This is a genomic window from Arcicella rosea, assembly GCF_014204325.1.
Classification (GTDB): Bacteria; Bacteroidota; Bacteroidia; order Cytophagales; family Spirosomataceae; genus Arcicella; species Arcicella rosea_A.
In genome coordinates this window covers 1-57,671 of the sequence record NZ_JACHKT010000021.1, presented here as the reverse complement: position 1 = coordinate 57,671, position 57,671 = coordinate 1, and the positions used below count along the sequence as shown (strand labels likewise).

47 protein-coding genes (1 of these 47 running past the window's edge) are annotated in these 57,671 nt (G+C 34.9%); 25 read left to right on the top strand and 22 right to left on the bottom strand.

The window, feature by feature from the left end; translation table 11 throughout:
• The 4 genes from HNP25_RS14270 to HNP25_RS14255 form a co-directional block, all read right to left on the bottom strand.
• Positions 1-251, bottom strand: partial view of a molybdopterin-dependent oxidoreductase gene (locus HNP25_RS14270; protein ID WP_184135157.1) — the 5' portion only. It extends 250 nt beyond the left edge of the window; only the first 251 of its 501 coding nucleotides appear in the window; it begins with the start codon at positions 249-251; its stop codon lies off the left edge, out of view.
• Positions 252-364: 113 nt separating this feature from the next.
• Complete coding sequence (locus HNP25_RS14265) at positions 365-1,081, bottom strand: sulfite exporter TauE/SafE family protein (protein WP_229202871.1); 717 nt, start codon at positions 1,079-1,081, stop codon at positions 365-367.
• A gap of 142 nt (positions 1,082-1,223) precedes the next feature.
• Complete coding sequence (locus HNP25_RS14260) at positions 1,224-2,768, bottom strand: GH3 auxin-responsive promoter family protein (protein ID WP_184135155.1); 1,545 nt, start codon at positions 2,766-2,768, stop codon at positions 1,224-1,226.
• 144 nt (positions 2,769-2,912) lie between these two features.
• The gene (locus HNP25_RS14255) at positions 2,913-4,736 is read right to left on the bottom strand and encodes a glycosyltransferase (RefSeq protein WP_184135154.1); all 1,824 of its coding nucleotides are present in this window, start codon (positions 4,734-4,736) and stop codon (positions 2,913-2,915) included.
• A gap of 618 nt (positions 4,737-5,354) precedes the next feature.
• Between HNP25_RS14255 and hemB the strand changes: the two genes are divergently transcribed.
• The 4 genes from hemB to HNP25_RS14235 all read left to right on the top strand — a co-directional run bounded on the left by hemB (position 5,355) and on the right by HNP25_RS14235 (position 8,757).
• Complete coding sequence (gene hemB / locus HNP25_RS14250) at positions 5,355-6,326, top strand: porphobilinogen synthase (protein ID WP_221432476.1); 972 nt, start codon at positions 5,355-5,357, stop codon at positions 6,324-6,326.
• Positions 6,327-6,782: 456 nt separating this feature from the next.
• A complete protein-coding gene (locus HNP25_RS14245; protein ID WP_184135153.1) occupies positions 6,783-7,346 on the top strand; it encodes a Riean_0653 family protein in 564 nt (187 codons plus the stop codon).
• Between the two features lie 381 nt (positions 7,347-7,727).
• Positions 7,728-8,237 carry a gamma carbonic anhydrase family protein gene (locus HNP25_RS14240; protein WP_184135151.1) on the top strand — a complete coding sequence of 170 codons (510 nt, stop codon included), beginning with the start codon at positions 7,728-7,730 and terminating at the stop codon, positions 8,235-8,237.
• 127 nt (positions 8,238-8,364) lie between these two features.
• Positions 8,365-8,757, top strand: coding sequence for an HIT family protein (locus HNP25_RS14235; protein ID WP_184135149.1), 393 nt, complete (start codon positions 8,365-8,367; stop codon positions 8,755-8,757).
• Positions 8,758-8,833: 76 nt separating this feature from the next.
• Here HNP25_RS14235 and HNP25_RS14230 read toward each other — a convergent pair whose 3' ends face one another.
• The 3 genes from HNP25_RS14230 to HNP25_RS14220 all read right to left on the bottom strand — a co-directional run bounded on the left by HNP25_RS14230 (position 8,834) and on the right by HNP25_RS14220 (position 12,455).
• On the bottom strand, positions 8,834-9,859 hold the full coding sequence (locus tag HNP25_RS14230) for an NAD(P)H-dependent glycerol-3-phosphate dehydrogenase (protein ID WP_184135148.1): 1,026 nt from the start codon (positions 9,857-9,859) through the stop codon (positions 8,834-8,836).
• Positions 9,860-10,364: 505 nt separating this feature from the next.
• On the bottom strand, positions 10,365-10,742 hold the full coding sequence (locus tag HNP25_RS14225) for a DUF779 domain-containing protein (protein WP_184135146.1): 378 nt from the start codon (positions 10,740-10,742) through the stop codon (positions 10,365-10,367).
• 162 nt (positions 10,743-10,904) lie between these two features.
• Positions 10,905-12,455 carry an aldehyde dehydrogenase family protein gene (locus HNP25_RS14220; protein ID WP_184135145.1) on the bottom strand — a complete coding sequence of 517 codons (1,551 nt, stop codon included), beginning with the start codon at positions 12,453-12,455 and terminating at the stop codon, positions 10,905-10,907.
• A gap of 281 nt (positions 12,456-12,736) precedes the next feature.
• Between HNP25_RS14220 and HNP25_RS14215 the strand changes: the two genes are divergently transcribed.
• Positions 12,737-13,690 carry an AraC family transcriptional regulator gene (locus HNP25_RS14215; RefSeq protein WP_184135143.1) on the top strand — a complete coding sequence of 318 codons (954 nt, stop codon included), beginning with the start codon at positions 12,737-12,739 and terminating at the stop codon, positions 13,688-13,690.
• A gap of 81 nt (positions 13,691-13,771) precedes the next feature.
• Here the strand turns inward: HNP25_RS14215 and fusA are convergent, their stop codons facing one another.
• The 3 genes from fusA to HNP25_RS14200 all read right to left on the bottom strand — a co-directional run bounded on the left by fusA (position 13,772) and on the right by HNP25_RS14200 (position 17,954).
• On the bottom strand, positions 13,772-15,865 hold the full coding sequence (fusA, locus tag HNP25_RS14210; protein ID WP_184135142.1) for an elongation factor G: 2,094 nt from the start codon (positions 15,863-15,865) through the stop codon (positions 13,772-13,774).
• A gap of 297 nt (positions 15,866-16,162) precedes the next feature.
• A complete protein-coding gene (locus HNP25_RS14205; protein ID WP_184135141.1) occupies positions 16,163-16,708 on the bottom strand; it encodes a hypothetical protein in 546 nt (181 codons plus the stop codon).
• Positions 16,709-17,000: 292 nt separating this feature from the next.
• Complete coding sequence (locus HNP25_RS14200; RefSeq protein WP_184135139.1) at positions 17,001-17,954, bottom strand: glycosylasparaginase; 954 nt, start codon at positions 17,952-17,954, stop codon at positions 17,001-17,003.
• 344 nt (positions 17,955-18,298) lie between these two features.
• On the opposite strand from HNP25_RS14200, the gene HNP25_RS14195 reads away from it, so the two are divergent.
• Together HNP25_RS14195 and HNP25_RS14190 are read left to right on the top strand one after the other, a co-directional pair.
• The gene (locus HNP25_RS14195) at positions 18,299-19,555 is read left to right on the top strand and encodes a T9SS type A sorting domain-containing protein (protein ID WP_184135138.1); all 1,257 of its coding nucleotides are present in this window, start codon (positions 18,299-18,301) and stop codon (positions 19,553-19,555) included.
• 138 nt (positions 19,556-19,693) lie between these two features.
• On the top strand, positions 19,694-19,930 hold the full coding sequence (locus tag HNP25_RS14190) for a hypothetical protein (RefSeq protein ID WP_184135136.1): 237 nt from the start codon (positions 19,694-19,696) through the stop codon (positions 19,928-19,930).
• 59 nt (positions 19,931-19,989) lie between these two features.
• Here HNP25_RS14190 and HNP25_RS14185 read toward each other — a convergent pair whose 3' ends face one another.
• From HNP25_RS14185 to HNP25_RS14165, 5 genes are all read right to left on the bottom strand, one after another.
• The gene (locus HNP25_RS14185; RefSeq protein ID WP_184135199.1) at positions 19,990-23,343 is read right to left on the bottom strand and encodes an efflux RND transporter permease subunit; all 3,354 of its coding nucleotides are present in this window, start codon (positions 23,341-23,343) and stop codon (positions 19,990-19,992) included.
• A gap of 118 nt (positions 23,344-23,461) precedes the next feature.
• Complete coding sequence (locus HNP25_RS14180; RefSeq protein ID WP_184135135.1) at positions 23,462-24,625, bottom strand: efflux RND transporter periplasmic adaptor subunit; 1,164 nt, start codon at positions 24,623-24,625, stop codon at positions 23,462-23,464.
• A gap of 57 nt (positions 24,626-24,682) precedes the next feature.
• On the bottom strand, positions 24,683-26,041 hold the full coding sequence (locus tag HNP25_RS14175; protein ID WP_229202870.1) for a TolC family protein: 1,359 nt from the start codon (positions 26,039-26,041) through the stop codon (positions 24,683-24,685).
• Between the two features lie 7 nt (positions 26,042-26,048).
• A complete protein-coding gene (locus HNP25_RS14170) occupies positions 26,049-26,651 on the bottom strand; it encodes a TetR/AcrR family transcriptional regulator (RefSeq protein WP_184135133.1) in 603 nt (200 codons plus the stop codon).
• A gap of 453 nt (positions 26,652-27,104) precedes the next feature.
• Positions 27,105-27,626, bottom strand: coding sequence for a cupin domain-containing protein (locus HNP25_RS14165; RefSeq protein WP_184135132.1), 522 nt, complete (start codon positions 27,624-27,626; stop codon positions 27,105-27,107).
• A gap of 146 nt (positions 27,627-27,772) precedes the next feature.
• On the opposite strand from HNP25_RS14165, the gene HNP25_RS14160 reads away from it, so the two are divergent.
• On the top strand, positions 27,773-28,258 hold the full coding sequence (locus HNP25_RS14160; protein ID WP_184135130.1) for an ElyC/SanA/YdcF family protein: 486 nt from the start codon (positions 27,773-27,775) through the stop codon (positions 28,256-28,258).
• Positions 28,259-28,520: 262 nt separating this feature from the next.
• Here HNP25_RS14160 and HNP25_RS14155 read toward each other — a convergent pair whose 3' ends face one another.
• Entirely contained in the window at positions 28,521-30,599 is a 2,079-nt protein-coding gene (locus HNP25_RS14155; RefSeq protein WP_184135128.1) for a protein-disulfide reductase DsbD family protein, read from the bottom strand.
• A gap of 229 nt (positions 30,600-30,828) precedes the next feature.
• Positions 30,829-31,395: a peptide-methionine (S)-S-oxide reductase MsrA gene (gene msrA / locus HNP25_RS14150; protein ID WP_409012515.1), complete on the bottom strand. Its 567-nt coding sequence runs from the start codon at positions 31,393-31,395 to the stop codon at positions 30,829-30,831.
• A 239-nt stretch (positions 31,396-31,634) separates the two neighbouring features.
• Between msrA and HNP25_RS14145 the strand changes: the two genes are divergently transcribed.
• Together HNP25_RS14145 and HNP25_RS14140 are read left to right on the top strand one after the other, a co-directional pair.
• Positions 31,635-32,393, top strand: coding sequence for a phosphatase PAP2-related protein (locus HNP25_RS14145; protein WP_184135125.1), 759 nt, complete (start codon positions 31,635-31,637; stop codon positions 32,391-32,393).
• Between the two features lie 409 nt (positions 32,394-32,802).
• Positions 32,803-33,618: a phytanoyl-CoA dioxygenase family protein gene (locus HNP25_RS14140; protein ID WP_184135196.1), complete on the top strand. Its 816-nt coding sequence runs from the start codon at positions 32,803-32,805 to the stop codon at positions 33,616-33,618.
• An 81-nt stretch (positions 33,619-33,699) separates the two neighbouring features.
• Here HNP25_RS14140 and HNP25_RS14135 read toward each other — a convergent pair whose 3' ends face one another.
• Positions 33,700-34,341 (bottom strand): VTT domain-containing protein, encoded by a 642-nt coding sequence (locus tag HNP25_RS14135; protein WP_184135123.1) that lies wholly within the window; start codon positions 34,339-34,341, stop codon positions 33,700-33,702.
• A gap of 118 nt (positions 34,342-34,459) precedes the next feature.
• A complete protein-coding gene (locus HNP25_RS14130) occupies positions 34,460-35,221 on the bottom strand; it encodes a phosphosulfolactate synthase (RefSeq protein WP_184135122.1) in 762 nt (253 codons plus the stop codon).
• Between the two features lie 321 nt (positions 35,222-35,542).
• On the opposite strand from HNP25_RS14130, the gene HNP25_RS14125 reads away from it, so the two are divergent.
• From HNP25_RS14125 to HNP25_RS14090, 8 genes are all read left to right on the top strand, one after another.
• Positions 35,543-35,965: a DUF2147 domain-containing protein gene (locus HNP25_RS14125; RefSeq protein WP_184135120.1), complete on the top strand. Its 423-nt coding sequence runs from the start codon at positions 35,543-35,545 to the stop codon at positions 35,963-35,965.
• Between the two features lie 56 nt (positions 35,966-36,021).
• Complete coding sequence (locus HNP25_RS14120) at positions 36,022-36,630, top strand: TetR/AcrR family transcriptional regulator (protein ID WP_184135119.1); 609 nt, start codon at positions 36,022-36,024, stop codon at positions 36,628-36,630.
• Positions 36,623-37,066, top strand: a complete 444-nt coding sequence (locus HNP25_RS14115) for a PaaI family thioesterase (protein WP_184135117.1) — start codon at positions 36,623-36,625, stop codon at positions 37,064-37,066. Before HNP25_RS14120 ends, HNP25_RS14115 begins: the two co-directional genes overlap by 8 nt.
• Positions 37,067-37,150: 84 nt before the next feature.
• Positions 37,151-38,548 carry a TolC family protein gene (locus HNP25_RS14110; RefSeq protein WP_184135115.1) on the top strand — a complete coding sequence of 466 codons (1,398 nt, stop codon included), beginning with the start codon at positions 37,151-37,153 and terminating at the stop codon, positions 38,546-38,548.
• Between the two features lie 19 nt (positions 38,549-38,567).
• Positions 38,568-39,131, top strand: coding sequence for a glutathione peroxidase (locus HNP25_RS14105; protein WP_184135113.1), 564 nt, complete (start codon positions 38,568-38,570; stop codon positions 39,129-39,131).
• Positions 39,132-39,160: 29 nt separating this feature from the next.
• Positions 39,161-40,210, top strand: coding sequence for an efflux RND transporter periplasmic adaptor subunit (locus HNP25_RS14100; protein WP_184135112.1), 1,050 nt, complete (start codon positions 39,161-39,163; stop codon positions 40,208-40,210).
• A gap of 152 nt (positions 40,211-40,362) precedes the next feature.
• Positions 40,363-43,425 (top strand): efflux RND transporter permease subunit, encoded by a 3,063-nt coding sequence (locus HNP25_RS14095; RefSeq protein ID WP_184135110.1) that lies wholly within the window; start codon positions 40,363-40,365, stop codon positions 43,423-43,425.
• 92 nt (positions 43,426-43,517) lie between these two features.
• Positions 43,518-43,766 carry an acyl carrier protein gene (locus HNP25_RS14090; RefSeq protein ID WP_184135108.1) on the top strand — a complete coding sequence of 83 codons (249 nt, stop codon included), beginning with the start codon at positions 43,518-43,520 and terminating at the stop codon, positions 43,764-43,766.
• A 134-nt stretch (positions 43,767-43,900) separates the two neighbouring features.
• On the opposite strand, the gene HNP25_RS14085 is transcribed toward HNP25_RS14090, so the two are convergent.
• The gene (locus tag HNP25_RS14085; protein WP_184135106.1) at positions 43,901-45,172 is read right to left on the bottom strand and encodes an aminotransferase class V-fold PLP-dependent enzyme; all 1,272 of its coding nucleotides are present in this window, start codon (positions 45,170-45,172) and stop codon (positions 43,901-43,903) included.
• 160 nt (positions 45,173-45,332) lie between these two features.
• On the opposite strand from HNP25_RS14085, the gene HNP25_RS14080 reads away from it, so the two are divergent.
• Positions 45,333-46,043, top strand: coding sequence for a pseudouridine synthase (locus HNP25_RS14080; protein ID WP_184135105.1), 711 nt, complete (start codon positions 45,333-45,335; stop codon positions 46,041-46,043).
• Between the two features lie 6 nt (positions 46,044-46,049).
• On the opposite strand, the gene HNP25_RS14075 is transcribed toward HNP25_RS14080, so the two are convergent.
• The gene (locus tag HNP25_RS14075) at positions 46,050-46,757 is read right to left on the bottom strand and encodes a hypothetical protein (RefSeq protein ID WP_184135103.1); all 708 of its coding nucleotides are present in this window, start codon (positions 46,755-46,757) and stop codon (positions 46,050-46,052) included.
• A 230-nt stretch (positions 46,758-46,987) separates the two neighbouring features.
• Between HNP25_RS14075 and HNP25_RS14070 the strand changes: the two genes are divergently transcribed.
• The 3 genes from HNP25_RS14070 (at position 46,988) to rpsJ (ending at position 48,836) form a co-directional block, all read left to right on the top strand.
• Complete coding sequence (locus HNP25_RS14070; protein ID WP_184135102.1) at positions 46,988-47,821, top strand: helix-turn-helix domain-containing protein; 834 nt, start codon at positions 46,988-46,990, stop codon at positions 47,819-47,821.
• A gap of 84 nt (positions 47,822-47,905) precedes the next feature.
• Positions 47,906-48,409, top strand: coding sequence for an SgcJ/EcaC family oxidoreductase (locus HNP25_RS14065; RefSeq protein ID WP_184135100.1), 504 nt, complete (start codon positions 47,906-47,908; stop codon positions 48,407-48,409).
• 121 nt (positions 48,410-48,530) lie between these two features.
• Positions 48,531-48,836, top strand: coding sequence for a 30S ribosomal protein S10 (rpsJ, locus tag HNP25_RS14060; RefSeq protein WP_184135098.1), 306 nt, complete (start codon positions 48,531-48,533; stop codon positions 48,834-48,836).
• A 72-nt stretch (positions 48,837-48,908) separates the two neighbouring features.
• Here rpsJ and HNP25_RS14055 read toward each other — a convergent pair whose 3' ends face one another.
• Positions 48,909-50,633 (bottom strand): M3 family oligoendopeptidase, encoded by a 1,725-nt coding sequence (locus HNP25_RS14055; RefSeq protein WP_184135096.1) that lies wholly within the window; start codon positions 50,631-50,633, stop codon positions 48,909-48,911.
• Positions 50,634-50,817: 184 nt separating this feature from the next.
• On the opposite strand from HNP25_RS14055, the gene recQ reads away from it, so the two are divergent.
• From recQ to HNP25_RS14040, 3 genes are all read left to right on the top strand, one after another.
• Positions 50,818-52,971, top strand: a complete 2,154-nt coding sequence (gene recQ, locus HNP25_RS14050; protein WP_184135094.1) for a DNA helicase RecQ — start codon at positions 50,818-50,820, stop codon at positions 52,969-52,971.
• 630 nt (positions 52,972-53,601) lie between these two features.
• Positions 53,602-56,496 carry a PAS domain-containing sensor histidine kinase gene (locus HNP25_RS14045; protein WP_184135092.1) on the top strand — a complete coding sequence of 965 codons (2,895 nt, stop codon included), beginning with the start codon at positions 53,602-53,604 and terminating at the stop codon, positions 56,494-56,496.
• Between the two features lie 138 nt (positions 56,497-56,634).
• A partial coding sequence (locus tag HNP25_RS14040) for a transposase (protein ID WP_184135091.1) occupies positions 56,635-57,671 on the top strand: 1,037 nt, incomplete at its 3' end.

The window sequence follows — 57,671 nt, the reverse complement described above, 5'->3', positions numbered from 1 at the left end:
ATTTTAGCTTTATCCAAAAGCTCGTTTAATAATACTCCTTTGTAAGTTTTAAATTCTTTTCTTATTTCACCAGAAGTGTTGACTACTTTAAAATCTGTTCCGCTTACAACATTCATTTGTTGTAAATCTTTGATAGTCAAGTTTAAAGGAATTTCTACATTTCCAGTTATAGCAATACTTTCACTTCTTGACTGAGGGTAAAGAGAGTGAATTGAAAAGAAAAAGTAACAAATAAAAAGTAAATTTTTCATAATAGATTAATTTCATTTTTATAAAAATATCATTCCGTTTTAAGGCTATATTTTTCTCTTTTTTGATTTGTAATGATGTTGATTAATCATCCAAAAATAGAATTTAACCGACTCTAAGTAAAAATCAATTTAGCACAAGCAATCACTAAACCCAACGCCAACAAATAGCGAAGTGTGGGTAAATTAAACTTCTGGCTACCGAAGTAAGAACCTAACAAACCGCCAACAATGGTTACGGCTATTGCCCATTGTAGATTGGCAGGCAATTGAATACTTCCTTTCATCAATTGACCATATAAACCCGAAAGAGAATTCACAAAAATGAAAAGTGCCGAAACCGCAGCCGTTTCTTTGAGTTTTGCCCACTTCATCAATAGCATTAAAGGACTGAGTACGATGCCTCCGCCAATGCCAATCATGCCCGAAAGTAAACCAATTACGCCACCAGAAGTAAGTCCAGCCCAAAGCGGAACTTCACGGTTTTCCGTTTCTTCTTGCTTGAATTGATAGAGTAAACGAGCAATGGAAATCAAGATACAAAGGGCTAAAATTTTCTTATAAATGGAATCTGAAAGCGTCATTGTTCCACCTAAATACGCCAAGGGAATACTGGCAACGGCAAATGGCAAAAAGAGTTTGAGCTTGAAAAAGCCTGCTCGATAAAAACCAAAAAAAGAAAAGAGTGATACGGCGAGGTTCATAATCAAAGCAGAAGATTTCATCAAAGTAGGAGAAACACCCACAATCGCCATTACTGCCAAGTAGCCACTCGCTCCGCCATGACCGACAGAGGAATATAAAAATGCGACAATGCTTAAAAGCAAAAGCATCAAGAGAAAATTTGAATCCATTTAAACACAAGATTAAAGACTTGAGGACTTAAAGATACAAGACCTCAGACACAAGAAGCAAGATTCAATACAAAAGACTTTTAGACTTAATTACCGCTAACTGATTCCGACAGCCGATACCTCATAGCTCAATGCTCGTAGCTACAAGCTCATGGCTAACAGCCAAAATCTGTTCTACAAATTCACGTGAATTACTTAGTCTTGGTACTTTGTGCTGTCCGCCTAATTTGCCTCGGTTTCTCATCCACGCATAAAAAGTATCTTTGGGTACTACATTAATTTTGGGTGCAGACAGCACCATATCTTTATAGCGTTTGGCATCATAATCAGAATTAATTTCTCGGAGTGTTTCATCCAAAATTCTGTTAAAAAGTACTTGATCGTTCGGTACTTCTGAGAATTCTATAATCCATTCATGGCAACCTTGTTGTTTATTTTCCATGTAAACAGGGCCCGCAGTATAATCATTCAAAATAGCATTAGTTGCTTCACAAGCACGGGTAATGGCTTTTTCAGCATTTTCGATGATGAGTTCTTCACCAAAAGCATTGATAAAGTGTTTAGTTCTGCCCGAAATCTTAATTCTGTATGGATTACATGAAGTAAATTTCACAGTATCACCAATTTTATATCGCCACAAACCAGCATTAGTGGAAATCAAAATGGCGTAATTCTTATTCAACTCAACTTCCGATAAAGTCAATACTTTAGGATTTTCAGATTCTATTTCTTCCATCGGAATAAATTCGTAGAAAATACCATAATCAAGCATTAACAACATTTCATCTTTTCGACTGAAATCGTCCTGAATACCAAAAAATCCTTCCGAAGCATTATAAATTTCAAGATAATTTACTGAACTCGACGGAAAAACTTGATGACTAAATAATTCTCGATAAGGCTGAAAAGCAACTGCACCATGAATAAAAAACTCAAAATTTGGCCATACTTCTAAAATATTTTTCTTACCTGTAATTTCTAATACTTTTTCAATCAACACTAAAGTCCAAGTCGGAACGCCCAAAATACTTGTTACATTTTCTTGGGAAGTAACCTCAGCCATTTTCTGAATTTTTTCTTCCCAAACATCCATCAAAGCTACTTCTAAGGAAGGTGTTCGAATGAGCTGTGCCCAGATTGGTAAATTTTTCATCACCACCGCCGAAACATCCCCTAAATAAGTACGAGAATTCAATTGACTTGATTGTAAACTCCCACCAATAGAAAGTCCTTTTCCAGAAAAAACTTCTGTGTCAGGTTTATTTTCTACCAAAAGCGTCATCATATCTTTTCCACCCATAAAGTGGCAATCCTCAAGCGATTCTTTAGAAACAGGTATGAATTTACTACGAGCGTTGGTTGTGCCAGAAGATTTTGAAAAATATTGAATGTCTGAACTCCAAAGAACATTTTGTTCGCCACGCATCATACGTTCAATGTATGGAAACAGACTTTCGTAATTTGAAATGGGTACTCTTTCCTGAAAAGTTTTAATAGAAGCAATAGATTGATATTCATATTTTTTTCCCCATTCTGTGTACTTAGCCGATTGAATGAGATTCCAGAACATTTCCTCCTGTGTTTCCATAGGTCGTTCCATAAACGACTGGATTCGTGGCAAACGTCTTTTCATCAACCAAGCGATTGTTTCATTGAGAATATCCATAAGTTAAGAATATCGGCTTTTATATTAGAGATTGTGTATTTACAAACTTAATATAATTTATTGAATGAATCAAGGAAGGAGATTTAGCGTTGCATCCTTCTAAAATAGAGAAGTCAGCCTTAAACAGCCGACTTCTCTATTTATTTATTTTCTTCTTTTGAGTGCTAAATCTTGAGCCGTATCATAATATGCTCTCAGGTTACTCCAGTCAAAAGTATCTGAAATACTTTCTACTCTGTTTCTTTGTGTGATACGTTCACGAAGTGATTGTTTCACAAATTTCAACATCATTTCTGAAAGTTGTTCAGCAGCTTTGTGGAAATCTTGTGTTTTACGATTCACCACCATTACGCCCCATTGTTCATAATCACGCATGATTTGCATCATATAATCACCAAAACCTGAAAGGTCTGAAGTAATTGTAGGAACACCACGAGCAATACATTCTAGCGGAGTATATCCCCAGGGCTCATAATAACTTGGGAAAACCCCTAAATTACAGCCACGCACAAATTGCCCATAATCTAGTCCGAAAAGTGGATTGGTAGAAACAATGAAATCTGGGTGATATACAATCTTTACTTTATCATCTGGATTATTCAACAAATTGGCTTTTTTGGTATAATCCGTAATGCCGTCTTCATTTTTCAATAAATGCGTTACTACTTTCGGACGCTTATTTGTTTTCCAAGTTTGAATCGTTCTACGCAAACGTAAACGCCAATACTCGTCAATAAATCCGTTCAAATCTGGCATTTGTAAATCTGTTGCCGAAGCTGAAGCATTGAACAATTTTTCACCAATTTGTTTTTCGATAGCATTACAAGTTTCATGGATTTCGTCCATTACCGCTCTCGATTGCAATACTTCTGGGTCGATGGAATGATAAGGTTGTTTAGTAATAAAAAACATTACCACCGTTTTATCAATCTTTGCTTGTTTCATTTTCCAGTTCAAACGAGCCAAGGCTTCAAGCGTAATATCATAGCCTTTGTTTGAAAACTCATAACGACCAGAAGTAAAGAAATAAAGTGTTTTACCAAGGTCGAAAGGCTGACTTTGAAAGAAATGCCCCATCACAAATTCATTGATACGGTCTTTGAAAAGCGTATGTAAATTTTGATGTTCGTGCATTGCTGAAAATCTAGTAATGTTTAAGCCATTTGGTAAAATTAAATCAGGTACTTTACCTAATAAAAATTCGCATTCACGGGCGGTCACATCACTTACTGTCGTCATTACATGACACATGTTCGCTGCCAAGCGTTCAATAGTTGCTTGTGCTTCAATGCCATAATGACGAGCTTCGTCTAGCCAATTGAAAGTATGTAATTTATCGTAAAAATCAGGTACATTTCCAGCTAAATAACGCCCAAGCATGGTAGCATGTGTGGTAAAAACTGTCGCTATTTTCACGCCATCTTTTTTCAAATCAGGAATACAAGTACCTGACATCCATTCATGAATATGTGCTACAATTTCAGCTTTGCTAGCTTGATCGTTCGCTAATTCGGTTAAGAAAATACGAATCATTTCACCAAACAAAATCGTTTGGTTCACAATGTCCTCCACATGTAAAGTCGGAACTTGATGCTTTTCCCAAAGACTCGCCTTAATTTGATTCAATTTAGGAGTAACCGTTGCCAAATCAAATAATACAATTCTTGGTTTCCCAGTCACTAACCAATATCCATAATGTACTCCTAAACCCATTGAACGCATTTTTTGGATAGTTTTACCCAAAATAGAATCGTCCAAATCATGAATAGGTTCAAACTCTGCCGTAGCTGTTTGCGGAAAATATGGACCTAATAAAAAATAATTATTACCCCACTTTTCAACCATTGATGGTACTTTGGTACGAATTACGGTGTAGATTCCACCAACTTGATTACAGGTTTCCCAAGCAATCTCTATTAAAATTTTTTGCTTATTAGCGGATGATGTGAGAGGATTTTGAATTTCCATTCGTCGGTAATTATGTTTTTAGGATATTTTTCGTTAAACAAACACACATTTAAAATATTCTTATTTCAAGAAAAACTAAAATAAAATTAATTTAAAAATAATTAGAATTCTAGTATCTTTTCAAGCCAAAGGAATAATTTACAATCTATATTTATTTATAAAAATTACTTTCAGTTAAATAAAGCTCAGCTTTCAATTTAGTATTACAATGCTATACTGTTATTCAGGAATGAATACTCTTTGAAAATTAATTGAATACAAATCTAAAAGAATGAAGACAATTTGGTGCTTTATTTTAATTAAAATTTAGTGCTTTTGGGATAATAGAGTAATTAATATAGTATTTACTCTTTTTAATGATTAATGTTAAGATTTTTTTCAAATTTTCGAGGTATCACTGAACAAAATAATACATTATCGTGGTTCTAAAAGAGATGGGTAAAAATGGCTGATATTTCTTTGAAACAAAGTAAAAAGCCTAAATTGTTTCTAAAATTCAGATAATACTTCCTATATCAGGATAATATTAAAGTTAAAATATTCCAACATTTGTTTAATGGTTTTACGAACTTTGTACCCGAGTAAATCAGCAAAAACCAGAGAATAATAATTATAATTATGCTAAGAAGACCCAGAAGAAACCGCCAGTCAGCCGCAATCCGTGCAATGGTTGAAGAAACAACTTTGTCGGTAAATGATTTTATCTATCCGATGTTTGTCATGGAAGGCAATAATCTTACAAGTGAAGTAAAATCTATGCCCGGTATTTACAGATATTCTATTGATAAGATATTAGAAGAAATGTCGGTTGTACAAGATTTAGGGATTCGTTCCATCGCACTTTTTCCACTCTTGACAGAAGATAAAAAAGATAAAATTGCTTCTGAAAGTTACCGCAAAGGAAACATCTATTTAGAAGCTATTCATCAAATTAAAAGTAAGTTTCCTGAAATCGCAATCATGTCAGACGTAGCAATGGATCCTTACTCTTCTGATGGACATGATGGTTATGTTGATGAAAAAGGAAATATTTTGAATGATGAAAGTTTAGAAATTTTAGCAAAAATGACAATTGCTCAAGCAGAAGCTGGTGCTGATATTGTTGGCCCTTCGGATATGATGGACGGACGAGTAAGAGTACTTCGTGAAGCATTAGATAGCAAAGGTTTCATCAATGTATCTATCATGGCTTATTCAGCTAAATATGCTTCTGCTTTTTATGGCCCTTTCCGTGATGCTTTGGATTCTGCTCCAAAATTTGGCGATAAGAAAACCTACCAGATGAATCCTGCCAATGTTCGTGAAGCATTAATTGAAGCTGAACTTGATTACAGCGAAGGAGCAGATTTTTTAATGGTAAAACCTGCTTTGGCTTATTTGGATATTATTAAATCTTTGAACGATAATTTTGATATTCCGATCGCCGCTTACAATGTTTCTGGCGAATATGCGATGGTAAAAGCTGCTGCTCAAAATGGCTGGTTAGACGGTACCAAAACAATGGTAGAATGTTTAACTTCTATTAAAAGAGCTGGTGCAAAAGTAATTTTAACTTACTTCGCCAAAGAATACGCTAGCCTTACAAAGTAATGAGACATGTAAACATGAATCATCCCGAATTTTAAAATCATAAAAAAGCGGTCGAAATTGGTTTTTCGACTGCTTTTTTTATGATTGATGGACAACGAATCCCTATTATTTGAGCGAAGCGAGGTAGTTCGCCACTCCGATTATTAATTCTTGATTTTCTTGTAAGACAATACAAGTAATCACCTTTTGCACCACAGAAAGAAAAGTAAAGACTAGTCAACAATAAATCACCTTTCAAATTGTCCTAAACCTCACTTTACAAAGAAAAATCGGAATGACTTATGTTATCTATAAGCTAAACTTATGCTTGCCCACAACCAAACAACACTATTTTGCGTAAATATTTAGGCGAAAGAATCATATAAATTAAAATAATTTACAATAAACTTCTTAGATTAATACAGTTTAATTAAAGATTATTTATAAATTAGCATCAATAGATAAAATCTTTCATTTATGAGAACAAATCGTTACCTAATCGTACTGCTTATATTATCATCTACTTTTCTCCTTAGCTGCGAGATGAATGATTATGTACAGCCAGAGGCATTACCAGCGATTACTCAGATTGGCAAGCAAACTTTTGGTGCAAAAATTAATGGTGCTATCTGGACACCCTTCCAACGATATAAAGCTAATCCAAATTTCAAGCCTGTTCCTGTTGTTTGGGGAAAATATCAAAATGCTACGCTCAGATTATCTGTAACCAATCAGAATACTTTGGAGTCGATGAGCTTTATGATAAATAATGTAAAAGATACAGGCAGGTATCAATTTATGCGATATTTCCCTAAAAATGCTGTCGAGTTTACCCCTTTTGCGAGTGTTTATCAAAAGTGTATCGACGGTAACTGCTTACAATACTCAATTTGTCAAACCTGTGTAAACGAAGTAAACATTATCCGTTTTGATCCTGTTTCAAAAATCTATTCTGGTACTTTTAGCGTAACTTTTCAAAATAAAGAGAGGCCTACAGAAATGTTGACTTTGAAAGATGGACGGTTTGATATTAGAGAGTGACATTTTAAAACGTATTATTTTCAATCAAAAACAATTTATACTTTATATTTATGCAGGGTTGTTCGGTATTTCACTGAACAACCTTTTTTTATTGCTAAAGAATTTTCGTTTGTATATTTGTTCCAAAGAATATGTTTGAAAATTTTATCTAATTTCTACCTCAAAACAATATTTCCCTCTCGTAAGACCTTACTTTTCTTGTCTTGATACAAGAAAAGTAACAAAAGAAAATCAAGAAATTCCAAACTCGCTCCGCTCAAACAGTGGAATTTCGGAAATGCTTACGCCAAAAATATTAAGCTTTGATTTGTAAATCTTTTTTAAAATTTAACCATATTTAAAGAGTGACTTTTATTTAATTTACGTTTAATCATTCAAAAAATGCCTTTAATAAAACCTGTAAAAGGAGTATCGCCTACTTTAGGTGAAAATTGTTGGCTGGCAGAAAATGCCACTGTTGTCGGAGATGTGAAGTTTGGGGAAAACTGTACTGTTTGGTTCAATGCTGTGGTAAGAGGTGACGTAAATTCGGTAATCATTGGTGATAATTCCAATATTCAAGACGGAGCAATTATTCATTGTACCTATCAAAAAACGAAAACGACTATCGGTAATTATGTTTCTATCGCCCATAATGCCATCGTTCACGGCTGTACGATTGAAGATAAAGTATTGATTGGAATGGGTGCTATCGTAATGGATGGTGCTGTGATAGAAACAGGCTCAATCATTGCCGCTGGTGCTATCGTTACTCAAAATACTCGTGTACCTGCTGGAAGTATTTATGCAGGAAATCCTGCTAAATTCTTGAAAAATGTTTCTCCAGAAGCTGCTGAAGTATTTATGAGAACTGCCAATAATTATATCATGTATGCCGAATGGTTTAAATAGTTTTTTAGCTATGAGCTTTTCTAAATTGCTATAAAGATTCATTATTACAAAATATCATATATTATTCATTAAAAATCTCAAAGCTAGTGGCTCAAAGCTGATAGCTGATACCTAAACAAACGTTTCCATGTCAACTATATTTACAAAAATTGTTAATGGCGAAATTCCTTGCCATAAAATTGCTGAGGACGAAAACTACCTTGCTTTCTTAGACATCACGCCTCTTGCCGAAGGACATACTTTGGTGATTCCGAAAAAAGAAATTGATTATATCTTTGATTTAGACGATGATTTATTGGCGGGACTAATGATTTTCGCTAAAAAAATTGCACCTGCTTTACAGCAAGCAGTACCTTGTAGAAGAATTGGCGTTTCGGTAATTGGTTTGGAAGTTCCGCACACGCATGTTCATCTAATTCCTTTGAACTCTATGAACGATATTAATTTCACTAGAGAAAAAATGAAAGTTACTCAGGAAGAATTGAAGGCAACAGCGGAGAAAATTACGAGTTTTTTATAATTTGAAAATTAGGTGGATTTGAAGATTTGAAAATGAAAGAATTGTTAATCATTTTCAAATCTTCAAATTTTCAAATCTACTTCAAATGCGTCTTCAATATATTGATTTCAGATACTGGCGTTGCTTTTTCGTATAAAATTCTATAAACGGCATCAATAATTGGCATATCTACGCCATATTTTTCATTAATTTGATGAATACTTTTTACGGCATAATATCCTTCTGCCACCATATTCATTTCTATTTGTGCTGATTTTACTGAATAACCACGTCCAATCATATTTCCGAAAGTTCGGTTTCTTGAAAATTGTGAATAAGCCGTCACCAATAAATCGCCTAAGTATCCTGAATTATTCAAATCACGAGAAGCTTGAGGATAAGCATAATCTAAAAAGCGTTTAATTTCCTGCATTGCATTAGAAACCATTACTGCCTGAAAGTTATCGCCAAAACCCAAACCATGCGTAATCCCGCAAGCCATTGCTACGATATTTTTAATAACAGCACAGTATTCCACGCCATATAAATCGGCAATTGGGTTTGCTTGAATGTATCTACAACTTAATAAATTCGAAAATTCTTGAGCCAAATTGATATTTGGCGAGCCAATCGTTAGATACGACTGCTTTTCTAAAGCTACTTCTTCTGCATGGCAAGGCCCAGCAATCACACACATTTGTGTTAATGGCACGCCAAATACCTTTTCCATCCAGTCCGTTACCAACATGTTTTCATCAGGAATCATCCCTTTGATAGCCGATACTACTTTCTTTCCTGCAAAATGGTTACGAGTAAGATTTTTCAAAGCATCAGGCACAAAAGCGGCTGGCACAGCCAAAATCACATAATCTACTCCATAAAGGGCATCGTACATTTTGTAATATGCCTTTACTTTTCTTGGATTAAGTAATGCGTCTGTCAGATAACTAGGATTATGATTATACTTTTTGATAAAATCCACATCCGATTTACGGCGAAGCCACCATTTTACTTTAACATTGTTTTCGGTTAAAATTTTAATGATTGCCGTTGCCCAACTACCACCGCCCAATACAGCAATTTGTGTGGGTAACCCTTTTTTGAAAGCAGGTATTTCTGTCATATTAAATATTACGGGAAGAGTATTCTTCAAAATACTTTTACTAAGACAATTAGTGCAAGTATCAATTATTATCTTTGGTTATCTAGGTCGATGTTGGAAAACATCTGATTGTGATGCAAAGGTTGATTTACAAATCTAACAAGGCTCAAAGCAAAAAGAAAACAAAAGCAAACAATATTTTGAAGAGTTTAGTCTAATAGGCTTGTAAAGCGTTTAATCGTCTCAAAGATTCTCCAGATTTTACGATACTCTTTCCTTCTTGAAAAGTGTACAATCCTAAAATAATTTTCCGCAATGACCATTTCATCTTCCGCAATTCAATTTGAAGAGTACACAATTATAAAATAATTTTCCGCTGAGGCATTTAATACATATTCATTTTTAATCTTATCATAAGTAATACTGATAAAACAAAGAAGCCTCAAACAATGGAAAAATACCACTATTTGAGACTTCTTGTAAAAATGGTTTGTCGATGCCTGTGTAAAATTAGCGTCAAAAAAACCTAAGCTCCATTTGAAACTGGGCTTAGGTTTTTTAATTCTTCTTCTGTATAAACTTGTGAACGAATGATAAAGCGTAAACCCAAAGGAATTTCTAATGAAAAACTAGCTCCTCTTCCCTCCACTACGTCTAAAGTCAGTTGAGTATATTGCCAATATTCAAATTGGAAAGCACTCATATAAAACTCACAGCCATAGATTTCTCCCAACAAAACATCATTTTCACCAGTTTTAAACTCGCCCACAGGAAAACACATCGGTGCAGAGCCATCACAACAACCTCCACTTTGGTGAAACATGATTGAACCATGTTCAGCACGAAGTCTATCAATCAGTTCCTCTGCCGCAGCAGTGAGTAATACTCTTGGAGTTTTGTCCATTATTTTTTTGATTAAATGGCTTTCGGTCATCGGATTTCAGCTTTCAGCTATCGGATGTCGGCTTTTTACTTACCGCAAACAATCATATTCCTGAAATCTGAAAGCCGACATCCGATGACTGAAAGCCCAAAAACTCCTCACTCAGCATTCAACACTCAGCATTTAAAAGAATCCTAAAGCCTTTTTATCGTAAGAAATCAACATGTTTTTGCAAGAACGGTAGTGGTCAAGCATCATTTTGTGGTTTTCACGACCAAAGCCTGATTTTTTGTATCCACCGAACGGAGCATGAGCCGGATAAGCATGGTAACAATTCACCCAAACACGACCCGCCTGAATAGCTCTTGGTACTTGATACAATTCATGTGCATCACGAGTCCACACACCAGCACCTAAGCCATAAAGTGTATCGTTAGCAATTTCAATCGCTTCCTCCACTGTTTTGAAAGTCGTTAAAGCTGCTACTGGTCCAAAGATTTCTTCTTGGAAAACACGCATTTTGTTATGTCCTTTCAAAATAGTTGGTTGAATATAATAACCATGAGCAGCATCGCCTTCTTGTAAATGTGCCGCACCACCACAAAGTGTTTCAGCACCTTCGTCTGCTCCAATTTTTAAATATGATAAGATTTTTTCGTATTGGTCATTCGATGCTTGCGCACCAATCATTGTAGTCATATCCAATGGATGCCCTTTTTTGATAGCATTTACTCTGGCAATTAATCTTTCAATAAAAGCATCTGCAATAGATTCATGTACTAGAATTCTTGAAGGACAAGTACAAATTTCACCTTGGTTCAAGGCAAACATCGCTGCACCTTCCAAACACTTATCGAAGAACTCGTCGTCAGCATCCATTACGCTTGGGAAGAAAATATTTGGTGATTTCCCACCTAATTCCATCGTTACAGGAATGATGTTTTCAGAAGCGTACTGCATAATTAAACGTCCAGTAGTCGTTTCACCCGTAAACGAAACCTTTGCAATTCTGGTAGAGCTTGCCAAAGGTTTACCAGCTTCTAAACCAAAACCATTTACAATATTCACAACACCTGCTGGTAAAACATCTTGCAATAATTCCATCAAACACATAATTCCTACTGGTGTTTGTTCGGCTGGTTTCATCACAATAGTACAACCTGCCGCTAAAGCTGGAGCCATCTTCCATGTAGCCATTAAAAGCGGGAAATTCCAAGGGATAATCTGACCAACCACACCAAGTGGTTCATGAATGATTAAAGAAAGTGTATTTGGGTCGTGTTCAGACGCTGTTCCTTCATCTGTTCTGATACATGCAGCAAAGTAACGGAAGTGGTCAACCACTAAAGGTAAGTCAGCGTGAATCGTTTCTCTAATAGGTTTACCATTATCCACCGTTTCTACAACAGCCAAGTAATTGAGATTTTGTTCGATAATATCTGCAATTTTCAGTAAGATATTGCTTCTTGTTGTTGCAGAAGTTTTCGACCAAGTTTTAAAAGCTTCATGAGCTGCATCCAAGGCTAATTCTACATCTTCTTTAGTAGAACGAGCAACTTTTGTAAATACTCTTCCATCAATTGGCGAAGGGTTTTCAAAGTATTGACCCTTCACAGGAGGAACCCACTGACCGCCGATAAAGTTTTCGTATTGATTTCTAAAGATTGGTCTTGCTACAAGATTGTCGGTATTTGAGCTCTCTACTAGAGGAGCATCTATTTCAAGATTTTCCATAATAAAAATTAAATTCGTTTTGAATGATTTATTTTTTACAAATTTATCTTGAATTATTACTATAAATATTTACTTTTATATCACAAAACTTGATGATAGTATCATTATAATTAAATGCCATAATCCAACAAGACGGCTGAAAAATTGATGATACTCTCATAAAAATTGACAATCGTATCATTGAAGATTGGCTCAATTGCATCAGTAACCTAGCGATTGTATTATTGCAAGAAAGTCTTAAAGAATTTGAATCCTAATAAAACACAAAGTACAAAATCAACATGAGACAAATCCATAAACCCCAGTCGCCCTCTTTAAAGCCGATAAAGGATTTACTGACACTCGTCGAGAACCGTACTGTATATTCATTAGATAATTTTGAATTGAATATTTTTGAAACCCATCAAAAGAGTGAAGACGTACATTTGAAGTTCAATAGTTTTGTGTTGACAACGATGTTCAGAGGGAAAAAAGTAATGCACCTTTTTGATAAACAAGGTTTTGAATATCTTCCAGGCGAATCTGTCATTGTGCCAGCGAATGAAGAAATGAAAATAGATTTTCCAGAAGCTGACTTTTCCAACCCAACACAATGTATGGCTTTGGCAATCAAAAGCGAACAAATTAAGGAAACTGTAAATTTATTGAACGAAAAATATGCCAAAGTAGAAGAGCATGAATCTTGGCAGATAGATTTAGATACTTTCCATTTAAAAAATTCTTTAGAAGTAACCAACACAATCGACCGTCTGGTAAAGGTTTCAACAGAAACCAATTCGGCAAAAGATTTATTTGCCAATTTTATGATTAATGAATTATTAATCAGATTGATGCAAACGCAAGCAAGAGTATTAATTGTAGATAATTACAAGAAATACGCCAACACTAATCGTTTTGCTTTTGTGATTCAATACATCAAAGAACATATTACGGAGAAATTGAGTATTGAAAAATTGTGTGATTTAGCTTGCATGAGTAAACCCAATTTCTTTCGACAATTCAAAAGAGAATTAGGCATTACTCCTATTGATTTTATCAATCAAGAAAGAATCAAAATTGCCAAAGAACTATTAGCAGAAACCCGAAATGATATTAGTGATGCTTGTTTCAAAGCAGGCTTTGGAAGTACCAATTACTTCTTTATTATTTTCAAAAAGCATGTTGGCATTACGCCAGGGAAGTTTAAGGAAATGTGTTTGTTGTCGGGTGGAAAAAATATTTTGAAACTTACTTAGTAGAATTTTTAGGTTACAAAAAAGTAAAAAGCCCTCACTTGTTAAAGTGAAGGCTTTTTTTATTGTGACGCTGAATGGCTATTATAAACCTTTCGCTTTTTTCACGATTTCATCTGCCAAGTTTTGTGGCACGAATTCATAGTGAGAGAAAGTTAAGTTTGCAGTAGCACGTCCAGAAGACATCGTACGTAAGTCAGTAATATAACCGAACAATTCAGATAAAGGAATATCCGCTTTCAAGATTACAGCACCTTGTTTTGAATCCATACCTTTCATCATACCACGACGACGGTTCATGTCACCAGTGATTGGTCCAGTGTATTCATCAGGAGTAACAACTTCTACTGCCATGATTGGTTCCATAATTTTAGCCCCAGCTTGTTTAGCAGCTTCTTTGTAACCCATACGAGCAGCCATTTCGAATGACAACGCATCTGAATCGACATCGTGGAAAGAACCGTGGAATAAACGAACTTTCATTGAATCCATTGGGTATCCAGCTAAAGCACCATTTTTCATCGCAGCTTCAAATCCTTTTTGAATTGAAGGAATAAATTCTCTTGGAATAACACCACCAACAATAGCATTAACAAATTCCAATCCGTCTTTTCCATCTTCTCTTGGTCCGATTTCAAATGCGATATCGGCGAATTTACCTTTACCACCTGATTGTTTTTTGTAAACTTCACGGTGTTCAGTAGATTTCGTCAATGATTCTTTGTAAGCTACTTGTGGAGCTCCTTGGTTTACTTCAACTTTGAATTCACGACGCATACGGTCGATGATGATTTCAAGGTGAAGTTCACCCATACCTTTGATGATAGTCTGACCAGTTTCTTCGTTAGATTCAACTTTTAACGTTGGATCTTCTTCGATTAATTTACCGATAGCTTTAGAGAAGTTATCTTGGTCAGCCGATTTCTTAGGCTCAATTGCATATCCGATAACTGGCTCAGGGAATACCATTGATTCAAGCACGATTGGGTGTTTTTCATCAGAAAGAGTATCTCCAGTCTTGATGTCTTTAAACCCAACAACCGCAGCGATATCACCAGCTTCTAATCTTTCGATAGAATTTTGCTTGTTAGCGTGCATTTGGAAGATACGAGAAATACGTTCTTTGTTTCCTGAACGGTTGTTCAATACATAAGAACCTGCTTCTAATACTCCAGAATAAGCACGAACAAAACATAAACGACCTACGTAAGGGTCAGTTGCAATTTTGAATGCTAAACCTGCAAATGGGTCAGTAACTGTAGGGTGACGAACAATTTCAGCATCAGTACGAGGATCAGTACCGATAGTGTTTTGTCTGTCTAATGGTGAAGGCAATAATGCCATCACATAGTCTAACATTGTTTGAACACCTTTGTTTTTGAAAGAAGAACCACAAAGCATAGGAACGATTTTCATACCAATCGTTGCTGCACGAAGAGCGGCTAAGATTTCATCTTCAGAAATTGATTCTGGATCTTCAAAGAATTTCTCCATCAATGTCTCATCAAAATCAGCTACTGCTTCTAATAATTTCTCACGGTATTCAGTTGCTTCATCAATCATATCTTCAGGAATAGGCACAACTTCAAAAGTCATTCCTTTATCATGCTCATTCCATTTGATACCACGGAAGTTAACTAAGTCAACAACACCCTCGAAAGTATCTTCTGAACCGATTGGTAATTGTAAAGGCACAGCATAAGAACCTAACATTTCTTTTACTTGCTTACAAACGTTCAAGAAATCAGCACCTGAACGGTCCATTTTATTCACAAAACCTAAACGAGCTACGTTATAGTTATTCGCTAAACGCCAGTTAGTTTCAGATTGAGGCTCAACACCATCAACAGCACTAAATAAAAACACAAGACCATCTAATACACGTAAAGAACGGTTTACCTCAACGGTAAAGTCAACGTGACCAGGAGTATCGATAATGTTAATGTGGTAATCTTGTTCTCTGTATTTCCAGCCTACAGTAGTTGCAGCTGAAGTAATGGTAATACCTCTTTCTTGCTCCTGCTCCATCCAGTCCATTGTTGCTGCACCATCGTGTACCTCACCAATTTTGTGGCTTACGCCAGCATAGTAAAGAATACGTTCAGTGGTGGTTGTTTTTCCCGCATCAATGTGAGCAGCAATACCAATGTTTCTTGTGTACTTTAAATCACGTGCCATTGTTAATATGTTGATTATTTGTTTTTTATCGTTTTTCTTAGGTTAATTAAGACCAATAAAATAGATTAAAAAAAGTTCTTTCTAATTATGTTCGCCTTTATCCTAATAAATTAGGGTGCAAAATTACGTAATCTTAGTTAAATACAAAAGCTTTGTGTGTTTTGTTTTGATTATCAGTCACATCTAAGCCCATAATAAAAAGAAAAAACGTCTGATGCAAATGCCACAGACGTTTTAGTATCACCTAACCACTAAATATAATATTGTTAAATGAGCCTGTTAAGTACTCATTTTGTGCTAAATCTTTGCTTTAAACCTTGCAGATTCTAATTGAGCTTGCTTTCCTTCAGAGTTATTGCCAATAATTATCAGTTCCCCTTCTATTTCGGTATCAGTTAATTTTGTAATATTTACTCTACCTACTCCGTTTTTCAGCCCTTCATCATTTGATAATGTTGTTTGATAAAAATTATTCAATTCTCTGAAACGGTTAACATCTTTTATTAAATTTCCTATATTTTGTACTTTACCTTCACCTGGAATAAAAAACGTACCTTTTTCTTGAACATCATAGAGCTTCACAAAAACGGATTCTGAGGTCTTTTCATCAATTATTGCTATTGATAAAGTTTTTAAACCTTTTTCTATCCCTTTTTTTACTTCTACTTTATCAGCGAAAATAACATGCTTATAGCTATCTCCAAAACTGATTTTTCCTGAGAAAAACCCTTTATTAGCGTTATTTAAGGCTTCTATGTTTCTACTGTAAGTAATAACAGTCGCTACAGAAAGTAACAAAATGGAGATTACTACGATAGGATTATTCTTTAAAATTCGTTTCATCGGTTTCTTTGAAATCAATTGTTTTTAATTGCTATTAATTTCATTTATCCATAAAGTTAATTGTACTTTTCTCATATTATTGGACGCAAAAATACAAATTAATTTCCGAAAATTACAAAAGACTTCACATTATGTGTTCTTTAATTTATTAAACGGTAAATATTTTGTTCAGTGCCGTAATCAATAGTTAATTGCTTAGAATGTAGTGGTAATTATCGAAACTAAACACCATCATCAAAGACGCATTAAATGCAAAAATGGTTGTCTGCATTATTTATTTTTCAACAAATTCTTATTTCATATACGAACCAGACTCATACACTTTGGTCACTCCATCTTTTGTTAGTGTATAGTTGAATCCGGGTTGAATTGCATAAGCACCATACTCTCCTTTCTTATTTAGTGCCAAGTAACCAATTTGAAATTCTTTGTAATTATATCTTTTTACAATTCTCATGATGGCTTCTTCACAAGCTTTCTGAGGAGTCTTTCCATTTCGCATTAATTCTACTATCAAAAACGAACCAAGCGTTTTCAACACAAATTCACCAAGTCCTGTTGCACAAGCACCCCCTACTTCATCATCACAAAAAACGGCTGCACCAATTACGGGTGAATCTCCTACTCTTCCGTGCATTTTAAAGGCTAATCCACTTGTTGTACACGCACCAGATATTTCTCCTTGATTCCCTAAAGCAAGTAAACCAATGGTGTCATGGCGTTCTATGTTAATTTTAGGTTCGTATTTAGACGTTTTCTTCCAATCCTCCCAAGCTTTTCTAGCAGTTTCTGTCAATAAATTTTCTTTTTTGAAACCTTGCGAAAGAGCAAACTGTAAAGCACCTTCACCAGAAAGCATTACGTGTGGCGTTTTTTCCATTACTGCTCTCGCTACAGAAATCGGGTGCATGATATGTTGTAAAAAAGTAACCGAACCTGCATTCCCTTTTTCGTCCATAATACAGGCATCTAAAGTAACATTCCCATCTCTATCAGGAAAACCACCGTATCCTACCGAAGTATCATTTGGATCAGCTTCTGGAATTCTCGCTCCTGCTTCAACAGCATCTAAAGCTCTTCCTGTCTTTTGGAGTGATTCCCAAGCAGCATTATTAGCTTTTTCATTTTTCCAAGTTGAAAGAACAACTGGAAATTTAGCCACATTTTGAGTATTAGAAGCTTTAGCACTTACCGAAGCAATAGCCGACAAAGCGGTTGTTTGTTTAATAAAGGTTCTGCGTTGCATAGAGTATTAGTTGATTAAAGGTAGTTTTTTTCCTACCCAAGATTTTTAAAAGATAAGGATAATAATACCACAAAGATAATACGTCAATTTATCAAAAAATCTAATCATATAAAACTCTTTCTCTGCTGTATTTACAAATTCTATGCCTGAGTATAAATTTCAAAATCTTGAATAGCACCTAAAAGTATATTTTGATGTACTCTTTAGTTGATTAGGTAGTACAAATTCATAAAAAGGCTCAATCAATTGATTTTCAGACATAAAAAGTAAATAATATTTTCATCAATTATTTTTTTTATTTATTTTAGTGTAGAAAATCTACAATGTCACAACCTGTTATGCTCATGAAATCAGCACTTATACTACTTGCTTGGGGATTTTTTTTCTCAACTTGCAAAGCACAAACCATTTACTTCAGTCAAAACTTCAATGCAGCTACCTCTAGCTCGCAAGCTCCTTTTGAAAATGCCACAGCTCCAACCATAGGGCAGTTCAATTACATAACAAATGCTTTAATCACAGCGACTGGCGAGAAGTTTTTAAAATTCCTCGGTAATAATTCCATTTGTAGAGCTACTAGAAGTACAGCATTTTCGCCAATACCTTCCACATTATATGTACAGTTTTCGGTTAGAGCCAGCAGTATTGGTGCAGAAAACCCCGACGCTGTTGAATTCTATTTCGGAAACGGTGCCAACTTTGATAATAGTACGACGGCACCCAATACCCCTGTGATGAGTATCAAATTTGGTGTAAATACTCCTTCCAACCTGATTATTCAAGGGACTAGTCAAGTTGCTACGCAGTTTTTAACCGTTACTTTATTGATTAATAATGATGTTCGCTCAATGACTTATAACGATGGGATAAGAAGTGGAACAGTAGATGCTAAAAAGTATGATTTATATGTTGGAACAACGCTAATCAGTAATGATTTTCCTGTAAATAATTCATTAGGTAACTTAACACAATTTAAAATTTTAACGAAAAATATTACAGGTTCTCCTACTTTGGATTTTGATAATTTCATCATTAAAAATGATTTCGTGGTACTTCCTATTGAACTTACTTTTTTTAAAGCTCAACATTCAGGGAATCAAAAAGTAGCACTTACTTGGGCTACTGCTACAGAAATTAATAGTGGATATTTTGTAGTGGAAAGAAGTAGAAACGCCATTGATTATGCCGAAATTAGCAAAATAAATGCTGTTGGGAACTCTTCAAAAACTGTTAACTATCAATTTGTTGATGAGAGTCCTTTGTTCGGAACAAACTATTATCGTTTAAAACAAATTGATAAAGATGGGAAAGAGCAAATTTTTAGACCTCAATCTGTTATTATTTCAGATGAAAAAATTCCATTCGGAGTATTTCCCAATCCCACAAATTCCACAGAATTCTATGTAAAAGTGGAAGATGTTGATGAAGCTGCACTTAGTTTTTTTGATTTACTTGGCAGAAATATCAACTTCGAAAAAATAAATATCACACAAACGTTGGTCAAAGTAATTCCTACCACAATACTTCCAGAAGGTACTTATTTCCTAAAAGTGAAAACACTTGGTGCTATCAAAGAACATAAATTGATTATTACGAAATAAACTCAAAAGCCTAAGTAAATGTACTTATTCTATCCAAATTCTTGTTAAAATACAAAAAATAAAAATTCAAGAAACGGTAAAATATGTTATATTTGATTAAACAACCGCCGATGAAATCCATCATAAATAATCACAATTATGGCACTACAATATATATCAGACACTCACGGGAAAACGACCGCAGTAGTTATACCAATAAAAATTTGGGAAATCATAACAGATAAATACCAAGACCTAAAAAAGCTAGAAGGTACTTTTGCACAAAATAAAGCAATCGAACCCCTTGAAGATATTGAGAAGAGTTTAAAGGAAATGCAAAGAGTAAAAAAAGGAAAATTACTCAAGAAAACCTTTGTTGATTCTTTTCAAAAATAGTCCGTCTGTAATTTTTAAAAAATAAGAAGCCACAACTTTCGCTGTGGCTTCTTTGTATTTTACACTTCTTGAACTACTGGTTTTCCAAAGTATTTTTGTCTGATTCTTTCGTTGATGTAATACATACAAGGAACGATTACAAGGGTAAGAATCGTAGAGAACGTAAGTCCGTAGATAATTGTCCAAGCCAAAATATTCCAGAATGCAGCACTATCTGAGCCTGTATGAATGTGTGGATTTAGTTCAGTAAACATTGCCACAAAGTCGATACTCAAACCAATCGCTAAAGGAACCAAGCCTAATACTGCGGCGGCAGCTGTTAAGATTACTGGCGTTAAACGAGTACTTCCTGCTTCAATAATAGCTTTTTTTAATGGATAACCTCTGTGGACTAATTCATCGGTAAATTCTATCAAAAGAATACCATTTTTTACCACAATACCAGCCAGAGCAATAATCCCAACACCCGACATGATTACTGAGAAAGTTTGTCCAAATGCCATGAATCCCAATAATACTCCAATAAACGAAAGTAAAATAGTAACAAAAATGATAATTGGTTTCGAGATAGAGTTGAACTGCATTACTAATACCAAGAAAATCAATAATACTGCTGCGATGAGTGCTCCAGCCAAGAAATCACCTGTTTCTTTTTGGTCTTCTTGCTCACCACCCATACGAAGCGTATAACCACTCTTTACTTCCATATCATCAATTAAAGTCTGAATTTCAGCTACAATTTCATTGGCATTATATCCTTGAACAACGTTTGAACTCAAAGTAACCACACGTTCTTGATTCTTACGGTTAATCTGGCTATATGATGTTGAATATGAAATATTAGCAATAGAATTCAACGGTACTTGACGAAGCTGTCCGCCCATTACCATATCTCTATAAGTAATATTCAAGCTCAATAATTTTTCAATCTGATTTCTGTCTTCAGATTTGATTCTTAATTGAATTGGATACTCATCTTTATCATCTCTGTATTTAGAAATTTCTGTACCAAACAAGGCTGTACGAACTGCCATTGCTACCTGTGCAGACGATATACCTTCACGTTGTGCTTTTTCTTTGTCAACATCAATAATAATTTCAGGCTTATTGATAATTAAATCAGATTTTAGTTCTTCAATTCCTTTGATACCAGATTTATCAATGGCAAGACGAACTTGTTTTTCTAATTTCACCAATTCGTTGAAATCATCACCTGCAATTTCAATGGCAATTGGTGCACCCGTTGGCGGGCCATTGTTTTCTCTGTCAACCGAAATTACTGAACCCGGCAAAGGCAAAGCTTTAATTTCTTTACGTACTTTATCTAAAATTACTTCTGAAGAAATTCCTCCACGGTTAATTTTACTCACAAAAGCAACCGTAACTTTAGATTTATGTGGCGTTGGGGCTCTGTCTGGATTGGTAGGATCACCAGCATTTTTACCAACATTTGAAATCACAGAGTTAACAATTCCTTCAGCATTTTCTTTTTTCAATACTTCAAAAACCTTTTTCTCAATTACTTTAGTGACCGAATCTGTTACTCTAGCATCAGTACCAATTGGCATGTTGTTGTAGATATAAACATAATCAGGATCGCCGCTTGGGAAGAAAATCACTTTAGGTTGTACAATTCCCATCAACACAAAAGTGAAAATCAACAAAACAACCATACCAATTACCGCAAATACTGGACGATAACCTGTAATTACCCAAGAAATTAATTTCTGATAATTATTCTTGAAAGCAGGTAATGATTTTTCTTGGAATGGAATAATGATTTTTGGCGTAAGGATAAAGTGGTTGAAAGCATATAAAAGAATAATTAACACAAAGAAATTACCCAAACCAACATTTACAAAATAACCCAACAATGCACAAACACCCAATATAATTAAAGGCTTTTTCAAGGATGCTACACTTGTATCAACATGTTCGTTTTCGTCATGACGTACCATGAATGAAACTGCAAAAACAGGGTTCATCACATAAGCAACAATCAAAGAAGCAATCAAAGTACATATCAACGTAATTGGTAAGAATTTCATGAATTCACCAACGATACCTGGCCAAAAAAGTAAAGGTACAAAAGGCATAATCGTTGTAGTTGTTCCTGATAATACAGGAATAAATACTTCAGAAGCCGCTAATTTCACCGCATCAACAATTGAAATATGACGATAACGGTTGAAAATACGGTGCGAGTTTTCGATAACTACGATAGCATCATCCACAACAATCCCTAAGCCGAGTAAGAAGGCAAAAAGTACGATTGTATTCAAAGTAAAGCCCATGAAATACAATGGAATAAAGGCTAATAATGCTGATAATGGAACTGATAAACCTACGAAAATAGCATCACGAACACCCATGAAGAACATCAAAACCAATACCACGAAGATAAAACCTAGAATTACGGTATTAATCAAATCATTGATGTCGCCTTTTGTTCTTTCTGATGAATCGGCTGTGATTTTTACTTCTAAACCTTGTGGCAAACGACTTTCTTTTGCTTCCGCAATAATTTCTTCTATTTTTTCAGAAGCAGCAATCAAGTTGGCTCCACCACGTTTGATGACGTTCAATGTAACAACTTTTTTGTTGTTCAAACGAGCGAAATCTTGTTGTTCTTCACTACTGTCGATTACTTCGGCAACATCGCCCAAACGTACTGTAGCACCCAAAGAAGAGCGAAGACGAATGTTTTGGATTTGCTCCATCGACTTAAATTCACCTTTTACTCTTATTGTTCTACGAACACCCTCTACACTAAGTTCACCCCCAGAAATGTTAACATTTTCACCCTGAATCGCCATCTGAACATCACTAAAAGTAAGTCCCGCAGATTGCGTTTTATATAAATCAAGGTTAATCTGGATTTCACGAGTTAACGCACCAACAATATCTACACGAGTAATTTCTGGTAAACCTTCAATCTCATCTTGTAAATCTTCAGCAAAATCTTTCAACTTCGACAATGGAAAGTTTCCAGCCAAGTTGATGTTCATAATTGGGAATTCCGAAAAGTTAACATCCTGAACAACAGGCTTTTTTGTTAAATCTTTTGGTAATTCTACAATATCAACTTTATCTTTTACTTTTCTTAAAGCGTCATCTACTTTCACATCAGGATTGAATTCTACTAGAATAATCGAGAAATCTTGTAATGAGTTAGACTTTACTTTTTTTACTCCCGCAATCGTCTTGATCTGCTTTTCAATCGGTTTGGTGATGGTATTTTCAATATCCCCAGGCGTTGTACCTGCATAAATTGTTTGCACATAAATTTGCGGTACTTTAATATCAGGGAATTGTTCTTTCGGTAAAATATTATAAATCACTATACCGACAACGAACAACACTGCGGTGAATAAATACACCGTTTTTTGATTAGTTGCCAACCAACCAATCATGTTATATATAGCTCCTGCACCGTGTTTCTCGTTGGTGAGGGCTTCGTTTTCTTCTTGCTCTTTCATGATAAACGTTGAGTGATAGTATTTTTAATGGTGGTTCAGACAATATTGATTGTTAATAAGCCACAGGAGTACCATCAACTAATTCCTGATAACCTTGTGTAATTACCAAATCACCCGCAGTAAGCCCTTCTAAAATTTCAATATTCCCATTGTAAGAAATACCTGTTTTAACAACTTTACTACGTGCTATTTTCTTACCGTTTTCAGTTACTGCCACATATACGATATCGCCCAATTCTGTTTTTTGAATAATGCTTTGATTCACAACCAATGAGTTCGCTTTTGTTAAATCGTTAATATTTACAATCGCTACTTGGTTTGGTTTTAAATTTCCTCCTAAATTCGGGATGTTAGCTTCAATACCAAATGTTCTAGTAATAGGATCAACCAGAGCATTTACCACTGAAATTCTTGTTTTTAACTCTTTATTAATGTCAGGAAATTTCACCGTCATTCCAGCACCTTGTTTTACAGAACCTACATAAGTATCTGCAATTTTAGCCGTAATTTTCAAGTCACCTACATTAACAATCTGAGCAATAGCCACACCTGGAGAACCAACTTCTCCTGCTTTCAAAAGAACTTTTTCAACCGTTCCAGAAATAGGTGCATATACTTTGCTCATTGCCAATTGTGCATCCATCGTTACGATACGCTTCTCCAAAGATTCCTTATTCGCTTTTGCTTGAAGGTATTGAACTTCCGTACCAATTTGTTGATCCCAAAGTGTTTTTTGCTTATTGTATAAAGTAACTGCCAATTCTAGCTGATGCTTAATTTCAGCCAAAGATTCTTTCAGTACATTATTATCAATCGTTGCAACCAATTGTCCTTTTTTCACAGATTGACCTTCCGCAATCAATAAACTTGTAATTGCACCAGCCATTTGTGGTGTAACTTGAAGAATATTTTTTGAAGTAACCACCCCTTGTACCTCTACAAAATGTTTGAAGCTTTCTGCTTGGATTGGCGTTACAGCCACAGTGATTACTTTAGCTTCGGTTTTTTCTGAACTTAAACCTACTTCTTTTTCAAGGGCTTTGATTTTAACATCTAGTTCTTTTTGTTCAGCTTTCAAGGTAGCCAATTCAGCTTTTTTATCAACTGGTTTGCTACAAGACGTTAAGAATAAAGTACTTGTTAACATACTCCCCACCAATAATAATTGAAGCCCAGCGAGCTTAGAGGTATTTGGTTTGTTCAATAAAGATTTCATGTTGATATGAGGGTAAATTTCTTTTATAATCTAAATTAATTAATGTTTTATTTGAATTTATTCACTGTAAAGACGACCAAGAGCTTTATCTAAATCCACTTTAGCTACTAAAGCATTGTAAAATGTTGTAAAGTAGTTGGTCTGAGCTTCTTTATAAGCAATTTCAGCATTTACTACTTCCAAGTTTGAACCTACACCTTGTTGGTATTTAATTTTAGAAACTCTTACTACTTCCTTCGCCAATTCCATATTAGCTTTTTGCTCTTCAAGGGTTTCATAAGCATTCTTTAAAGTAATGTGGCTTTGTGTTACTTGTAAATCGATTGATTTTTCTAATAATTCAAAACTGTTTTTTACTTTTTGCAAACTGTTTTGAGATTGTACAATTTTGTATTTTTTCTGAAAACCATCGAAAATAGGTATCTGTATCGATAAACCAAGTGATGCCGCATTGAACCAAGGTTTAGTAACCAAGTCTGTAAAAGAAGGACGACCTGCAGAATAACTGTAGCCACTAGTTAGCATTACTCTTGGTAAATAACCAACCTTTTGATTTTTTAAATCAAGTTCAGCCAAACGATTCTGTGTTTCTAAAATAGAATATTCTATACGATTAGCATACTTAAAGTCCTGCTGTGTTTCTGGCAATACTTCAGTAATGTTGATATCAGCCAATTTATCCGTTAACGTAATGGTTTCAGTTATCATCTTACCCATTTGAAATTTCAATAAGTGGTAGCTTAAATCTTGTAAACGCTGTACATTCTTTGCTTCAATTTTCAAATTATTCATCTGAACCTCAAGGCGTTGCACATCTATTTTTTCTGCAAACCCTTGTATATTCAATGCTCTAGTATCTCTCAATAAAGAATCTAAACGGCCTATATTTAAATCAAGCAATTTAATTCTCTCTTCGTTTACCAAAATGATATAATAAGCTTTCGTTACATTCTCTGCGGCTTGTTGCTTCGTTTGTACTAATGTTTTTTTAGATAATTCTTTATATACATCTGCAGCCTTAAGACCAAGTAAGTACGACCCATCAAATAAAATTTGGCTAAGGTTTACACCTGCTTGTGCATTATTTTTAACAGCAAAGGCAAGTGGGGTAACATCATTATCAGTGAGATTTGGATTAGTAGGGTCTAATGTTTTAGCTGGAACAAATACTTTCTGAATGATTAAGTTGTTGGTATAACCAAAATTACCATTCAGTTGAGGTAAGCCAATACCTTTTAACTCGCTCACTCGTGCCTCAGCACTTAAAATATCAATTTGAGCATTTTTGATAGAGATATGATTTTTAACAGCATAATCTACCGCTTCACGAAGAGAGTAGCTTTGCTGGGCTTTTACGATTTGTGAAGTAATTAAAATGCTAAATAACAGCAAATTACCTCTTAGAAGTTTTCTCATTGGAAGTTTACTTGGGTTGGTATTCATTATAAATTTGTGTTCCTTTATTCGTTAAAACACCTCGAATAAAATGGTCTAAAAGTTCTAATTGTACTTCTACTAGCGTATGTTGTGTAATGGAAAAAATATGAGGATCAAAACCCATTTCAATTTGTTCTAATCTCATTTTGGCAAGAATATCTATTTTGATTTCACTCCTAAAATAACCTTGCTCAATTCCTTCAACTAAGTCTTTTTTAAGGTTTTCTAAAATAAAGCGTTGTTTATGTTCCTGAAATATATTCCATGCTCTAGGATGATACTTCTTGATGTCAAACAATGTTGTTGGATTTACCTCCGAAAATGCCTGCTTGATTAACTCCATTGATTTCACCATTCGTTCAATGACATTGCTAGAAGTATTGTACAAATCGTCCCATTCACATTTATCTTCTACCATTTCACCTAGAAACAATTGATACACAATATCATCTTTGTCTTCAAAATGTAGATAAATCGTTTTTTTGGAGATTCCCAATTCGTTTGCAATATCATCCATCGTAACGGACTTCACCCCGTAACGGAAAAAAAGTTCTTTAGACTTTTTGATGATTCTTTCTTTAATTTCCAATTGATATAAAAATTTGGTACGGAAACTTTAGAAACATTAAAAGTTTCTTATTGCAAAGCTATGGAAACTTTTAATGTTTCTAAAGTTTTTTATGATTTTTTTTAGAAAAGGTGAATGACTAGGATAAACGGATACAACATCAAAGACACATTAGATATTTAATATGTGTAGGTTATGTTAAATAATTGTTACGCAATGAACTTTAATCTCTTAAAAACAATTTGTATTTTTTTTATATCCCTCTTTATCCTGAATCTCAATATTTTTTCTAAAAAATCATTTTTCACATTTCATTCTTAAAAAATATACCCACTTTATCATAACCTGCCTTCTTTTTTTAGGGGATATAACACAAAAAAGACTGCCAGAAACACGATGTTTTTGACAGTCTTTTTACTTGTTGATTTATACTTTGCTAAACCAGAGACGTACATTTATAAAAAATAGTTGGAATTATCTTCCAAAATCATCTTGTAATCTAACGATATCGTCTTCATCAGATGGTTTTTCAGGATCAGTATGTTGCCAAATTTCAGCAACGATTCCCCAACCAGATAAACCAATTAAACGGTGGCGTTCGCCAGTATCCATTTGAATAAAACTTCCAGATTCCAGTACTTTTACTTCTTCTGATTCTTCGTCGGTATCACTAATTTTTACGCCGACAGTTGTACCTGCAATTACTTTCCAGATTTCAGCACGACGGAAATGATATTGCCAAGACAAACGTTTTTCAGGGGCAACAACCAAAATTTTCGGTGACAGCTTATTAGTAATTTGAATTTCAGACATTTCCAAATGTGGAAAATACTTCGCTGCAAAAGCTGGTGCTTGTGCTTCATCAATCACGAAGAAACCTCCCCAAGGGCGAGTTTGGTCTTGCTTTACAACAGTAAAATTTTCCTCTGCCAAAGCAGCAGCAATTTGTTCAAAGATAGATGCCTTATCAGCATCTTGAGAAAGGGTAAGATTCATAAGGTTTGACAGTTTTTTGAACCACAAAGTTAAACTTTTTGCATAAATTCCTTTTCAAAGGAAAAAACTATTTGCAGATTCTAGGCTTATCTTTGTTGAGTACTTCTATCAAATAAGAATAATAAACTATTAAATAGCATTTTAAAATGAATGGATTACTGATTGTGATGGCGGACTCTAATACTTTCGATGGCAATCTTTCTCCGATTGCGATTGACAGAGCATTAGGTGCTTTAAAATTCCTGAAAAATAATCCTGAATTTCATGTGCTTTGTACGGGCGGTTTTGGTAGTCATTTCAATACTTCAGAATATCCACACGCACAATATTTACAGAATTTTTTAGTAGAAGAAGGTATTGCACATAATCGTTTTGTGGAGTTTGCTCTTGGCGAAAATCTGATGGATGATATACAACTTTGCCAAAGAATTATCAATCGTTACGAGCCAGACATGGTTGCTGTTATTACTTCGGATTTTCAAGTAGAAAGAATCCGTTTTACTTTCCAAAAGTATTCCGATTATCAATTCTTCATTTTCTTAGAAGTAAAATCAAATTTGTATGAGGAAGAAATGGAAAGGTTAGTCAGACTTGAACAACAAGCCTTGAATCGCTTGAGGTTTTTACCATAAACATGAGTCATCCCGAACTTTTCCTAACATTGTGCGTTTTGGAGACAATTTGAGAGGTTTTCTACTTATTATTGTCAGTCCTTACTTTTCTTGTCTTGAAACAAGAAAAGTAACAAAAGAAATTCAAGAATTCCTAAACTCGCTACCGCTCAAACAGTAGGAATTCGTTGTTCATCAATCATAAAAAAGCGGTCGAAATTAGTTTTCCGACCGCTTTTTTATTTCAAAATTCGTGATGACTCATCTTGAATTTCCTTAAAATTTATTGCTTCTCAGCATACTTCGCTTTTCCTTCATCCAAAAATTTCACAAAGGTTTCAACGTTTGAATCAAACGCTTTGGGAGCAGCCAAAGTACCTTTTTCATCATTTGGATTTACCAAACAATAATATGGCTGTGCATTTCCGTTAAATCTTACAATTTGAAAATCTAAATTCTGGTCGCCCATTGAAGTTTTCTCTTGTCCATCATCTTTAGAAGTGTACCATTTTTCTTTGGGTAATTCCGTTTTGTCATCCACATACAAAGCCACCACTACATAATCTTCTTTCAAACGTTTTAACACTGCTGGATCCGACCAAACGTTTTCTTCCATCTTTCTACAATTCACACAACCGTGACCTGTAAAATCTATAAAAATTGGTTTATTTACTTTTTTAGAATATGCTACAGCTTCTTCATAATCAAAAAAGCCTTGAAGCCCGTGTGGCAAAGTAAGGAATTCGCTGTATTTCGGCTTAGGGAAATTTGCATCACCTTCAGATTTCACGGAAGAACCTGACGAAACAAAATCTTGCGTAGTAAGTGGAGGCAACCAACCAGCCAAAGCTTTTAGAGGTGCACCAAACATTCCGGGAATCATGTAAACCACAAAAGCAAAAACCAAAATTGCCATTAACATTTTTGGTACGCTTACTTTATCAGTTTTATCGTCATGAGGTAACTGGATTTTTCCTAATAAATAGAAACCAATCAAAGCGAAAATCACAATCCATAAAGCCAAATAAACTTCTCTATCTAAAATTCCCCAGTGATATACTTGGTCGGCTGTACTTAAAAATTTAAGTGCTAAAGCCAATTCTAAAAAGCCTAAAATTACTTTTACTGAATTCATCCAGCCACCAGATTTTGGCAAGTTTTTCAACCATTGTGGAAAAATAGCAAACAAAGTAAATGGAATTGCGAAAGCTAATGAAAAGCCCAACATACCAATAATAGGCTTAATGATTTCGCCTTGGGCAGAAGCAATCAAAATTGAACCAGCCACTGGACCAGTACAAGAGAAAGAAACTAAAACCAAAGTAAATGCCATGAAGAAAACTCCGATGATTCCACCTCTATCCGACTGAGCATCTATTTTATTGACAAAATTGGAAGGTAAAACAATTTCAAACCAACCCAAAAATGAAATTCCGAAGAAAACAAAAATGACAAAAAACAGCATATTAGGAATCCAATGAGTACTTAGCCAATTCGCAAAACCAGGCCCAGCCAATGCTGCTATTAATGTACCGAATAAAACATAAATCGCTACAATAGAAAAGCCATAAAGGAATGCTAATTTTCTACCACCTTTTTGTTTCGTGAAAAAACTTACCGTCATCGGAATAAGCGGATACACACATGGTGTTAATAATGCCAATAAACCTGCTCCAAAAGCTACCCAGAAAAAAGTAAAAAGTGATTCTTGTGCTACAGGCGTTTCTTCAACGGTTGTTTCAATTGGTGCTTCTGTTTTTGCAGAAGTCAATTTGTCTGTTTGGGTGACAGAATCTGTTTTCGCTAAAACGGTATCTTTATTAATAACTGGCGAAACAACTGTGGTTTCTGTTGGCTTTACTACCTTTTCTTCAATTTCATTGCTGTTTTTTTTTTCAGCTCCAACTAAAGAGAAAGTACCTTTTACAGGAACACATTGACCTGAAACATCTGAACACGACTGGCTATCGTAAGCACCTTCAATCAGAAATTTCTCTTTCAAAACCTTGACACTTTGGCGAAATGTTGCTTTGTGTTTGAAGTAAGTATATTCACCATTCCAGATTTCTTTATCGAATTTCTTTGATGGATTAATAGCTTTCAAGCCTCCAACAGCCTCATAAGTATCATTCGACTTTAATTTAATCGTCGTAACGGTTGGACCTAAATCTTCACTAAAATCTGAAGAATACAAATACCAATCATCTTGGATATTGACGGTAAAAACGATGTCAACCGTTTCTCCAACAATAGGATTTGCTTTTGATAAAGCCCAAGACCATTTGGCAGGTGTAACTTTTTGTGCAGAAATTGTTACTGAACAAACAAGTAAAATAAATAAACTAAAAAATAACTTTTTCATCTGTTGATAGATTGTATAATATGCTTAATTTTTTAAACAGTCATTTGTGGCTGTGAGTTCTTTCTATCTTTTTAAAAATAACTCATTGAAACTTTGTATTAATTCAGCCTCAAATTTAAAGTAAATCAATTTGGATAATTGTCTTTAAAATGACCTTCTTTCGATTATTGATAACAAAAAAGGCTAAATTTTCTCAAATTTAACCTTTTAAATAATTGTCTCTATTGAACTAGTTCATTTTCTTCAAATTCTCTTTAAAGACCTTCGTGAATTTTTCCAATTTTGGTTTTATCACTACTTGGCAATAAGGATTATGTCCATTCAGTTCATAATAATCTTGGTGATAGTCTTCAGCGGGATAAAATACAGAAAAAGCGGTAATTTCTGTAACGATTGGATTCGGGAAAACATGTTCTGCATTCAATTTTGCTTTCCAAATCTCTGCTGTTTTTTTCTGTGCTTCGTTATGATAAAAAACCGCTGAACGATATTGCGACCCTTCATCAGCACCTTGGCGATTCAAGGTAGTTGGGTCATGTGTTTTCCAGAAAATTTCTAAAATTTTATCGAAAGAAATTTTCTTTGGGTCGAATGTTACTTGTACTACTTCTGCATGACCAGTAAGCCCTGTACAAACTTCTTTATAAGTTGGATTTTTTACTTGTCCACCAGAGTAGCCCGACTCTACTTTTACAACCCCTTCAACTTGTTGAAAAATGGCTTCTACACACCAAAAACATCCTGCTCCGAACGTCACTACTTCTGTTCCTTCAAGATTGACTTTTTCATTGTTCATTTTTTCTGTATTTTTCTGATTATCAGAACCTTTAGCACATGAAATATTTACGAGCAATGTAAATATTCCAAGAAGTACAACATTAATTTTCGATTTCATTGTTGATAACGTTTAAAACTTGATGTAAGTTTGTATTTTTTATGAAAGAATTCTGTTTGATAACAATTTAAATTGATAAAGAATGCTTTCATCTAAAAGAATATCCAAAGATAATACCAATTAAAAAATTAGATTGTCTGATGAATGACATACTTACGAATACAAAACCACCAAAGACTCCAAAAAGTTATCTTCTAGTTGTTCAGCAACGTTGGCAAGATGCTTTAAAAACGAATGGATTTATCATTAAATTACTAACAACACTTAGTATAGCCTTTTTTGCTGCCCCACAATTTCCTCCATATTTCATCAATATTCAAAAGCGTGAAGGTGCTTATCTTTCTGATTTTGTATTAAATCATCTTCCTGCGGTTGATGTTTCAACACCCATTTTTGCTCTTATTTATGGGATGTTGATTTTCATGCTTTGTAGAGTATTGGTTAAACCACAGTTATTTCTACTTTTTACGATAACGTTTGTCATTGAAACCGTCTTGCGGATGTCAACTATTTATTTTTTTCCTTTGAATCCTCCTTTAGATTTAGTTCATCTTCACGATACGTTTGCTGAATTACTTATCTATGGAGACAAAGAACCTATCACAAAAGATTTATTTTTTTCGGGGCATACTGCAACGATGGTGATGATTTGGTTGTTTCTTGAAAAACCTTGGGAAAAAGCTTTAGCGGTTGTAACTGGTGTCTCTATTGCTGTTTTGTTATTGATTCAACACGTTCATTATACGGCAGATGTAATCGGTGCGTTTTTCTTTACAGCACTTTCTTATGTGATTGCTCGTTATATCAACAAACAAAAATGGCAAACAACTTGTACAGTACTATTAGTCTTTCTAGTACTTTTAGAAACCATTTTTTGGCTTGGAAGTAAAATCGTTTAAGTCCAAAAATCATAAACCTTTGTATTTTAAGGAAATGATAGAAAATATATTAATTAAACCTTTAATTTTGCAAGTCATAAATTAGTCCTTTTCGGAAAGTTATCCATCCTAGCACTAATGATTGTGAATTAACAGAGGTAAATTGTAAATTTTCTAATGAAAAATTTACAATTTGATTACATTCAATTAATTTGCATTGTTTTACCAGAAAAAAGAAATCATTTTCATTTTTCTAAAACTAAGTAAAGGTGGTTCTGCCCAACTACGTTTACGAAGCGATTGTCAAAATCGTTTAGCTTTATTTTGTACAATTTTTTATAAAACTGGTTTGGTTGAACAAATTAGTTTTGTATCAGGAACTTTTCATCAAACATAGTTCTTGCAAACCACTTTAATTCAGGGTAAAAATATGGTAAAGTTTGAGTCGAAAACCTTCCAATTGGGAGAGAAACTAACACAGGAGCAGAAAGAGTATTTCCGCAAGTATGGTGTAATTCAATTTAAAAATTTCATTAATGCTGAAACGATTCAAACGTTTATCAGCGAATTAGATAAAATTGAAAAGCAATGGTTGGCTGATGGCATTGAGAAAATCAATGGTATTCCGTTGAAGTTTGGTAAAGACGAACACGGCAACAAAATGATTCAAAGAATGTGCTTTACAAACAAGTACAGTACTTTCTTGGGCGAGTTTTTAAAAGACCCACGTTTACAATTATTAGTTGAATTATTAGCACCTTATGATGGTCGTATTAGCGATAACGAAAAAGATGGACTAGTTTTCAACCATTATGTAAATGCACCAAACAGTAAATTCACACAAATGGGATGGCATACAGATAGCCCTCGTGATTTATTTCTAGGTCAAAAAATTCTTCCAATGTTAAACGTTGGTGTACACTTAGATAATTGCCCAAGCACGAATGGTGGCTTGAGAGTATTGCCAGGTACACAAAACCAAAGTGTTTTAAAGCTTTTATTTGGTAAAAAACAGTTTATTGATCATACTCCAGATGAAAAAGAAGTAGGTTTTGAAATTGAAGCTGGAGATTTAACAGTACATGATGGTCGTTTATGGCATCGTGTAGAGGTTTCTCCAAATTTCGGAGAAAAATCTCGTCGTAGAGTAATGTATGTACCAATTATTACTGGTAAATACATGCCAAAAAACGAAAACAGCAAAACACCATTTTATCACCGTTTTGCAAAAGTAGTTCAGAAATAAGGAATTGATTGAATATAAAAAAGCCTGCGAAAGTAAAATTTCGCAGGCTTTTTTGATGTACTGTTATCAGTAAAACTTCATTTACTTCGATAATTTCGCTTTTACAAAAGCAAAAATCATTGGTAAAACCGAAATGGCAATAATACCTAAAACTACTTTTTCAAAATTGTGTTTTACCCATTCGTTATTCCCTAAAAAATAACCCAATAAAGTAATAGAAGTAACCCAAAGTATAGCACCCAAAACACAAAAAGTAATATAAGTACTGTATTTCATACTTCCTGCACCTGCTACAAATGGTGCTACTGTACGAACAATCGGCACAAAACGAGCCATGATAACGGTTTGTCCTCCGTGTTTTGCATAAAATTCTTCGGTTTGTGTAATGTGTGCACGTTTCAAGAATAGAATTTTATCCTTCGACTTCACGAATTCACTAAAGTATTTTCCAATAAAATAATTCACATTATCGCCCAAAAGTGCTGCACCAATCAACAACGGAATCACAAAAGTAATTTCAATTTTACCAGTTGCCGAAGCCAAAACACCTACCGCAAAAAGCAGGGAATCTCCTGGTAACAAAGGCATTACAATTAATCCAGTTTCAACAAAAATAATCAAGAAAAGTAATCCGTAAGTAACTGTTCCGTGTTCGCTGATAAAATCAGAAAGTGCGGTTAATGGGTCTTTGAGGAGTTGCAAAAAAAAGTTGATAATTTCCATTGTGTTTTTTGGGTTTGTTAGTAAGTATTATACATTAAAAATCAGTTATGAGAAAAGGGATTTCTTGAACTCGCCTTGACTGATAACTGATTCCTACCTATTTGTTGATGTGAAGAGTTTACTTATCTAAGAAATGTGTAAAAGTATCACCTCTTAAACCCAGACGAATCGTTTCTAAAGAAATTACTTCGTGTGGGGCAATGTTTCCAACGTTTACGTTAGCTCCTACCAATTTCACAAACCATACTTGTTGAGATTTTTGTGGAGCTTCCCAAATAATTTTTTCTTCTGGAATTTCTGTTAGAATTTCTTCTACCAATCCTTGACGGACTTCACCAGATGCACGGAACAAACCTACATTCCCACCTTCACGAGCTTCACCAATTACTTTCCAAGCACCCGCTTCTAATTCAGCCTTCATCAATTTAATCCATTTGTATGGAGGAATGATTTTAGCTTCATCTTTAGAACCTACTTCTGAAAGTACAGTTACTTGTTGACATAAAGTTCTGATATATTCGCATTTATCATCTTGTTCCATTTCTAAAGAACCATCAGAAACTTCTGCGTACTCCATTCCGAACTCGTCTAAAATACGACGGTACTCATCAAATTGATTACGAATAATAAAAGCTTCAAATAAAGTTCCTCCGAAATATACTGGAATACCTGCAGACTTATAAACTGCTAATTTTTCCTTCAAATTTGGTGTTACGAACGAAGTAGCCCAACCCAACTTTACAATGTCGGTATAAGCAGCACTCGTCTCCAAAAAATCCTCTATTTGTCTGATACTTAGACCTTTGTCCATCACCATTGTGTATCCTTTTTGGCGTGGTTTAGTAGTTCTCTCAGGAATTTGAGTAAGTGGATAATTCATATTTTTGCTATCGGTTATCAGTTGTCACCTATCGTTTTTCTTATCTAAATTCCTCCATAAATCCTTAAAAAAAAGCATATTATTGAATCAAGACAAGAACGTGAATTGCAAAATTAAATATATCCTTTTTATCCCGCAAATTAGAATGTTAATATATTGTGTTAATTCAATACCTACGACACATAAACAACTCAATAACAGCTACTTAATATTTTTTGAAAAATAATTTTTCTTAGATTTATTAAATTAAAACAAAAAGGTGTTTTTTTTATAAACACTGTTCATTATTTTTACCTACATTAATCTTTAAATGTTATAAATATGAAAAACCTTATCAATACGCTTGTCATACTTTTGTTAGTAGTGAATGTCAGCAAAGCTCAATCTGTTAGTAAAGATGCTATTTTGGGTGAATGGCTTTCACAGGAAAAAGATGGTAAAGTACTCATCTTTAAACAAGGAGAAAAATACTTTGGAAAAATTTCTTGGGGAAAATCAACAGGTAGAAAAGACAGTAAAAATCCAGATGCTTCTTTAAGAAACAGAGACATCATTGGTTCAACCATTTTAAAAGATTTTGTTTTTAAAGGAAAAAATTGGGAAGATGGCACCATCTACGACCCCAACAGTGGCAAAACGTACTCTTGCACTATGAAATTAAAAAATGATGATGCTTTGGAAATCAGAGGTTATGTTGGGATTTCACTACTGGGAAGAACAACTTTGTGGACAAGAGTAAAATAATTTTTCAACAGAAGAAAAATAGATTTTACGGCATTGGGTAAAATATAACGCTAAAAATGGGAATTACTGAGAGAAAAGAAAGAGAAAGACAAGAAATGCGGTCTTTGATTTTAGAAGCCGCACAGCAAGCATTTATTGAAGAAGGCTACGAAAAAGCTTCAATTCGTGCGATTGCCGACCGTGTAGAGTATAGCCCAGCCACGATTTATTTATATTTTAAAGACAAAAGTGAGATTTTCTTTGCCGTACATGAATTAGGTTTTGAAAAATTAATTCAGGAAATGACCAATGCCGTGGAAGGAATCGAAAATCCGATTGAAATCCTACGCCAACAAGGATATGTTTACATGAAATTTGCATTAGAAAATCCTGAAATGTACGATTTGATGTTTATCATCAATGCCCCAATGGAGGTAGAAAATCAAGAATGGGTTTGCGGGCATAGATGTTTTGAATTGTTGTGTTCAACGGTTCAACGTTGCATTAATGAAAAATTGATTAAGATAGATAATTTGGAAGTAGCCGCAATGTCAGTCTGGTCGTTTATGCACGGCTTGGTTTCATTGAAAATTAGAAATAGATTTAAAACTTTTCCACAAGAACACATTCAGCATTTGATGCTTGCTTCGGTGGAACAAATGATTGAACTCATCCAACATGAATAATCCTACTTTAGACATTTTTAAAAGTTTTATCGGCAAACGTGTTGCCGAAAATAGTCCCTCTCCCATTTCAAAATGGTTGGATGGTACTTTAGTAGCCGTTGAACATGGTTCGCTTACTATCGAATTTGTTGTTCAGAAAGAAATGTGCAATCCTGCTCATATTCTCCACGGTGGAATAGCCGCTACGATGTTGGATGATATTATTGGAATGACGATTTTTAGCATGGGACACACCGTTTTTTACAGTACGGTCAATCTTTCTGTCGATTATTTATTTTCTGCTAAAATTGGCGAAAAGCTGGCTGTTAAATCAAAAATCATCAGAGTAGGTAAAAAAATTGCCCACGCTGAAGGTGAAATACGCAACGAAGACGGACATTATATTGCAAAATGTAGTACCAATTTGGTAGCCACCAGCAACACGATTAAATCTTAAAACACATAAAAAGCACAGATTTTCGGAAAAGTGCTTTTTTATTTGACTCGTCACTAAACACTGTTTATAATTTAATTAACGTTTATGAAAACATTTTTTTTAAACATCGTCTCAACGATTCGAGCCAATAAAAGGCTTTGGGTACTCTTCCTGACTTTGGCGAAAGTATCAAGTACGTCGGCTCAATCAAACATGCTGAACGAATACGTTCAAGAAGGTTTAAGAAACAGCCAGACGCTCAAACAACAGCAATTTTCTTTGCAAAAAGCTGTGTACGCACTCGAAGAAGCCAAAGCTTTGTTTAAGCCCAATATAAGTTTCAATACTACCATTTCAGCAGCTCAGGGTGGTAGAAAAATTGAAATTCCAGTCGGGGATTTGGTAAATCCAGTTTACACAACGCTAAACGCTTTGACGAACTCGACAAAATTTCCTCAAATCTCAAATACTTCTGAACAGCTTGTACCAAAAGATTTTTATGATTTACGCTTCAAAACTACGATGCCTATATTGAATGCCGAAATCAAGTATAACCAAGCCATCAAAAAAGAGCAAATCAGCGTACAACAAACTGAAATTCAAGTTTATAAAAGAGAATTGGTTCGTGATATTAAAATTGCCTACTTCAATTACTTAAAAGCAACAGAAGCTATAAAAGTATATGAAAATGCTTTGAAAATTCTACAAGAAAGTGAAAGAGTGAATGAAAGTTTGATAAAAAATGGTTCGGCAAATCCAACGGTTTTGGTGCGTACTCGCAATGAAATTTCAAAAATTGATGCAGAAATCAGCAATGCAAAAGGCAATCAGTTGAACGCTTCGGCTTATTTCAATTTCCTTTTGAATAAAGATTTCAATGCAAAAATTGAGATTGACAATTTAGATACTTCTGTACTAAACCTCAATTTGGAAGAAGGACATCGAGAAGAATTAGACAAAATTCAGGCGGGAATTAATATCAACAAACAACTCGTTGGCTTGAGTCAGTCTTACAAAAAACTAAAAGTTGGAGCTTCTTTAGACCTCGGTTCACAGGGACGATTTGCCCACATTGCGAGTAGCGATAAAAACTTCTTCAATCCCAATGCCTTTGTGTTAGTTGGTGTATCTTTTGATTTACCCGTTTATTCTTTCGGCAGAAATCAATTAAAAGTAAAACAAGCCGAAATGGATTTGGCAGCTTTAGACACGCAAGCACAACAAGTAAAAAATCAATTAGCATTACAAGCCGAGACGGCTCAGAACTCACTAAATTCAGCCAAAAAAGTCTATGAATCAAAAGCTTCTCAGATTTCAACAGCCGACCGTTATTACCGTGATATGTTGCGTAGATACAAAGAAGGAAGTTTGAATTTTATCGAACTTTTGGATGCTCAAACCCAAATCACCACCGCACAATTACAACAATCCATTTCATTATTTGATGTTTGGCAGAAATGGGTAGAAGTAGAAAGAGCCAAAGCCAGTTACGAACTAAAATAACCCTAAAACACAAGTAATCATGTTTAAGACTATCAAAAATCTTTATAGAAGTATTACCGAAAAAGATAATATTGTTTCAAAACCAGCTTCGGCGAAAGCTCCCAAAAAATCATTTTATGATTTGAAAATCAAGAATTTAACGGGCAAAAAAGAAATCAATTTTTCAGATTTTGCTGGTAAAAAAGTACTCTTAATCAACACGGCTTCAAAATGTGGCTACACACCACAGTATGAAGATTGGCAACAATTCCACGAAAAATTTGGTGATAAAGTAGTAGTCATTGGTTTACCTGCCAACAACTTTTTGGCACAAGAATCTGGAACGGCTTCACAAATTGAAGAATTTTGCCAAATGAATTATGGCGTTTCATTCACGATTACCGAAAAAGTAAGTGTTTCAGGCAGCGACAAAAATCCTGTGTATAAATGGCTTTCGGAAGAACAAAAAAATGGCTGGAACAACCTTGAACCAAGCTGGAATTTCTGTAAATACTTAATCAACGAAAAAGGCGAGCTAACACACTTTTTCGGCTCGAATATCAAGCCTGAAAATCCATCCTTCAAAAAAGCATTAGGCTTCTAAATCAAATTATATTTAAACACGCTAAAGAAATGAAAAAAATTATCTCGTATTCTATTGGCTTTTCGTTCATGCTTTCCCTGCTGGTGGCTTGTGGAAAAAAAGCGGAAGAAAAGAAATCGCTGGCAGATGAAGACCAAATTGCTGTAAAAATAGCCAATGTTGTGCAGGCAAATTCCAACGAAGAAATCAAAGCTTCAGGCTTGGTGGCTTCTTTACAAGAAGCACGTTTATCCTTCAAAACGGGTGGTATCATTGCCAAAATTTATGTAAAAGAAGGGCAGAATGTTGCAAAAGGACAATTATTGGCTTCTTTGAATCTGACAGAAATCAATGCACAAGTACAGCAAGCTACCGAAGGCGTACAAAAAGCTGAACGTGATTTAAGACGTGTCACTAATCTCTACAAAGATTCTGTCGCTACTTTAGAACAAGTACAAAACCTCACAACGGCATTGAACGTAGCCAAACAAAACTTTGAAATTGCGAATTACAACCAAGGTTTTTCTAAAATTTACGCTACTTCAAACGGCGTAATCGTAAAAAAACTAATGAACGAAGGCGAATTGGCTGGGCCAGGAACTCCCGTATTTTTTATGAATGCAACAGGTTCAAACGACTGGGTTTTGAAAGTAGGTGTTGCGGATAAAGACTGGACTCGCCTGCATTTGGGCGACAAAGCTACTATTCAAATAGACGCTTTTCCTGATACGCCTTTTACCGCTACGGTTTCCAATCTTTCACAAGGTGCTGACCAAAGTTCGGGTTTGTATCAAGCTGAATTAAAATTAAATACGCAAGGCAAAAAACTCGCTACTGGACTTTTCGGAAATACTTTGATTAAGCTAAATATTAGCCAACAAAATACTTCTGTACCGATTGATGCCGTGATTGAAGGCAACGGAAACGACGCTTTTGTGTATGTAGTTGAAAATGGCAAAGCTCATAAAGTAGCCATAAAAGTCATTTCGATTGATAACGACAAAGTATTTATTCAAAATACTTCAAGCCTTATTACACAAGTAATTACAGACGGTTCGGCGTATTTGGTAGAAGGAAGCAAGGTAAAAATTACACAATAAAATGTTGAGTTGTGAATTGTGAGTGATGAATTTTGAATTTTGAGTCTGGGTGGAAATTTATTAATTAACTATATAAATCTCATCACTCAGAATTCGCAACTACCAAAACTCCTCACTCACAATTCACAACTCAGCATTCAAAAGATATTGATATGAAAATCTCTGAATTCTCAGTAAAAAATTACCAATTCACGCTGGTCGTGTTTTTAGGTATTCTTTCAATAGGGATTTATTCTTTATTGAATATGCCTCGTGGAGAAGACCCTGAGTTTTCTTCTCCTCAATTTGGCGTTACGGTGATTTACCCCGGTGCATCGCCCAAAGATGTAGAACAATTGGTGGCGGATGTGGTAGAAAAACACATCAACGAATTAGATAATATTGAACGTGTTAGAACCAGTATTTTTGATGGTGCTGCCATTTTTCAAGTAGAGTACGCTTTTGAGTCTGACCCAGAAGAAAAGTACCAAGAAATTGTGCGTGAAATGAATGCCGTCAGAAAAGAATTACCTTCTGACGTGCTGGATGTTCGTATCGAAAGGTATCAACCCGATGGTGTAAATATTTATCAATTTGCCTTAGTTTCCGAAACGCTCCCCTACGCTAAATTAGAAAAATATGCTGATGATTTAGAGAAAACTTTAGAGAAAAACCGTTCGCTAAAAAACATTAAAAGTTGGGGTTTTCCCGAACGTAGAATTTCGGTAGAACTCAATCAAGCAAAATTGGCTCAGGATAAAATTCCTGTAAACAGAGTTTTGGGAGCAATTCAATCTGAAAACGTGAATATTCCGGGCGGTTCTTTGAATCTTTCAAACAAAAAATTCAATGTAAAAACTTCTGGAAATTTTAAAGATATTGAAGAAATCAAAAATGTAATCGTCTTTACAAACGGTACAAAAATCGTCTATTTAAAAGACATTGCCGAAGTAAAATATGCCTACGAAGACGAAACGCACAAAACTCGTTTGAACGGACATAGAAGTGTTTTTGTAACGGCTTGTCAGAAATTCGGACAAAACATTATTAAAGTAAGAGCTGCAACCGACCCAAAAATTGAAGCTTTTAAAAAGACTTTACCAAAGTCTGTCGATTTAGTAAAAGTATTCGACCAAGCGGAATCGGTAGATAAACGTTTGATGCGTTTTGCCAAAGATTTCGGCATTGCCATTCTTTTGGTTTTGATTACACTTTTGCCTTTGGGTTCAAGAGCAAGTTTGGTCGTAATGATTTCAATTCCACTTTCGTTAGCAATTGGTTTGGCATTACTTTACGTTTTGGGCTTTACGATTAACCAACTTTCTATAGTCGGGATGATTGTCGCACTGGGGATTTTAGTGGATGATTCAATCGTTGTCGTAGAAAATATTGAACGCTTTATGCGGATGGGTATTCCGAAAAAACAAGCAGCTATTGATGCTACCAAACAAATTAGTTTGGCGGTTGTAGGTTGTACAGTCTTGTTGATTTTCGCCTTTTTACCGGTTGCCAATTTGCCAGAAGCTGCTGGAAAATTCATCAGAAGTTTACCAATGGCTGTAAGTGTAACGGTTTTTGCATCAATGTTTGTGGCTTTGACGATTGTACCGTTTTTATCAAGTGTCATCTTGAAAAATCACGAAAACGCCGAAGGGAATTTCATTTTAAGAGGCATGAAACGTTTAATTTCAGCCACTTATGGAAAATTGATGGACTGGTGTTTACGACATCCCAAAACTACACTTGCAGGAGGAATGGGGATTTTTGTTGGTGTAATGTTGATTGCCAAATTCTTTTTGGGCTTCTCACTTTTCCCAACTTCCGAAAAACCAATGTTTTTGGTCAATGTTTCAACGCCAGTTGGAACAAACCTAAAAGCGACCGACGAAGTAGTACGTTTTGTAGAAAATGAACTCAAAAAAGAACCAGAAATCAAAAACATTGCTTCCAATATCGGTAGAGGAAATCCAAGAATTTATTATAACGTAATTGGTGGAGCAGAATCTGAGACCTTTGGTCAACTTTTCGTGCTTTTGCATGATGTTGAAACCAAAGAGAAAAAAGCCATTATCGACCGATTGAGAGGAAAATTAACGAATTATCCAAATGCCAAAATTGAAGTAAAAGATTTTGAACAAGGGCCGCCGTTAGAAGCTCCAATTGCTTACAGAATTTTTGGAAATAATTTAGATAGTTTAAGAATCATCGCTGGACAAGTTGAAAGGATTTTGGCAGCTCAAGAAGGTTCAATTTATACCGACAATCCGCTAAAAGTACAGCCAACAGATTTAAGAGTACACATCAACAAAGAAAAAGCAGGTTTGATGGGCGTAAATATTTCCGACATCGACCGCACAGTTCGTCTGGGAATTGCTGGCTTGAACGTTGGTACTTATCGTGAAGAAGGACAAATTGATGATTATAATATCAATGTTTCGATTCCGAGAACTGGAGCAAAACAAGGTTTTGAAGTTTTTGAAAATTTGTACGTAAACAATGCCTTAGGTACAGCCATTCCTTTAAAACAGTTGATAGAAGTACGTTTTGAAACTTCGCCCAACCAGATAAAACACTATAATAAAGACCGTTACGTAACAATTTCTACTTTCTTGAAGTCAGGTTATAACACGGCAAAAGTAAACCAAGAGTTGATTCAGAAGCTGAATAAATTCAAATTCCCGAAAGGATTTTACTATACTGTATCGGGCGAAGCAGAAAATGCAGAAAAATCTTTTGGAGGCATAGGGGTAATTATCTTGATAACTGTCTTTGGCATGATTGCTATTCTTATTCTTGAATTTAGGAATTTCAAATCAACGCTTATTGTACTTTCTGTAATTCCTTTGGGAATCGTTGGTGCAATCGTAGGGCTATTAATTGCTGGTGAAAATTTATCATTTACAGCCGTGATTGGTTTTATCGCCTTGATTGGTATCGAAATCAAGAACTCGCTTTTACTTGTAGATTTTACCAATCAGTTGAGAGAAGACGGAATGGAATTAGACGAAGCCATTCACCAAGCAGGTGAAATTCGTTTTGTACCCATTTTATTAACTTCTTTCACAGCCATCGGAGGTTTAATTCCGCTAATTATCGAATACTCTGATTTGTATTCACCTTTGGCAATAGTACTCATTGGCGGTATTACAAGTTCTACTTTATTGGCTCGTTTGGTTACGCCAGTAATGTACAAATTGTTACCACCAACGATTCATAGAAGAACTGAACTGGCATAGTTATTTGCACAACGGTTCAAGGAATACTTTTTCAATAGCATCGAGCGTTCTAACAGAGAGAATTTTATCTATTAAATTAAAATTTTAAATCCATGAAATTCAGCACGAGTAAACTAATTCAATTTTTATCACGGCATTTCTATATTAATCCGAGATTAATTGCTCCTCAGAAACGCTTTTATGCAGATTTGGGAATGAACTCTTTGGAATTCCTTGAATTGATTGTGCATTTAGAAAACACTTACGGAATTGTTTTGCCAGATAATGAAGTTGATAAAATTCAGACAATCAAACAACTCTCAGAAGTAATGGAAGCGAATCTTGTTCGTGTAGAAGCTTAATCGGCTAAGAATTAAGCACTTCAATATGTATTTTGGAATAGTTTAACATAAATTTAATCTTGTCCAAAATCATTTAATAATTATCAAAAAAGGGTTAGCAATTCACTTGCTAACCCTTTTTTAATAATTAAATTTTAACCAGCAATTTCGTTCAATGCCTTCACAAAAGCGTCTAATTCTGCTATTGTTGTATATAAATGTGGCGTTACTCTTACGCCCATTACATTGGCTTTTTGATTGGCAATTGCTACCGTGAAGATTTTGTATTTTTCAAAAAGTAATTTAGATAATTCCGAAGGCGTTTTTCCTTTTACGCCTACATTGGCAATACCACAACAACGAAAAGCTTCTTTTGGCGTATTCAGCATGATATTCGGGTTGTCTCGTACTTTATCTGTCCAGTATTTTTGAAGGAATCTCAAGCGTGCTTCTTTGCGTTGAATACCAATTTTTTGATGGAATTTAATAGCATCTTGTATCGCCAAATCAGTTGCTACGGGAATTGTTCCTGTATGATTTAACTTGCGAATATCATCATCGGCAAAACCCATATCGCCGTACAATTGCCAAATTTGTTTAATTTTATCTTTCCTCACATATAAAATTCCAGCTCCAAGCGGATTTCCGAGCCATTTATGCAAACTACTTCCATAATAATCGCAACCGCCAAGGTCTTCAATTTTAAAATCTAAATGTCCGAAAGCATGAGCTCCATCCACCATTACTTCTACGCCGTGGCGATGTGCCATTTCTACGATTTTTTTTACAGGTAAAATTTGTCCTGTAATATTTATCAAGTGACAAATCATCAACAAACGAGTTTTGGGTGTAATGGCTTTTTCGTAAACCTCTACAATTTCTTCATCTGATTTGGGATGGTTTGGTACAGAAACCATTTTATTGACAATGCCATATCTGCGAGCCTGCAACTTAAACATATCCAACATTGCTCCATAATCTTGTTCTGCCATAATGGCTTCGTCGCCTTCTTTCCAAGAAAATCCTGCGATAATTGTATCCAAAGATTCGGTCGTATTTCTGGTAATAATCAATTCTTCATGCGAACAGCCCAATAATTCCGCCAATTGTTTTCTGGAAACCAATTTATCATCAAACTGACGAGTACGCATATAATAAGAAGAAACCTTATTTACATCCCGAATATGCTGAATATAAGCCTCTAATACTTCATTGGAAGCCAAAGAATAATAGCCATTTTCGAGATGAATAAAATTATGTGTGAAATTGTAGGCTGTTCTGATTTGTTGCCAAAAAGCCTCATCTTCCGCCAATTTTTGAGCTGGAATCTGTGCAGATTTGGCTAAAAGGGTTTCAACACCAAGCATTGAAACCGCAGAAATACCTGTAAATGTTTTTAAAAACTGACGTTTGGAGAGGTTTGGCATTGTTTGAAGTGAAGGATTTTTGGAGTTATTAATTTTAAAATCAACGAAGTATGATAAAATACTTCTCTTGAAATTACAGAATTTATGCAAGAAGACAAAATCGCATGGCTTTCAATAAAAGCATCGTAAATTGCATAAGTATTTTGTAATCTTATTCTGAATGTCCCAAGAATTTCCGCCACTTCCTATACTTTTTCAAGACGAACATTTTGTTGCTATTAACAAACCGCATAATTTATTAGTCCATCGGTCTTCTATCGCTGCCGATGAAAGTGTTTTTGCCTTGCAATTACTCCGTGACCAGTTGAACTGTTGGGTAAGTCCATGCCATAGATTAGACCGCAAAACTTCGGGCGTTTTACTCTTCGCTCTTTCTTCCGAAGCCGACAAAGAAGTAAAAAGGCAATTTGAAGCTCACACCATTCAGAAAAAATACTTGGCTTTAGTAAGAGGTTATTTGCCTGAATCGGGCATGACCGACCGACCATTGGAGCGAGAAAAAGGAGGTTTTCAGGATGCCATAACGCACTTTAAATGTTTACAACAAGTAGAACTCCAGATTGAAGTAAGTCGCTACCCAACTTCTCGTTACTCATTGGCAGAAATTTCGCCAGAAACGGGAAGAATGCACCAAATTAGAAGGCATTTTGCCCAATTAAGGCATTATTTAATAGGCGATAAAACTTACGGAGAGTGTAAGCATAACAAAATGTTTGAAGAGAAATTCAATTTACATACGATGCTTTTGCACGCCAGAGAATTGGTTTTTGAACATCCTTTTACCAATGAAAGTACCCGAATTGTTGCTCCGATGAACGAAGAATTTATCCGAGTACTTTCAGCAATTGGCATGAATACCACTGGACTGTAAGGAAATTTAGATATTTCCGCTTACTTCTTGAATGGTAGCTACCAAACGAGTGTAGTACAAAGTGGTAGTGGCTTCAAAACCAGAATCAGTTCCCAAAATCATCCAAATATTACCATTTGCGTCTGTTTTAGCAGAAATTACCCCTGTTTTTCTGATTAATTTGTACTCGCTTTTATCAGTACCATTAGCGATATTGCCAAATACTTTCATATCTTCACCATTGGTAGCTTGTTGCATTTTTTTAATATTCATGGTATAATGCTTTGTAGTACTGTCAAGCACTTTTTTAGGTTCAATGGCCGTAAAACCTAAACCAAAATAAACACTTCCACCTGGTGAACCACCTACTCCCATAAGATTTGAAGGAGCATTAGAAGCAAGTTCTACTTCAAAACTAATCGTGTATTTTTGATTAGCTTTCAACCCTGAATACTTTCGGCTCAAGAACATAAACAAGTCGTCACTGTGGTTATTACCCGAAATTCTGAGTGCTTTTTTAGTCGTATCCAAAGGCATTGGTAACTTGGCTTGGCTGAACTTTAATTCATAAAAATTCTCCTCACCAACTGGATAATCAGCGAAGTCTCCTTTCCATCCTTCTACTGAAGTATTGAAGTTTTCATTGATATAAAACGTAGGAATGTAAGGTGTACTTTCCAAGGCACATGAAGATAGAATAGAGGCTACGAATACACTTAAAATGATTTTTTTCATGGTATTTTTTAAAAGTTTGTTTCACCAATGACCCTCCTCTTGTTGAAATAGTTGGAAAATACTTTTATCTTTTTTTGAATAAATTATCTATCTTTATGATAATCAACAATATATAAAATATTAAATTTCATGCTTATACTAAATTATTGACAAGCGTCATTCACTACTTAGTAAATACTTTTAGGGTAGTAATGTCATATTGAATCTGATTATTCTTTCAAAATAAAAGTATGTTTTACAAAGTTTTTCAGCCACATCCAGCTCTGCGAGAGTTTGTCAATAACATCATGGTTTTTCAATTAGACATTCCTCTACATGAAAAACCTCCTACTATTTCGTTTCCTCCTTTGGCTGAACAATGCCTTTATTTTTATCCTTTTGAAGTACCAGAAAGTGAGTATTTGACCAGCCGGAAAAAGGTAATTCTTCCACAAAGTATTCTGGTTGGGCCGCAAGTAAATCGGATAAAATTGAAAATGCCTCATCGAAACTTTACGATTAAAGTAGGTTTTCAGCCGGGCGGATTATATCGTTTATTGGGAATCCCTATGAACGAAATGATTATGGATGAATCTTTAGAAAGTACTTATTTTTTAGACAAAAACATTAAGTTCATAATTGAACAATTACAAGAAACGGCTTCCTTAGAAATGTCGCTCGAAATTGTCCAAAACTTCCTTTTGAGTAAGTTGAAAGTGCTAAAACCCAAACTTCCGCTGGACGATGTATTCCCTTTAATAAGTAAAAGTGGAGGCTTGGTAAATATTGATACAGTAGCTTCGCAAGCTTGTGTGAGTACTCGCCAGTTAGAACGTTTATTTTTACAACGCTTGGGACTTCAACCCAAATTTTTTGCCCGAATGACACGCTTCGCAAAGGCTTGGACGATTAAAGAAAAATTTCCTGATACAAAATGGACAACAATTGCCTACCAATGTGGCTATTTTGACCAAATGCACTTGATTCGAGACTTTAAAGCTTTTTGTGGAATATCACCTTCTGTTATCGAAGATGAATTCAAAAACTCTCCTTATTATCTTGGATGTCAATTTTATGACGATTAGCCTATCGCAAAAGATGTCGCATTTGTACTATTCTTAGGCAAAGCCTCAGCCTAATTTTGTAATCATAAACTTAAAAATATGATTATGAAATCTTTACTCCTCTCCTTTCTTTTGTTTGCAAGCCTATCTTTTGGCTTTGCACAAGACCGTTCACAAGACAAGATTGCTATCGAAAAACAAGTCGATGCCGTAATTAACAGTTGGAATAATCACAATTACGATGACATGAAAGAGTATGCTACCGAAGATGCCGACTGGGTAAATGTGGTAGGAATGTGGTGGAAAAACCGAAAAGAAGTACAATATGCCCATCAGGTTTTTCATAAAGTAATGTTTCAGAACACGTCTTTGAGCAAAACAAGTGTACATACCAGATTTATTACACATGATGTAGCCGTAGTTCATCTCTATTGGCACATGGGAGCTTATACTTCGCCCAATGGCAATTATTACAAAGAAGCTGAAAACTTAGCCCTGATGGTTTTCGTGAATAAAGCTGGAAAATGGCTTTTAAGCTCCGCAGAAAATGTAATTATTAACGAAGCCGCACAACAAAGTAATCCTATTAATAAAATGCCTAAAGAATAATTTAGAATATTTTTTAAGCTTATCGTTCTGAATATTAATAAATTCACTAATTTTGCAGTCCCGAAAATGAAGCTAATGGTACTTTCGTTGCGGGAATTACAAATTTTAACGTACCAATACAATGAATCAAAAAATCAGAATCAAATTGAAGTCATTTGACCACACTTTAGTGGACAAATCGGCTGAGAAAATCGTGAAAGCGGTTAAAGCTACAGGTGCAGTAGTTTCAGGTCCAATTCCTTTACCTACTAAAATTGAAAAATTCACAGTTTTGCGTTCACCACACGTTAACAAAAAAGCTCGTGAGCAATTCCAATTATGTACTTACAAGCGTTTAATTGACATTTTCTCATCATCTCCAAAAACAGTTGATGCGTTAATGAAATTAGAATTGCCTTCAGGTGTTGATGTTGAAATCAAGGTGTAGTTTTCCTTGCTTAGAACATAAAAAAATCCCTTCTAACGTTGTTAAAAGGGATTTTTTAGTTTTAGTCGATTCTTATTTCTTCAAAATCGCTAATTCAGCTTGCACGAAATTCATCAGTGAGGCAATATGCTCTTTCGAGAAATCAAAAGGAATATTGGCTGCCGCATAAATTTCTTTCATCGGTTTGGTATAACCCAGTTTTAAAGCGTTTAAATAGCCTTCTAAGCCTTTTTGCGGATTTTCTTTGTAGTTTTTCCACACGCCAATCGCTCCTAATTGAGCAATTCCGTACTCGATATAATAGAAAGGCAATTCAAAAATATGTAATTGACGATGCCACATCCAAGATTTATAATCTTCTAAGCCAGACCAATCCGTTACAGAGTCAGCAAATTTCTCATAAATACTTAGCCAAGCCGCTGTACGTTCTTCAACGCTATGCGTTGGGTTTTCGTAAATCCAATGTTGAAATTTATCCACCGTTGCTACCCACGGAAGCGTACTGAGAATATCTTCTAAATGTTGAATTTTAGCACGCTTCAATTCTTCTTCGTTATCAAAATACACATTCCAGAAATCCATCGAAATCAATTCCATCGACATCGAAGCCAATTCTGCTACTTCCGAAGGAAAATTACGGAAAGTATTCAGCATCAAATCTTTAGTCACGATTGAATGCACCGCATGACCACCCTCGTGAAGCATTGTAATTACATCACGCATCAACGACGAAGCATTCATAAAAATAAATGGGAAGCCTGTTTCTTCTAAAGGATAATTGTATCCGCCAGGTGCTTTGCCTACTCTTGATTCCAAATCCAAACGACCCATTTCTTTCATAATACTTAGGCATTCACCTAAAAATGGATCTAATTGCGTAAAACATTCAATGGTTTTGTTCAATAAATCTTCGCCACCATTGAAAGGATGTAAAGCCGCACGACCTTGGGCATCCACAGATTTATCCCACGGACGCAACTCGCTTACTTGTAAAGCATTTTTACGCTCAGTAGCTACATTATTTAAAATCGGAACAATGGTTTCAGCCACCGCTTCGTGGAAATTGAAACAATCGGCAGGAGTATAATCGAAGCGTTTTAAAGCGGCAAAAGAGTAATCACGATAGTTTTCAAAACCTGCATTCAAGGCAATTTGATGACGCAAAGCCGTCAGTTTATTGAAAATTTCGTCCATCTTTTCATGGTCTTGAAAACGACGTTCCTGAATTTTTCTATAAACAGATTCTCTTAAAGTACGGTCGGTATTTTCCAAGAAAACGCCCGCTTGTTGTAGTGTTTTAGTTTGTCCGTCCAATTCAACCGTCATTGCTCCTACCGTTGCTTGGTATTGGCTTGAAAGGTTTTGAATTTCTGTAAAAAGAGCAATGTTTTCATTTCTAAAAATCTCAGTCGATTTTTTCATTCCTCTAATCGTGATGTCAAAACCAGTTTCGGTTAATTCATCCAAGAACGAATTTTCAAGTGTTTTTTTGTTCAACACATCGTCATACTCAGCTAATTGCGGTTGAATTTCCGTCACGAACTGGTCGAAATGAGCTTTAATTTCCTTATCGCCCGTATCGCAAGTCATTTTGATATAACGCCAAGCGAAGTTTTCCGAAAGATAACTTTCTAATTCAGAGCGGTCAGTAAAAAATTTGCGTAAATCGTCAATGTTATTAATAGAACGCTCTACTAAATTATCGAATAAAGGTTTTACACTTTCCCAAGTGCTTAATTGAAAATCAGCCACCAAAAACTTACGAACTGGCGGATTAATGTTTATCGTTTTTGTCATTGTGTTTTATAAAGAAATAAGCAGCTTTTGCATCACCTTTCAAGCTACACGTATTGAAAATTTTGTTCATCAAAAGTAATAGAACTTTACTTGATTGCCCCCAATCTTAGCTAAAAATCGCCCGAAAAATGTAAATTGCATTAAAAATGAAATTTAAAATAATCCCTTTGTTTCCACAAAATTCATGTCACTCACCAAAGAACAAATCTTAAAACAATATTACGGCTACAATGCCTTTCGTCCATTACAAGCTGAAATTATCGACTGGGTACTTTACGGGCAAGACGCCATGGTACTGATGCCAACGGGTGGTGGAAAATCACTCTGCTTTCAGATTCCAGCTTTGGTGATGCAAGGCTTAACGCTGGTTATTTCGCCATTAATCTCCTTAATGCACGACCAAGTACAAGCTCTAAAAGCGAATGGCATTGCAGCAGAATACGTTAATTCATCGCTCACTTCACAAGAACAAAGTACGATAGAACGCCAATGCAAAAATGGCGAACTAAAACTTTTATATATTTCGCCTGAAAAACTTTTTACACAAGGATATTTAGATTGGATTCTTTCTTTGAATATCAGTCTTTTTGCCGTTGATGAATCGCACTGTGTTTCTACTTGGGGACATGATTTCCGACCAGAATATACCAAACTGAGTGTTTTAAAGAAAGCACTTCCAAATGTTCCGATGATTGCTTTAACCGCAACAGCCGATAAAGTAACTCGTAAGGACATTCTGACCCAACTAGGGATTCCAGAGGCTAAAATTTTTATTTCTTCTTTTGATAGACCCAACCTTTCGCTTTCCGTACAAGCGGGTCGAAATCGTATTAAAATCATTCAAAATTTCATTGCGGAGCGTCCTCGACAATGTGGAATTATTTACTGTTTGAGTCGAAAAAATACTGAAACCGTAGCTGAAGCTCTTCGGAAAGTAGGCATCAATGCCAAGTATTATCATGCTGGAATGCCAGCACAAGAGCGTTCTGAAGTACAAAATCAATTTATTCAAGATGATATTCAAGTAATTGTAGCCACAATTGCCTTCGGAATGGGCATTGACAAATCGAATGTTCGTTGGGTGATTCATTATTCGATGCCTTCAAATGTTGAAAGTTTTTATCAAGAAATTGGTCGTTCGGGACGTGATGGCTTGAAATCAGATACTTTGCTTTTTTATACTTACAATGATTTGTTGGTTAGGAAAGATATGATTGCAGATTCTGGTCTTCCCACTGAAATGAAGGAAGTTCAAGTAGCTAAACTCGAACGCATGAAGCAATACGCCGAAGCGGAGATTTGTAGAAGACGCATCCTTTTGAGCTATTTTAACGAAGAGGTTACAAACGACTGTGGCAATTGTGATGTTTGTAAAAATCCACCCATACGATTTGATGCTACGCTGATTGCCCAAAAAGCCCTTTCAGCCATTGCCAGAACAGGCGAAAACGTAGCGATGAGTATGTTGATAGATATTCTGAGAGGCTCGAACAACAGACGTATCATTGAACATAAGTACCACGAAATCAAAACCTTTGGTGTTGGAAAAGAGTTAAAAGCAGACGAGTGGGCAGACTATTTACAGCAAATGTTAAATTCAGGCGTGATGGACATTGCTTACGACGAAGCCCACGCTTATAAACTTAACAATGCGTCTTGGGCGATTTTGAAAGAAGGCAGAAAAGTACAGTTGGTACGTTACAGACCTTTTGAAGAAAAACAAGCCGAACGTGAAGCCAATATTCCAAAAGAAAAATCGAAAAGAGAAATCATTAAAGATGAGCTTTTTGAACGCCTGAGAGTACTCAGAAAACAAATTGCTGATGAAAAAAATATTCCGCCATTTGTGGTTTTCTCGGATGCTACGCTTTCGGACATGGCACAAAAAAAACCTTTGAACCAATTAGAAATGTTCAATGTTTCGGGCGTTGGCGAACAAAAATATCGACAATTCGGAGAAGTATTTTTAAAAGAAATTGGAGACTTTTTGAAAACAATTCCTAAAAGTTCAGCGACAGGAGTTGATACTTTTCATTATACTTATCAATTGTACAAAGAAGGTTTATCAGTTAATGAAATTGCTGAACAGCGAAGTCTGAATCCAGTTACCATCTTTTCGCATTTGGCAAAACTCTATGAAGATGGCGAAGATATTAACATTTCAGCATTTATTACCGAAACCGAAGTTGAGCAAATCGTGGGTGCTGCAAAAGTAATGAATGTAAAAAAAGGCGACCCAATCAAACCGCTTTTTGAAGCGATGGACGCCAAATATGAATACCATAAGATAAGAATTGCTCTTTTAATTGCAGAAAAAAATAAAATAAAGCGTTTATAAGCTATATAAATTTCGAAAAAGTAAAACTTTCACATTAATTTATATAATTTTTGTTGGTACATATATTTTTACCAAAAAATTTACTAAATTTCATCTGAAATCGTGGTCATTCATACTTACCACTAGTTAACCCCAAAAAAAAGTATTTTCATTTGCATAATAAAAGCAAGGTCTAAATTTTTTGTTTATTGAAGAGTATTATTTTCATCCGCCCAAACAGCTATTACCATACTGGTTTTAGTATTGAGTGATTATTCTACTTAGCGGCAAGATTTTACTCATGATTCATAAAAATATCATTGCCTACTTGCTCATAAACTTAATCTTCTTGTTTAAACCTCGATAATAAAATACGAAGAAACAAGAATAGAAATAGCTTTTATTCTTCGTTCACTTCCTTATCTCAAATATTATTGATTTAGGTTAAAATACTTTTTTATAATAAGCATCTAGTATAACCAAACGTTAACCATTTTTAAATTCATTAATAAAAGAGCAAAGAAACTTAAATCTTAAAGCCAAAGTAAATAAAAGTATCTAAAAATTCATTAAAATGATAGTTTGGAACAATTTATGATTAGCATACTTAAAATTAAGGTTGAAGAAAACTTTTGATTGTGTAAAATTAATATGGAAGAAATAGAAAAGCTCAAACGCCAAATAGAGCTGGAGAAACAAGCTCATCAACAAACCGAGAGTATCTTGGAGAGAAAGGCTTTGGAACTCTACGAGACAACTGAGCAACTGCAACTGCTTAATCAAAATCTTGAACAACAAGTAAAAAGTTCTGTTGATGAATTACAAAAAACTGAAAAAAGATACCGCTATTTAATAGAATCTGTTCAAGATATTATCTATAAATTATCGGTTGATGGCTTCTTCACGTACGTAAATCCTGTTGTAAAAGAAAGATTAGGGTTTACTGAAGATGAAATTATTGGTCGTCACTTCTCCACGTTAGTTTTGCCAAACTATCAAGAATCGCTCATTAATTTTTATGCTGAAATGGTTCAGAATAAGGAAGAAAGTACTTATAATGAATTTCCTATTAAAGCAAAATCAGGTAATGTTGTGTGGATTGGACAGAACGTCAGACGAATTGAAAACGATGATGAATCTGTAGAATTAGTGGCTGTTGCCAGAGATATTACTGAACGAAAAGTAACTGAAGATACTTTAAGAGCTACTCAAGCCCGATTTGGTAACTTAATATCTAATCTTCAAAAAGGAATTCTAGTTGAAGATGAAAATCGTAAAATAATTTTAGCCAATCAACTTTTTTGCGATATTTTCAATATTAACATCTCCCCCGATAATCTTATTGGAGCAGACTGTCTTTCCTTGGCAGAAGGTATAAAAGAACTCTTCAAAGAGCCAGAACAATTTGTTAATAGAGTTGAGGAGATTCTGGCAAATAGAGAAATAGTTATTGATGAACAATTAGAAACAAATGATGGAAGAATCATAGAAAGAGGCTACATCCCTATTTTCATTGAAGGAAAATATAGAGGGCATTTATACAATTATTCTGATGTAACTGATAAGTTTTTAGCCCACGAACGTCTTCGTAAAAGCGAAGAAAAATACAGAGGTATCTTAGATAATATGACCTTAGGTTTGTTGGAAGTTGATAATAACCACAAAATACTAAGAGCCTACGATAGATTCTGTGAAATGTTAGGTTATACCAAAGATGAACTTGTTGGCCAGAATGCCAAAGAACTTTTTTTACCAGAAGCCGAGGCTGACATTGTTGATGAAAGACAGGAGGAAAGAGAAGAAGGCAAAGCAAGCTCTTATGAAGTATGTCTTAATAAAAAAGATGGTACTCCTATTTGGGTGATAATCAGTGGTGCTCCGATTATTGATGAAAACGGAGAAACCGTTGCTTCAATGGGCATTCATTACGACATTACTGAAAGAAAATTACTGGAACAAGAGTTAGAAAAGGCCAAAGAAGTTGCCGAAGAAGCACGTCAAGCAGAAAAACAATTTTTAGCAAATATGAGTCACGAAATTCGTACTCCGCTCAATGCTATCATTGGTATGACGCACTTGATGTTTGATACTCATCCAACAAGTGAACAGTTTGAATACCTAGACATCTTGAAAACGTCAGCTGATTTTTTACATAGTCTTATCTCTGATTTATTGGACATGGCAAAAATTGAAGCCGGACGAATAGAAATTCACAAGCATCCATTCGATTTGGTTGGTTTGCTTCGTACAATTCAAAGAGTTTTCCAGATAAAACTAGATAGTAGCCCTGTTGAAATTAATCTTTTGACGGATGTAAAAATAAGTGGTAATTATTTGGGGGATGATTTACTCCTAAACCAAATACTATTGAACATTATAGGTAATGCCGAGAAGTTTACAGAACATGGTAGCATTGATGTAATGGTTAAACTACTAAAAGAAGAAGATGAAACTTCTTGGATTGAATTCAAAATTTCAGATACAGGTATCGGTATTCCAGCCGATAAGCTTGATTTAATTTTCCAGAAATTCAAACAAGTAGATTCGGAACAAGGTCATAAACACAAAGGAACAGGACTTGGCCTTGCCATTACCAAACAATTGGTTGAGCTTCAGGGTGGAAACATCGTGGTTAAAAGTAGAGAAGGAGAAGGAACAACTTTTATTGTTACTTTACCTTTTCAAAAATCTAAAAATGAAGTTGTTAAAAACAATCACGTCATCAAAGAGGCCGACCGCAGCTTAGAATCGTGTAAAATATTAGTTGCTGAAGATAATGCAATGAACCAAAAGTATATCAGTAGCTTATTGAACAAATGGCATTTTACTTATGTAATAGCTTCTGATGGGAAAAAAGCAGTTGACAAAGCTTCCAAAGAACGTTTTGACATTATTTTGATGGACATCCAAATGCCAAATATGAATGGATACGAAGCGACGATTAAGATACGAAATACCAAAAATCCGAATCAAGATACGCCAATTATCGCTCTGACAGCATCTGCCATGCTCGACCAAAAGAACAAAGCTTTTGAAGTAGGAATGGATAATTTTGTTACAAAACCATTTTCACCAAACCATCTTTTAAGTGTTATTCAAAATTATGTGAATACGAAGTCTGAATATGCCGTGATGATGACAGAAGAAGATGAGACAAAAGAAGTTGGCAAAATAGTTGCTCTCAACGGAGAAAACAACGTTTTCCTAGATAAAGACAGACTAAACGACCTTTATGGTGATGATAGAGAATATGCCGCAGATATTTTTCAGACTTTCATAGAAGATGTTTTACCAGATTTTGAAGAAATATCTAATTTAATTCATCAACAAGACTGGGAGGAATTAAGAAAGCTGGCTCATCAACTAAAACCAACATTAGGAATGGTTGGGCTTACTGAATTAGAACAATCGTTGATTGGTATCGAAAATCAAGCGAAAGAAAAACCAGAGTATGAAAGTTTACAATCTATGTGGAGCTTATTTCAAGTAAAATTAAAAGAAAGTATTCCTGTATTAAAAGCCGAATTAGATAAATTTCTAGCATAATAAAATTAGGCTTTCCTTTATTATTATAATCATCTAATTATCAATATATTACAAATGAAATAACCCCGAAAAAGTGTCAATACTGGCAAATTTCGGGGTTTTTCTGTATTTTGTTTCTGCTAAAAAATATAAATACAGATGCAATATACACTGTTTGATTTCGATTCTCCAAATTTTCATAAGTTGTACTTATTCAAGAATACGACGATTCTAGGGAAAATTCATCAAACTATTGATTGGGATTCTCTTGAAGAGCTTTTACCCAATAAAACTAAAGTTTGTGGAGCACCTTCATGGTTGCCAACTAAAGGACTTTTTGCTTTGATGTTCTTAAAACACTATACTTGTTTAAGTGATGAGAAGCTACTTGAAAGTTTTCACACTAATTGGGCAATGCAGATGTTCTGTGGGGTTTTACTTTCTGATAATGAAAGAATTAAGGATAATGCTTTTGTTTCTAGAGTAAGGTCTTACTTGGGAAACCATTTAGATTTGAATCTTTTCCAAAGCGTGATGATTAATAGCTGGAAGGCAGAAATTCCTGATAAAAATGTTTTATTGATGGATGCTACTTGCTATGAAGTTTATATACGTACTCCAACAGATGTAAAGCTACTTTGGGAAGCTTGTACTTGGCTCTGGGAAAAACAGATTCCTGCTTTATGCACAAGCAATAAAATCAAATTACCGAGGTCTAAATTCAAAGACCAAAAGATAAAACAGTTGACTTACAGCAAACTCAGGAAGAAGATTCATCGTAAGACCTATTCCAGAAAACGTTCACTTTTAAAGCTACTAAATAAAGGTATTTTAACACTCAACGAACTCCTAGAGCAAGTTAAATTTAAGGGATTTTTAGAAAAGGATTCAGAAGTATTTCAAACTATTAAAGTGGTTTATGAGCAACAAAAACATCTTTTTGAAGTGCCTGGAGCGAATATTAGTGACCGCATAGTAAGCATCTATAAACCTTATATTCGCCCTATTGTCAGAGGCAAAGAAAATAAACCAGTAGAGTATGGCATTAAGGTTCACATCAATCAAGTTGGCGGAATTAACATCATTGAACATGCAAGTCATAATGCTTTTAATGAGTGTAAAAGGCTTAAAGATAGCATAATAAGACATCAGACAATGATTGGAGAATGTACTCATGTAGCAGCCGATGGGATTTA

What these genes read in the sequence shown, in the direction of transcription:
- HNP25_RS14265 (WP_229202871.1), bottom strand. Translation starts at nt 1,081, where the DNA reads ATGCTTTTGCTTTTAAGCATTGTCGCATTTTTATATTCCTCTGTCGGT.
- HNP25_RS14260 (WP_184135155.1), bottom strand. Translation starts at nt 2,768, where the DNA reads ATGGATATTCTCAATGAAACAATCGCTTGGTTGATGAAAAGACGTTTG.
- HNP25_RS14255 (WP_184135154.1), bottom strand. Translation starts at nt 4,736, where the DNA reads ATGGAAATTCAAAATCCTCTCACATCATCCGCTAATAAGCAAAAAATT.
- hemB (WP_221432476.1), top strand. Translation starts at nt 5,355, where the DNA reads ATGCTAAGAAGACCCAGAAGAAACCGCCAGTCAGCCGCAATCCGTGCA.
- HNP25_RS14245 (WP_184135153.1), top strand. Translation starts at nt 6,783, where the DNA reads ATGAGAACAAATCGTTACCTAATCGTACTGCTTATATTATCATCTACT.
- HNP25_RS14240 (WP_184135151.1), top strand. Translation starts at nt 7,728, where the DNA reads ATGCCTTTAATAAAACCTGTAAAAGGAGTATCGCCTACTTTAGGTGAA.
- HNP25_RS14235 (WP_184135149.1), top strand. Translation starts at nt 8,365, where the DNA reads ATGTCAACTATATTTACAAAAATTGTTAATGGCGAAATTCCTTGCCAT.
- HNP25_RS14230 (WP_184135148.1), bottom strand. Translation starts at nt 9,859, where the DNA reads ATGACAGAAATACCTGCTTTCAAAAAAGGGTTACCCACACAAATTGCT.
- HNP25_RS14225 (WP_184135146.1), bottom strand. Translation starts at nt 10,742, where the DNA reads ATGGACAAAACTCCAAGAGTATTACTCACTGCTGCGGCAGAGGAACTG.
- HNP25_RS14220 (WP_184135145.1), bottom strand. Translation starts at nt 12,455, where the DNA reads ATGGAAAATCTTGAAATAGATGCTCCTCTAGTAGAGAGCTCAAATACC.
- HNP25_RS14215 (WP_184135143.1), top strand. Translation starts at nt 12,737, where the DNA reads ATGAGACAAATCCATAAACCCCAGTCGCCCTCTTTAAAGCCGATAAAG.
- fusA (WP_184135142.1), bottom strand. Translation starts at nt 15,865, where the DNA reads ATGGCACGTGATTTAAAGTACACAAGAAACATTGGTATTGCTGCTCAC.
- HNP25_RS14205 (WP_184135141.1), bottom strand. Translation starts at nt 16,708, where the DNA reads ATGAAACGAATTTTAAAGAATAATCCTATCGTAGTAATCTCCATTTTG.
- HNP25_RS14200 (WP_184135139.1), bottom strand. Translation starts at nt 17,954, where the DNA reads ATGCAACGCAGAACCTTTATTAAACAAACAACCGCTTTGTCGGCTATT.
- HNP25_RS14195 (WP_184135138.1), top strand. Translation starts at nt 18,299, where the DNA reads ATGAAATCAGCACTTATACTACTTGCTTGGGGATTTTTTTTCTCAACT.
- HNP25_RS14190 (WP_184135136.1), top strand. Translation starts at nt 19,694, where the DNA reads ATGGCACTACAATATATATCAGACACTCACGGGAAAACGACCGCAGTA.
- HNP25_RS14185 (WP_184135199.1), bottom strand. Translation starts at nt 23,343, where the DNA reads ATGATTGGTTGGTTGGCAACTAATCAAAAAACGGTGTATTTATTCACC.
- HNP25_RS14180 (WP_184135135.1), bottom strand. Translation starts at nt 24,625, where the DNA reads ATGAAATCTTTATTGAACAAACCAAATACCTCTAAGCTCGCTGGGCTT.
- HNP25_RS14175 (WP_229202870.1), bottom strand. Translation starts at nt 26,041, where the DNA reads ATGAGAAAACTTCTAAGAGGTAATTTGCTGTTATTTAGCATTTTAATT.
- HNP25_RS14165 (WP_184135132.1), bottom strand. Translation starts at nt 27,626, where the DNA reads ATGAATCTTACCCTTTCTCAAGATGCTGATAAGGCATCTATCTTTGAA.
- HNP25_RS14160 (WP_184135130.1), top strand. Translation starts at nt 27,773, where the DNA reads ATGAATGGATTACTGATTGTGATGGCGGACTCTAATACTTTCGATGGC.
- HNP25_RS14155 (WP_184135128.1), bottom strand. Translation starts at nt 30,599, where the DNA reads ATGAAAAAGTTATTTTTTAGTTTATTTATTTTACTTGTTTGTTCAGTA.
- msrA (WP_409012515.1), bottom strand. Translation starts at nt 31,395, where the DNA reads ATGAACAATGAAAAAGTCAATCTTGAAGGAACAGAAGTAGTGACGTTC.
- HNP25_RS14145 (WP_184135125.1), top strand. Translation starts at nt 31,635, where the DNA reads ATGAATGACATACTTACGAATACAAAACCACCAAAGACTCCAAAAAGT.
- HNP25_RS14140 (WP_184135196.1), top strand. Translation starts at nt 32,803, where the DNA reads ATGGTAAAGTTTGAGTCGAAAACCTTCCAATTGGGAGAGAAACTAACA.
- HNP25_RS14135 (WP_184135123.1), bottom strand. Translation starts at nt 34,341, where the DNA reads ATGGAAATTATCAACTTTTTTTTGCAACTCCTCAAAGACCCATTAACC.
- HNP25_RS14130 (WP_184135122.1), bottom strand. Translation starts at nt 35,221, where the DNA reads ATGAATTATCCACTTACTCAAATTCCTGAGAGAACTACTAAACCACGC.
- HNP25_RS14125 (WP_184135120.1), top strand. Translation starts at nt 35,543, where the DNA reads ATGAAAAACCTTATCAATACGCTTGTCATACTTTTGTTAGTAGTGAAT.
- HNP25_RS14120 (WP_184135119.1), top strand. Translation starts at nt 36,022, where the DNA reads ATGGGAATTACTGAGAGAAAAGAAAGAGAAAGACAAGAAATGCGGTCT.
- HNP25_RS14115 (WP_184135117.1), top strand. Translation starts at nt 36,623, where the DNA reads ATGAATAATCCTACTTTAGACATTTTTAAAAGTTTTATCGGCAAACGT.
- HNP25_RS14110 (WP_184135115.1), top strand. Translation starts at nt 37,151, where the DNA reads ATGAAAACATTTTTTTTAAACATCGTCTCAACGATTCGAGCCAATAAA.
- HNP25_RS14105 (WP_184135113.1), top strand. Translation starts at nt 38,568, where the DNA reads ATGTTTAAGACTATCAAAAATCTTTATAGAAGTATTACCGAAAAAGAT.
- HNP25_RS14100 (WP_184135112.1), top strand. Translation starts at nt 39,161, where the DNA reads ATGAAAAAAATTATCTCGTATTCTATTGGCTTTTCGTTCATGCTTTCC.
- HNP25_RS14095 (WP_184135110.1), top strand. Translation starts at nt 40,363, where the DNA reads ATGAAAATCTCTGAATTCTCAGTAAAAAATTACCAATTCACGCTGGTC.
- HNP25_RS14090 (WP_184135108.1), top strand. Translation starts at nt 43,518, where the DNA reads ATGAAATTCAGCACGAGTAAACTAATTCAATTTTTATCACGGCATTTC.
- HNP25_RS14085 (WP_184135106.1), bottom strand. Translation starts at nt 45,172, where the DNA reads ATGCCAAACCTCTCCAAACGTCAGTTTTTAAAAACATTTACAGGTATT.
- HNP25_RS14080 (WP_184135105.1), top strand. Translation starts at nt 45,333, where the DNA reads ATGTCCCAAGAATTTCCGCCACTTCCTATACTTTTTCAAGACGAACAT.
- HNP25_RS14075 (WP_184135103.1), bottom strand. Translation starts at nt 46,757, where the DNA reads ATGAAAAAAATCATTTTAAGTGTATTCGTAGCCTCTATTCTATCTTCA.
- HNP25_RS14070 (WP_184135102.1), top strand. Translation starts at nt 46,988, where the DNA reads ATGTTTTACAAAGTTTTTCAGCCACATCCAGCTCTGCGAGAGTTTGTC.
- HNP25_RS14065 (WP_184135100.1), top strand. Translation starts at nt 47,906, where the DNA reads ATGAAATCTTTACTCCTCTCCTTTCTTTTGTTTGCAAGCCTATCTTTT.
- rpsJ (WP_184135098.1), top strand. Translation starts at nt 48,531, where the DNA reads ATGAATCAAAAAATCAGAATCAAATTGAAGTCATTTGACCACACTTTA.
- HNP25_RS14055 (WP_184135096.1), bottom strand. Translation starts at nt 50,633, where the DNA reads ATGACAAAAACGATAAACATTAATCCGCCAGTTCGTAAGTTTTTGGTG.
- recQ (WP_184135094.1), top strand. Translation starts at nt 50,818, where the DNA reads ATGTCACTCACCAAAGAACAAATCTTAAAACAATATTACGGCTACAAT.
- HNP25_RS14045 (WP_184135092.1), top strand. Translation starts at nt 53,602, where the DNA reads ATGGAAGAAATAGAAAAGCTCAAACGCCAAATAGAGCTGGAGAAACAA.